This is a genomic window from Oceanobacillus halotolerans, from assembly GCF_010993955.1.
Classification (GTDB): domain Bacteria; phylum Bacillota; class Bacilli; order Bacillales; family Amphibacillaceae; genus Oceanibacillus_A; species Oceanibacillus_A halotolerans.
On sequence record NZ_WIXL01000004.1, the window covers coordinates 115,344 to 173,014 of the forward strand.

The 57,671-nt window shown below is 37.5% G+C and carries 53 protein-coding genes, 1 pseudogene, 1 CRISPR repeat array and 2 riboswitches (1 of these 57 only partly in view); of the genes and pseudogenes, 11 read left to right on the plus strand and 43 right to left on the minus strand.

What is annotated here, in order from left to right; all coding sequences use genetic code 11:
- Positions 1 to 161, plus strand: partial view of a hypothetical protein gene (locus tag GHC26_RS07150; RefSeq protein ID WP_163970578.1) — the 3' portion only. Its footprint begins 154 nt before the window's first position; only the last 161 of its 315 coding nucleotides appear in the window; its start codon lies beyond the left edge, outside the window; it ends in the stop codon at positions 159 to 161.
- Positions 162 to 513: 352 nt separating this feature from the next.
- On the opposite strand, the gene GHC26_RS07155 is transcribed toward GHC26_RS07150, so the two are convergent.
- From GHC26_RS07155 to cas9, 14 genes are all read right to left on the minus strand, one after another.
- Positions 514 to 921: a zinc ribbon domain-containing protein gene (locus tag GHC26_RS07155; RefSeq protein ID WP_163970579.1), complete on the minus strand. Its 408-nt coding sequence runs from the start codon at positions 919 to 921 to the stop codon at positions 514 to 516.
- A gap of 14 nt (positions 922 to 935) precedes the next feature.
- Entirely contained in the window at positions 936 to 2,678 is a 1,743-nt protein-coding gene (locus GHC26_RS07160) for a zinc ribbon domain-containing protein (protein WP_163970580.1), read from the minus strand.
- Positions 2,679 to 2,694: 16 nt separating this feature from the next.
- Positions 2,695 to 4,137: a zinc ribbon domain-containing protein gene (locus GHC26_RS07165; RefSeq protein ID WP_163970581.1), complete on the minus strand. Its 1,443-nt coding sequence runs from the start codon at positions 4,135 to 4,137 to the stop codon at positions 2,695 to 2,697.
- Positions 4,138 to 4,358: 221 nt separating this feature from the next.
- Positions 4,359 to 4,889 (minus strand): chromate transporter, encoded by a 531-nt coding sequence (locus GHC26_RS07170; RefSeq protein WP_163970682.1) that lies wholly within the window; start codon positions 4,887 to 4,889, stop codon positions 4,359 to 4,361.
- Positions 4,889 to 5,455, minus strand: a complete 567-nt coding sequence (locus GHC26_RS07175) for a chromate transporter (RefSeq protein WP_163970582.1) — start codon at positions 5,453 to 5,455, stop codon at positions 4,889 to 4,891. The genes GHC26_RS07170 and GHC26_RS07175 overlap by 1 nt, the downstream gene beginning before the upstream one ends.
- A gap of 338 nt (positions 5,456 to 5,793) precedes the next feature.
- Positions 5,794 to 7,401: a gamma-glutamyltransferase family protein gene (locus GHC26_RS07180; protein ID WP_163970683.1), complete on the minus strand. Its 1,608-nt coding sequence runs from the start codon at positions 7,399 to 7,401 to the stop codon at positions 5,794 to 5,796.
- 279 nt (positions 7,402 to 7,680) lie between these two features.
- Positions 7,681 to 8,976, minus strand: coding sequence for an acetamidase/formamidase family protein (locus tag GHC26_RS07185; RefSeq protein ID WP_163970583.1), 1,296 nt, complete (start codon positions 8,974 to 8,976; stop codon positions 7,681 to 7,683).
- Positions 8,977 to 9,181: 205 nt separating this feature from the next.
- Positions 9,182 to 9,631 carry an IDEAL domain-containing protein gene (locus tag GHC26_RS07190; RefSeq protein WP_163970584.1) on the minus strand — a complete coding sequence of 150 codons (450 nt, stop codon included), beginning with the start codon at positions 9,629 to 9,631 and terminating at the stop codon, positions 9,182 to 9,184.
- A gap of 331 nt (positions 9,632 to 9,962) precedes the next feature.
- Positions 9,963 to 10,397, minus strand: coding sequence for an IDEAL domain-containing protein (locus tag GHC26_RS07195; RefSeq protein WP_163970585.1), 435 nt, complete (start codon positions 10,395 to 10,397; stop codon positions 9,963 to 9,965).
- Between the two features lie 264 nt (positions 10,398 to 10,661).
- Complete coding sequence (locus GHC26_RS07200; protein WP_163970586.1) at positions 10,662 to 11,708, minus strand: AAA family ATPase; 1,047 nt, start codon at positions 11,706 to 11,708, stop codon at positions 10,662 to 10,664.
- Between the two features lie 152 nt (positions 11,709 to 11,860).
- A CRISPR array of direct repeats spans positions 11,861 to 13,216; the repeat unit is 36 nt; unit sequence GTCTCATTAATACCTAAAAACACAGAGTGCTAAAAC.
- 16 nt (positions 13,217 to 13,232) lie between these two features.
- Positions 13,233 to 14,243, minus strand: a complete 1,011-nt coding sequence (locus GHC26_RS07205; RefSeq protein ID WP_163970587.1) for a hypothetical protein — start codon at positions 14,241 to 14,243, stop codon at positions 13,233 to 13,235.
- 17 nt (positions 14,244 to 14,260) lie between these two features.
- Positions 14,261 to 14,554, minus strand: coding sequence for a CRISPR-associated endonuclease Cas2 (cas2, locus tag GHC26_RS07210; protein ID WP_163970588.1), 294 nt, complete (start codon positions 14,552 to 14,554; stop codon positions 14,261 to 14,263).
- 19 nt (positions 14,555 to 14,573) lie between these two features.
- Entirely contained in the window at positions 14,574 to 15,479 is a 906-nt protein-coding gene (gene cas1 / locus GHC26_RS07215) for a type II CRISPR-associated endonuclease Cas1 (RefSeq protein WP_163970589.1), read from the minus strand.
- 22 nt (positions 15,480 to 15,501) lie between these two features.
- Positions 15,502 to 18,672, minus strand: coding sequence for a type II CRISPR RNA-guided endonuclease Cas9 (gene cas9, locus GHC26_RS07220; protein WP_163970590.1), 3,171 nt, complete (start codon positions 18,670 to 18,672; stop codon positions 15,502 to 15,504).
- A gap of 384 nt (positions 18,673 to 19,056) precedes the next feature.
- On the opposite strand from cas9, the gene GHC26_RS07225 reads away from it, so the two are divergent.
- Positions 19,057 to 19,965, plus strand: coding sequence for an acetamidase/formamidase family protein (locus GHC26_RS07225; RefSeq protein ID WP_163970591.1), 909 nt, complete (start codon positions 19,057 to 19,059; stop codon positions 19,963 to 19,965).
- Positions 19,966 to 20,131: 166 nt separating this feature from the next.
- Here the strand turns inward: GHC26_RS07225 and GHC26_RS07230 are convergent, their stop codons facing one another.
- The 4 genes from GHC26_RS07230 to GHC26_RS07245 all read right to left on the minus strand — a co-directional run bounded on the left by GHC26_RS07230 (position 20,132) and on the right by GHC26_RS07245 (position 24,532).
- Positions 20,132 to 21,364, minus strand: coding sequence for a cysteine desulfurase-like protein (locus tag GHC26_RS07230; RefSeq protein ID WP_163970592.1), 1,233 nt, complete (start codon positions 21,362 to 21,364; stop codon positions 20,132 to 20,134).
- A gap of 41 nt (positions 21,365 to 21,405) precedes the next feature.
- Positions 21,406 to 21,765: a DUF779 domain-containing protein gene (locus GHC26_RS07235; RefSeq protein ID WP_163970593.1), complete on the minus strand. Its 360-nt coding sequence runs from the start codon at positions 21,763 to 21,765 to the stop codon at positions 21,406 to 21,408.
- Between the two features lie 623 nt (positions 21,766 to 22,388).
- Positions 22,389 to 23,912: an aldehyde dehydrogenase gene (adh, locus tag GHC26_RS07240; protein WP_163970594.1), complete on the minus strand. Its 1,524-nt coding sequence runs from the start codon at positions 23,910 to 23,912 to the stop codon at positions 22,389 to 22,391.
- Between the two features lie 434 nt (positions 23,913 to 24,346).
- Entirely contained in the window at positions 24,347 to 24,532 is a 186-nt protein-coding gene (locus tag GHC26_RS07245; protein ID WP_163970595.1) for a cold-shock protein, read from the minus strand.
- Between the two features lie 166 nt (positions 24,533 to 24,698).
- On the opposite strand from GHC26_RS07245, the gene GHC26_RS07250 reads away from it, so the two are divergent.
- Positions 24,699 to 25,697 (plus strand): YeiH family protein, encoded by a 999-nt coding sequence (locus GHC26_RS07250; RefSeq protein ID WP_163970596.1) that lies wholly within the window; start codon positions 24,699 to 24,701, stop codon positions 25,695 to 25,697.
- A gap of 495 nt (positions 25,698 to 26,192) precedes the next feature.
- On the opposite strand, the gene GHC26_RS07255 is transcribed toward GHC26_RS07250, so the two are convergent.
- Complete coding sequence (locus GHC26_RS07255) at positions 26,193 to 26,933, minus strand: Cof-type HAD-IIB family hydrolase (RefSeq protein ID WP_163970597.1); 741 nt, start codon at positions 26,931 to 26,933, stop codon at positions 26,193 to 26,195.
- Between the two features lie 21 nt (positions 26,934 to 26,954).
- Positions 26,955 to 28,136 carry an MDR family MFS transporter gene (locus GHC26_RS07260; protein ID WP_163970598.1) on the minus strand — a complete coding sequence of 394 codons (1,182 nt, stop codon included), beginning with the start codon at positions 28,134 to 28,136 and terminating at the stop codon, positions 26,955 to 26,957.
- Positions 28,137 to 28,219: 83 nt separating this feature from the next.
- Between GHC26_RS07260 and GHC26_RS07265 the strand changes: the two genes are divergently transcribed.
- Positions 28,220 to 28,582, plus strand: coding sequence for a hypothetical protein (locus tag GHC26_RS07265; protein WP_163970599.1), 363 nt, complete (start codon positions 28,220 to 28,222; stop codon positions 28,580 to 28,582).
- A 12-nt stretch (positions 28,583 to 28,594) separates the two neighbouring features.
- Here GHC26_RS07265 and GHC26_RS07270 read toward each other — a convergent pair whose 3' ends face one another.
- The 5 genes from GHC26_RS07270 to GHC26_RS07290 all read right to left on the minus strand — a co-directional run bounded on the left by GHC26_RS07270 (position 28,595) and on the right by GHC26_RS07290 (position 33,264).
- Positions 28,595 to 29,194, minus strand: a complete 600-nt coding sequence (locus tag GHC26_RS07270) for a pyroglutamyl-peptidase I (protein WP_163970600.1) — start codon at positions 29,192 to 29,194, stop codon at positions 28,595 to 28,597.
- 239 nt (positions 29,195 to 29,433) lie between these two features.
- Positions 29,434 to 30,381, minus strand: coding sequence for a 5-oxoprolinase subunit C family protein (locus GHC26_RS07275; RefSeq protein ID WP_163970601.1), 948 nt, complete (start codon positions 30,379 to 30,381; stop codon positions 29,434 to 29,436).
- Between the two features lie 26 nt (positions 30,382 to 30,407).
- On the minus strand, positions 30,408 to 31,172 hold the full coding sequence (gene pxpA, locus GHC26_RS07280; protein ID WP_163970602.1) for a 5-oxoprolinase subunit PxpA: 765 nt from the start codon (positions 31,170 to 31,172) through the stop codon (positions 30,408 to 30,410).
- On the minus strand, positions 31,169 to 31,915 hold the full coding sequence (gene pxpB / locus GHC26_RS07285; RefSeq protein ID WP_163970603.1) for a 5-oxoprolinase subunit PxpB: 747 nt from the start codon (positions 31,913 to 31,915) through the stop codon (positions 31,169 to 31,171). The genes pxpA and pxpB overlap by 4 nt, the downstream gene beginning before the upstream one ends.
- A 134-nt stretch (positions 31,916 to 32,049) precedes the next feature.
- Entirely contained in the window at positions 32,050 to 33,264 is a 1,215-nt protein-coding gene (locus GHC26_RS07290) for a CynX/NimT family MFS transporter (protein WP_163970604.1), read from the minus strand.
- A 190-nt stretch (positions 33,265 to 33,454) separates the two neighbouring features.
- Between GHC26_RS07290 and GHC26_RS07295 the strand changes: the two genes are divergently transcribed.
- Both GHC26_RS07295 and GHC26_RS07300 read left to right on the plus strand, forming a co-directional pair.
- Positions 33,455 to 35,476: a methyl-accepting chemotaxis protein gene (locus GHC26_RS07295; RefSeq protein ID WP_163970605.1), complete on the plus strand. Its 2,022-nt coding sequence runs from the start codon at positions 33,455 to 33,457 to the stop codon at positions 35,474 to 35,476.
- 421 nt (positions 35,477 to 35,897) lie between these two features.
- On the plus strand, positions 35,898 to 36,587 hold the full coding sequence (locus GHC26_RS07300) for an aspartate/glutamate racemase family protein (RefSeq protein WP_163970606.1): 690 nt from the start codon (positions 35,898 to 35,900) through the stop codon (positions 36,585 to 36,587).
- Positions 36,588 to 36,972: 385 nt separating this feature from the next.
- Here the strand turns inward: GHC26_RS07300 and GHC26_RS07305 are convergent, their stop codons facing one another.
- From GHC26_RS07305 to GHC26_RS07330, 7 genes are all read right to left on the minus strand, one after another.
- Entirely contained in the window at positions 36,973 to 37,923 is a 951-nt protein-coding gene (locus GHC26_RS07305; RefSeq protein WP_163970607.1) for an agmatinase family protein, read from the minus strand.
- 147 nt (positions 37,924 to 38,070) lie between these two features.
- Positions 38,071 to 39,570 (minus strand): sodium/proline symporter PutP, encoded by a 1,500-nt coding sequence (putP, locus tag GHC26_RS07310; protein ID WP_163970608.1) that lies wholly within the window; start codon positions 39,568 to 39,570, stop codon positions 38,071 to 38,073.
- 1,531 nt (positions 39,571 to 41,101) lie between these two features.
- A riboswitch (cyclic di-GMP riboswitch) is annotated at positions 41,102 to 41,197 on the minus strand.
- A gap of 24 nt (positions 41,198 to 41,221) precedes the next feature.
- Positions 41,222 to 41,857, minus strand: a complete 636-nt coding sequence (locus GHC26_RS07315) for a response regulator transcription factor (RefSeq protein WP_163970609.1) — start codon at positions 41,855 to 41,857, stop codon at positions 41,222 to 41,224.
- Positions 41,858 to 42,170: 313 nt separating this feature from the next.
- Positions 42,171 to 42,359 carry a flagellin gene (locus GHC26_RS16200; RefSeq protein ID WP_404821771.1) on the minus strand — a complete coding sequence of 63 codons (189 nt, stop codon included), beginning with the start codon at positions 42,357 to 42,359 and terminating at the stop codon, positions 42,171 to 42,173.
- A 215-nt stretch (positions 42,360 to 42,574) separates the two neighbouring features.
- On the minus strand, positions 42,575 to 42,751 hold the full coding sequence (locus tag GHC26_RS15790) for a type II toxin-antitoxin system RelE/ParE family toxin (protein WP_205599204.1): 177 nt from the start codon (positions 42,749 to 42,751) through the stop codon (positions 42,575 to 42,577).
- An 8-nt stretch (positions 42,752 to 42,759) separates the two neighbouring features.
- Positions 42,760 to 42,993: a hypothetical protein gene (locus tag GHC26_RS07325; protein ID WP_163970610.1), complete on the minus strand. Its 234-nt coding sequence runs from the start codon at positions 42,991 to 42,993 to the stop codon at positions 42,760 to 42,762.
- A gap of 47 nt (positions 42,994 to 43,040) precedes the next feature.
- Complete coding sequence (locus tag GHC26_RS07330) at positions 43,041 to 43,244, minus strand: hypothetical protein (RefSeq protein WP_163970611.1); 204 nt, start codon at positions 43,242 to 43,244, stop codon at positions 43,041 to 43,043.
- A 476-nt stretch (positions 43,245 to 43,720) separates the two neighbouring features.
- Between GHC26_RS07330 and GHC26_RS07335 the strand changes: the two genes are divergently transcribed.
- The gene (locus GHC26_RS07335) at positions 43,721 to 44,119 is read left to right on the plus strand and encodes a hypothetical protein (RefSeq protein WP_163970612.1); all 399 of its coding nucleotides are present in this window, start codon (positions 43,721 to 43,723) and stop codon (positions 44,117 to 44,119) included.
- 120 nt (positions 44,120 to 44,239) lie between these two features.
- Here the strand turns inward: GHC26_RS07335 and GHC26_RS07340 are convergent, their stop codons facing one another.
- The 9 genes from GHC26_RS07340 to GHC26_RS07385 all read right to left on the minus strand — a co-directional run bounded on the left by GHC26_RS07340 (position 44,240) and on the right by GHC26_RS07385 (position 51,935).
- Positions 44,240 to 45,937 (minus strand): methyl-accepting chemotaxis protein, encoded by a 1,698-nt coding sequence (locus GHC26_RS07340; RefSeq protein ID WP_163970613.1) that lies wholly within the window; start codon positions 45,935 to 45,937, stop codon positions 44,240 to 44,242.
- A gap of 32 nt (positions 45,938 to 45,969) precedes the next feature.
- Positions 45,970 to 46,326, minus strand: a complete 357-nt coding sequence (locus GHC26_RS07345; protein WP_163970614.1) for a response regulator — start codon at positions 46,324 to 46,326, stop codon at positions 45,970 to 45,972.
- Positions 46,327 to 46,343: 17 nt separating this feature from the next.
- The gene (locus GHC26_RS07350) at positions 46,344 to 46,805 is read right to left on the minus strand and encodes a chemotaxis protein CheW (RefSeq protein ID WP_163970615.1); all 462 of its coding nucleotides are present in this window, start codon (positions 46,803 to 46,805) and stop codon (positions 46,344 to 46,346) included.
- 14 nt (positions 46,806 to 46,819) lie between these two features.
- Entirely contained in the window at positions 46,820 to 48,814 is a 1,995-nt protein-coding gene (locus tag GHC26_RS07355) for a chemotaxis protein CheA (RefSeq protein WP_163970616.1), read from the minus strand.
- A gap of 23 nt (positions 48,815 to 48,837) precedes the next feature.
- Positions 48,838 to 49,296: a chemotaxis protein CheX gene (locus tag GHC26_RS07360; RefSeq protein ID WP_163970617.1), complete on the minus strand. Its 459-nt coding sequence runs from the start codon at positions 49,294 to 49,296 to the stop codon at positions 48,838 to 48,840.
- 69 nt (positions 49,297 to 49,365) lie between these two features.
- A riboswitch (cyclic di-GMP riboswitch) is annotated at positions 49,366 to 49,465 on the minus strand.
- Between the two features lie 170 nt (positions 49,466 to 49,635).
- Positions 49,636 to 50,427, minus strand: a complete 792-nt coding sequence (gene motA, locus GHC26_RS07365; protein WP_163970618.1) for a flagellar motor stator protein MotA — start codon at positions 50,425 to 50,427, stop codon at positions 49,636 to 49,638.
- Positions 50,428 to 50,441: 14 nt separating this feature from the next.
- Positions 50,442 to 51,077, minus strand: a complete 636-nt coding sequence (locus GHC26_RS07370; protein ID WP_163970619.1) for a response regulator transcription factor — start codon at positions 51,075 to 51,077, stop codon at positions 50,442 to 50,444.
- A 454-nt stretch (positions 51,078 to 51,531) separates the two neighbouring features.
- Entirely contained in the window at positions 51,532 to 51,780 is a 249-nt protein-coding gene (locus tag GHC26_RS07380) for a hypothetical protein (RefSeq protein WP_163970621.1), read from the minus strand.
- On the minus strand, positions 51,780 to 51,935 hold the full coding sequence (locus tag GHC26_RS07385) for a hypothetical protein (protein WP_163970622.1): 156 nt from the start codon (positions 51,933 to 51,935) through the stop codon (positions 51,780 to 51,782). Before GHC26_RS07385 ends, GHC26_RS07380 begins: the two co-directional genes overlap by 1 nt.
- Positions 51,936 to 52,442: 507 nt before the next feature.
- On the opposite strand from GHC26_RS07385, the gene GHC26_RS07390 reads away from it, so the two are divergent.
- From GHC26_RS07390 to GHC26_RS07400, 4 genes are all read left to right on the plus strand, one after another.
- Entirely contained in the window at positions 52,443 to 53,303 is an 861-nt protein-coding gene (locus GHC26_RS07390) for a methyl-accepting chemotaxis protein (RefSeq protein ID WP_163970684.1), read from the plus strand.
- 16 nt (positions 53,304 to 53,319) lie between these two features.
- Positions 53,320 to 54,780, plus strand: a complete 1,461-nt coding sequence (locus tag GHC26_RS07395; protein WP_163970623.1) for an aldehyde dehydrogenase family protein — start codon at positions 53,320 to 53,322, stop codon at positions 54,778 to 54,780.
- Positions 54,781 to 55,417: 637 nt separating this feature from the next.
- A complete protein-coding gene (locus GHC26_RS15920) occupies positions 55,418 to 55,558 on the plus strand; it encodes a hypothetical protein (protein ID WP_226376890.1) in 141 nt (46 codons plus the stop codon).
- A complete protein-coding gene (locus GHC26_RS07400; RefSeq protein ID WP_226376891.1) occupies positions 55,555 to 56,196 on the plus strand; it encodes an IS110 family transposase in 642 nt (213 codons plus the stop codon). Before GHC26_RS15920 ends, GHC26_RS07400 begins: the two co-directional genes overlap by 4 nt.
- A 38-nt stretch (positions 56,197 to 56,234) precedes the next feature.
- Here the strand turns inward: GHC26_RS07400 and GHC26_RS07405 are convergent.
- Positions 56,235 to 56,390 (minus strand): annotated as a pseudogene (locus GHC26_RS07405) (transposase); the annotation flags it as partial.
- Positions 56,391 to 56,691: 301 nt separating this feature from the next.
- Positions 56,692 to 57,651 carry a transposase gene (locus GHC26_RS07410; RefSeq protein WP_163970624.1) on the minus strand — a complete coding sequence of 320 codons (960 nt, stop codon included), beginning with the start codon at positions 57,649 to 57,651 and terminating at the stop codon, positions 56,692 to 56,694.
- Between the last annotated feature and the right edge of the window lie 20 nt (positions 57,652 to 57,671).

Genomic DNA, 57,671 nt, shown 5'->3' on the forward strand with positions numbered 1-57,671 from the left:
AAGGAAACATCTGTGCATACGCACCATCAACACCACCCCACTATACGAAACTTAATTTTGTACACTGGCCATCCCAGGACTATGTAAAACCGCATCCAAAAGGCTTTTTGCACACCATGCACACCGAGCAGCAACTCGGCCAATATATACCTTATAAGTAAGAAGCTTCCTATTCCATGCCACCTTCTTGCTTAAGGCTACTATGAAGGTCCATTGATTGGTAAAGTCACTTATGATGGAGAACATCTTTATAAACAAGCGAAAGCGAAATAGCATATCAAATCGCAATGATTGATATGCTATTTTTGTTGATATATATTTTAGGGGGAGAATCTTTTGATTGACTGGGTGTAACGGTTGATTGCGACGTATTCTTGTTAGAGCTGGATTGAATTGGGGGTGGCTCTGACAAATAACGGAATAAGGATTCATCAAATCAATCCCAATGAACCCTCTTTCCGCTATATTGCAAAATTTCCCTTCCTAATCAGATTATGCGAATTCCTCACATAATCATAAACTAATTTTCCCTCCACATACAGGACAATAATTAGCCTCTGCAGGGATCTCCCGTTCACAATGCTGACAGTCAATCATTGAAGCCAGCTGGGCATTAGATTCCTGCCGCTTTTCAACTTTTTTTCCGCATTCTTGACAAAACACATCTTCTGTTGTTAAAGGTGCACCACAGGAACAAGTCAATTCATCTGTTGAGGCTGCTCCCGTTTGTTTTTGCTGTTGCCTCAAATCATAAATTCGAGTATCAATTTCTTTTATCTTTTCCCCATGCTCACGAACAAATTCCGAATCCATCTCACCACGTCGATAAGCTAAGTAAGCCGCCTGGCCAATATTTACCAATAGTTTCGTTTTCTTTGACATAAATGTATTGAGGTTTTGCTGATCCTTGTTATCCTGCAAGCTATCCACCCTTTCTAGTTAAACTCGTAAAGGAATAAATTATCTGTCTCAAAACTATCCACTTCAACATTATTGGTAATAAACCATTTTTCTTCTGTTTCATCATAGGTTAACTCATAATCCCATATATAGTTCGTCATTTCTTTTGGATAATCTGCTGGGTCCTCATCCATTTCGTAAAAAGCAGAATCAAAGGTTAGATCAACAAGAATGTTCGCGACATAACCTCCATCATCTTCCTGAACCTTCAAGCTACCTAAATCATACTCCGCACTCACCGCATCCCCACGGAATCCCCATCCATCTTCTGTCATTTGTTCAAAATTGTCTTCCATATTTGCTAAATAGTCTTCGTTTTTCATATAAGTAAAATAACTAGTATCTAAGTTTAAATAAGCATCAATATATTCTCGGACATGGTTATTGACAGCATCCATCACTTGATCCTCTAATCGTTCATTAACTAGATCTAATTCAAAATGGATTTCTTCCTGTTCCGTATCTGTTAACTGTACTGGTTCTGATTGTACATCACCCCATGGATATTCGGTAATCGCTTGTAAGGTCATCGTTCCATCCGTTTTTATTGGACCATACTCGGAAATATCCTTAAATTGCTGCCCCGTATTAATACCATTTAAATATAAATATGCTTCTGGATCTGTTGCGGTAAGCGTCACATAGTTTCCGTCAAATGCAATATCGACAGCCGCGACATTATCCTCTAGCTCAAGATCAAACGTATTTACCGTCACTTCTTGTTCATACTGCCCATACTCACCGTCATAATTAGCTGTTACGACATGAGACCCTGGCAATAATGGGTCTGAAATAAGGGTTTGACCGCTTTCAACAGAACCAATAGAGGAGCCATCAATAGCAATTGCAGTACCATCAAAATTAGCAGAAACGGAAATCTCTACTGGCTGCATTTCCAGATGGAACGCATCAAACAAAACATATTGCTTTCCATCCGTAACAAGCTGGAGCAATGCTTCTGGATCACGTTCACCTGTTTCTGCTTGTGTTTCTAGATTATCAAGTATATTTTGAAACGCCTCAGGACTTGCTTGATAGTAGCTGACCAGTTCTTCCATGTGAGCATCTTCTAAAATGAGCGAATCAACACTTGGCTCCAACATATTCCGTAATGTCGCAACGTCCTCTTCCTGCACTGCTGTTTCAAATTCGTCTAAAAATGCCTCAGGTGCAGTAATACTACTCAAATAGGTATATCCACCATATCCAATTCCTGCTAGTATTAGGAGTGGGATAAGCGTCATTAGTAATACTTTTTTCGCCTTAGATCCTTTTGTTTTCTTCAAATCCTGTCTTGATGTTGCTTGATCTGATTGTTCAGTTGCAACAGATTGTTGAGGTGCCAACCCACCTGGTTCCTCGGCTTGCTCCGATTCTTGGGATTCTGGATCTGGAGGTATACCAGATATTTCCCGTTGAGGTGGAGTAGTATCCGCCGTACTCGAATCTGATGTTTCAGTTGGAATTTCATGTTCACCAGAATAAGCTAACTGTTCTGGATTGGATGTTTCTTCTGAGATTTCTTCTGGCTGTTCGACTGAATCATCGGTGTTATCTAAGGACCCATCATTGTCCTTTGACGATTCGACCTGATTTATATCATTTGACTCATCTGACTCGTTGTTCGGATTAGATTTCTCTTTTACTTTTGTTCCACATTGATTACAAAATTTTGCGGTATCCTTTAATTGATTTCCACACTGATGACAAAACTTCAATGGAATTCCCCCTTTGTTAGAAAAGCTTTTTCGTTTGTGCACCAAAAAATGCCGTAACGCCTCCGTACAAAGCGCTAATTACAAACGTTTTGATCAAGTCAAATCCAATCACCATCATTTCTGGATGTTGGTACATTTGCCCTTGGATCGAAACGTGAAAATTTGCTTGATACGTAAAGAAGGTCATGATCATGGCAAAACAAGTACTATATACGCCAATGGAACGCCAATCACTTCCCGTTTGAACCGTAAGCAGCCCGCCAATCCCTATACTAATCAGCAAAATAACAATCACCATTGTATAAAACAGACCTTTGTAATCCGTAAACAAAGATGTAATTTCCTCTGCTGGAAAATACTCATTTAGAGGCTGTACCCCTGATAAAATCGAGTATTGAAAGGACTGATAGTATTCAAATGTCTGAAAGGTTGCTAGATTGTAAAGATACATGGCCGCTTGTGGGACGACAAAACTAGTCACAGACATCATTCCCGTAATAAATGGAATGAAATAAAGTGGACCTTCCTGTTCTTGAAACCCAGTAACCATCATGCGACCGATTACAAAAATAACCAGTAATCCCCCAATGAATACTAGAATACTATAATGGACAGCTGGACCAATGAAATCTCCAGTTTTCTCCGATCGATAGCGAATAAATTTTTTCCCAAGAACCATCCCTATGTAACTAAATATAAAACTAATGATAAATCCGTTTAGTAAAGCACTAAAAAATCGATAACTCAAGATCACCCTGGTTTCTTCAATCAGAATCGTCGTATCTGCAAACAAGGAAAGAACGGCTAATAGGATACTAGTAACCGCTGCAAAATAGAGTGCAATTTGTAGTGTTTTGGATTGAACTAACGTAGGATTACGTTTTTTCAATAGGAATCCACCAGCCATATAGCCAATGATTGGAATAATGCCTAAAACGATGATCCCTGTTGTAATATGTATCGTCATTTGAGATATCTCTGTATTCGTGATAGAAATATTGGTGAAATTGGATAAAAGCAGCATATCGATTATATTTAATTGTTGAAATGCGCTGACTAAGAGCTCGCCATCACTAGGAAAATCTTCCCGCATGGATTGAAAGAATTGACTTCCTTTTATCAAGGAAAGAACAAACATGTTAAGGATAAGCATCACACCTAGAGATAACAAAGTCCCTGGTATAACCCGTTTCATAGTGTTCCAATCAATTTGGAAGGCTTTGTTGGATAAAGCTGCCTCTTTAGGTGTAACGGAATGATTATTATATGTATCTAATTCATGGCCACAAGCCATACAGTAACGTGCATGTGGGTAATGTTTTGTTCCACACTCAGCACAAAATGACTTATCTCCAGCGTCCAACACCCCATTTAACTGAACATTTTCTAATGGGTACCCATCTTTCACACAATATAATGCAGTTTCCTCGTTCTTTGTCCCACACTGATTACAATACAACCAATCGCTCCTTCCTACTGGCCTCAAGCAGCTTTTAGTACTTTTGATACATTTATCATATCAAAAATAAAAAAATCCGCTTTACTTTTTTTCGAAATTAATGAATGATTGACAAGTCTAACGTATGCATGATTTGTATATTCTAGAAGTGTTATTCTTCAACCTAAAAACTGCACCTCCAATTGTTAACATGATGTCAAACAATTGGGATGCAGTTTTTCTTAACCAAGGAATAGTGCACCATATCCGAGTGCAATCCCAATCACAATGGCTGGATGTACCTTCATTCGTTCAATTAGTAGAAAGCTAGAACCTGCTATCAAAATTAATTGCCATATGCCAATATCAATATATGATTCTTGGAAAAATCGCCATGCCATAATTCCTAATAATATTGCAATTACAGGTCTTACATACAGTGTCATTCGTTTTACTTTAGGAGAATCTTTAAATTTATACAATAAACCAAGTAGTACAATCATAATAATGAGGGATGGCGCAACGGTTGCAAACACACCAACAGCAGCACCAAGGATTCCGCCTTGCTCGTATCCAATATACCCCGCCATTTTGGTAGCAATTGGTCCTGGCAGTGCATTTCCTAAAGCGAGCACTTCACTAAATTCTTGGACACTCATCCAATTGTAACGATGGACAACCTCATTTTCCACCAGTGGGATAGAAGCAGGTCCACCACCATAGCCTAATATGCCTGGAATGAAAAAAGCCACAAAGATTTGCCAATATACAATCATGCTCGCTCACCTTCTTTACGTGTCTCCTCATTTCGATCCTTTTTTAAAACCGCAGCAGCTAGTAATATAGCAATAATGATACCTGGATGTATATTTAAAACCGATAACAACACAAAAACAACGACCACCATGATAATGGCAGGCGTCCAACCCATACCTTTTCTTGACTTATCAAAAAATTGCCACGTCAATGTAGCTAACATTACCCCAACAACTGGGACTACTGCTGCTGTCATCCCTTGTACCCAACCTACATCACGTATGGAACTAAGAGTAGATAATAAAATAATCATAAGTACAATCGTTGGAAAAATCGTCGCAAGAACTGCATTTAACATTCCAAAGACACCCATAACGCGATGACCAATATACCCTGCAAGTTTGGTAGCAATTGGTCCAGGGAGTGTATTGGCAAGTGCTAATATATCACCAAATTCATCATCTTCCATCCATTTGTATTTATCCACTACTTCTTTATGAATTAGTGGAATCGACGCTGGTCCGCCTCCATAACCAAGCATTCCAACCCGGAAAAAGGCAATAAACAAATGCCAATGTTTCAATTAACTTATCCTCCTTTTGTTTGGAAATGGGAGGTAGAAAATAGGGGTAGGTGGATGGTGCGGGTCTTGTGGTGCTGTGGTCGCACGAGTTTTGCTCCTGCTCGCTCGACTTTGAAGTGCTGCTGCACGAGTTTGAGGAGTTGTCGCACGAGTTTACCTCATTCTCGCACGACTTTATGCTGCTGTCGCACGAGTTCTGCTCCCGCTCGCTCGAGTTTGAGGAGCTGTCGCACGAGTTTACCTCATTCTCGCACGACCTCATCTCATTCTCGCATGAGTTTAACCCCCATCCGCACATGACCTACACACACGAATCCACCTGTTCCTATGCCTGCCTATTACCAAACAGCAATACTACCATCTGTCCGAGTTTCTGTTCCTCCCATTAACACACCAGTCTCTTGATTACGCCAGATGATCTGTCCACGGCCAAATGGGCTATGATCTAACGCATATTCAATTTCATGACCTTTACGTTTCAAGCCTTGTGCAATGTGTAATGGAAACTCTGGTTCTACTAAAATATGTTTATCTTTCATCCACTGCCACCTTGGTGCATCTAATGCAGCTTGTGGATTTAAGTGAAAATCAATCGTATTCATAATGACTTGCATATGTCCTTGAGGTTGCATAAAGCCACCCATCACACCAAATGGTCCTACAGCTTGATTGTCCTTTGTTAAAAAGCCAGGAATAATCGTGTGATATGTTCTCTTACCACCCTTCAAAGCATTCACATGGTTTGGGTCCATGGAGAAATTATGACCACGGTTTTGTAGTGCAATTCCCGTTCCAGGTACAACTAGACCTGACCCGAATCCCATGTAATTACTTTGGATAAAGGATACCATATTGCCGTCTCCGTCTGCTGTTGCCAAATAAACCGTTCCGCCACGTGGTGGTTCGCCTGCTTCAGGCTGTACGGCCTCTTCTCCAATAAGAGCGCGACGACTTGCCGTATATGCATCATCTAGCAAGTCAGCGGTAGAGAATTGCATCCGTTTTTCCTCCGTAATATGTTTCTGTCCATCAGCAAATGCCAGTTTCATAGATTCCATTTGTTTATGGAACGTATCAACGGAATCTTTTTCATTGAAATCGAACCCTTTTACAATGTTTAATGCCATTAATGCTGCAAGTCCTTGTCCGTTTGGTGGAATTTCCCAAACATCATATCCACGATAGTTAACCGATACAGGATCTACCCACTCTACATCAAAATCAGCTAAGTCCTCAGCACGCAAAAAGCCATCATAGGTTCTAGAAAATTGATCGATCTTTTGTGCCAGTTCTCCACGGTAAAAGGATTCAGCATTCGTATCAGCAATCGCTTCTAGTGTACGTGCATGGCCTTCTGATTTCCATACATCGCCAATTTCTGGTTCGCCATTTGGTGCAAACGTTTCAAACCAATGAGTGAATTCTTCGTCTGTCAACTTTTCCTTAAATTTACGGTAAGCTGCTTTCCAATGTTTTCCTAGAATAGGTGTTAAAGCATATCCTTCGCGAGCATAATCGATTGCAGGTTGTAATGCTTCACGCAATGATAGGTCACCGAAGCGTTTGGATAATGCCGCCCATGTAGCTGGTACACCTGGTACTGTTACAGGAGTGAAGCCATATGTCGGAATCTCGTCATGGCCACGTTCTTTGACCGCATCAATCGAAATTGATTTTGGTGCAGGACCACTTCCGTTTAAGCCATACATTTTATCTTTCATCCAAACGATTGCAAACGCATCGCCACCGATTCCATTTGAAGTCGGTTCTACTACAGTAAGGCAGGCTGCTGTTGCGATTGCAGCGTCAACTGCATTTCCACCTTTTTTCAAAATTTCTAACCCTGCTTGTGCAGCAAGTGGCTGAGATGTTGCAACCATCCCTTTTTTACTAAAAGAACTCATTCGTCTTACGGGATATGGATTATATAAACTGTCCAAATCCATAAACGTTTTAGTACTCGTTTCGTTGGTACGTGTTTTCGTCGTCGTATTGCCGTTATTGGCCATGTACTATTCCCCCTCGAAATATACAATAGTAAGAAAAATTATAACATACAAAACACTTCGTGAACACGTTAATCGCAAATATATCTTAAAAAACCTGCATTTGCTCGTCCTTAGCCAATATATTCATTTTTCTTATACTTGTACATTAAATTTTTATCCCTTCCAAATATGGAAAAAAACCTCCCTTTTAAAGGATGGTTTTAGAGTTTGATACCGTTATGCTTCATATTGATCTTTTGCTAGCTGAATTAAATCTGCCTTTTCCAAATAAGGTTTCGGTGCACGGAAGGTCACTGTTACGACGCCTGGGTTCCGTCCAATCTCAATGGCACCAGTTATAGTTGCACGATTCATCACTTCTGGTACAGAAATACCAAATAGAGATGCAGCTCGCTCCATTCCATTAGTTGTCGCGTCATTCAAGGTTGCTCCTGTACCTACAAATGAAACAGGTAAGGATTCTTCTAATTTTTGGACACCATATTGACCAGCTAGCTTTTTAGCACGCGCTTTCTCGTTGTCTGTTAATGGCTTAGCAAGATATGGCAAGTCCTCCTCCACTGGCAATAAAACAGGACCATCAATCGTTACATTTTTCAATACTTTCACTTGCAAGTTTACGATGCCAGAAACATCTGTTGTATGACCAGCAATTTCTCCATCACCTTGCATCGCATGCATATCCCCCAGGTACACTCCGCCACCTTCAACTTTGACTGGACAAATTAACACAGCACCTTCCCGAACACGATTAATATCCATATGACCATCTGTTCGTTCTTCCAGTTGTTCTTCAGTTACCCCGTAATCATGTGGTGCATCAATTAGAAATTGACCAAAATCGCCAGCGTTATGGGAATCTGGCAAAGGACGTGATGGGGTTGTTCCCAATTGACCAAGGAAAGGCCGCAAGCGTGCAACAGCTCCTACAATATCATGTGGGGCAAAGGTTACTACAGGGTTTTGCACGGATTTTTCTGGAGTAGCCATGAATTCTTTCCCATTTGCTCCAATTTCCTCTGCAGCTTCTTTGTCCAAAGTAACTCCTATATTTTTATCTGAATTAAAGGCCATTGTATATGCATTGGTAAACGTAAATGGCGTCACATCGGCATGGCAATTCTTGCAGCGAATCGATTCCTGTCCAGTTCCCTCAATTACGGTTTCTGGATACATCGTGCCACACTCTGGACATTTAACGGCTACAAATGGATCACCTACAAAACGGCCATCCATTGGTTTGTCATTTCCAGAAGCCGTTGCCATTGATGTTACTTGAATCGATTTAATTTTAATAGCAATCGCATCACCAACTTCAGCACCTTCCACATAAACTGGTTTCGTTACTTCATGACCACCTTTCAAACTAGGTGTAATCATTGGTCCCCAGCATCCAGGTGCTGTATTTGCAATGATATGACCGCCATCAGCTACTACTTTTTCCATTTTTTGAGTCGGGTCCAAAATTCCATCCGTAAATTCGTTGACATAAACCGTTTGTTTACTATTCATTTTGCTTCCCTCCCATTTTATGTAATCGTTTTCATTATAGCATACTAGAAACATAGAAACTTTGGTTTTTGCTTGGACAATCTGCGAAACAAAGATGCCTTATAGTTTGAGGATAAGTCATTTAAGAGATGGAGAAAACATGGCGAAATAGTATGCTAAAAAAACCCTGAATAGTGATATTTTTCGTCACTATTCAGGGGACAGCCTACAACATATTTAGTAGTGCATAGAATGAATCTTCATCTCGTTCATCTAATGCTTTGTCAATTAATCGTTTTTTGTTTGCTAATTCTAACTCATCAATTACTGCACTTTTCTGATCTTTATCGTTTTGTTTTTCAATACTTTCAATAATATCATCTTCATAATATGGTTTTGCGATTGTATATAACTGTATTAAGAAATCAGGTAAGTAAATGAGTTCATTCATTGGGACATGAATGGTATTTTCCCCATTTCGGAATGCAAATTCAGCCTCTCGATTGTCGATTTGTTGCGTTATGCGATTAATGCGGATTTCTTTTGATGCAGTCGGGACAAACTTATACACTTCGTCGTTTATCGTAATGGTAAAATACTGATATGCTAAGATAATATGCACGAATTCTGAATCTACTGTGACATGATAAGGCTTTAGGCATCTTACGTTTACCATTCTTGCACCTCCTGAAATTAAATAACCATAATTTATAATAGATTACTTTATTCTTTTCGTCGTTTTTATCGCTGTTATAGTATTAATACCCCTTTCCGAAAAAAGGTAAACCTATTTTTTTAAACTTTTTATTAGAAAAACTCGTTCGCTTGTCTTTTAGTGAAGGTGTTAGTTTTTCTTATACTTGGGACGTAAAAATTTGTACCTACGTCGAGTCTGCTTCTTAGCTAAAATTTTATACTTTCCTAACGTGCAAAAAAAGAAGAAGACATCCCTAAATAAATAGGTATGTCTTCTGCAGCTGATTAGTTAGGGATAGCAATACTACACACTATAGTAAGGTAACTAGTGCATAAAATGCTTCTTCATCCCGCTCATCTAATGCTTTATCGATTAGGCGTTTTAAATTCATTTGTTCCAATTCATCAATAATGACAGCGTTTCCATTTTCCAGTTCTTCAAACACTTCTTTAATATAATAAGGCTCTGTTATCGCATGCAATTGCGCTAAAAAGTCAGGAAGTGATATGAGGTCTGTCATCGAAATCTTTAATATTTCTTTTCCTTTTTGAAAAGCAAATGTGTCATGGATATTCTCAATCTTATGGGTATAACGATTTACACAGATTTCTTTTGCATCAACAGGCACAAACTGGTATACCTGATTGTTCACAAATACAGAAAAATATTGATATGCTAAGATAACCCGTACATATTTATCATCGGCTTTAATGTAATAAGGTCTTAACATTTTAACATTTACCACATATCCCATCTCCCTAAATTTCATACTCTAAATTTTCTGTTAATTAATTTTACATGATACAGAAGATGATTGCAATAGGGAATTCACATTCTTTTCATATTTATTCTTATTTTCTATAAAGCTTAACTCATTCGATGGGGGTTTCCGACTCGACAGGACGTGATAGTACTGACGTTGCGATTGACGTGGCGTTATTAGTTAGCCTGCCAGTTAACACGTGATTAAAAAAGTGACCGACCTTTTCAAAAGATCGATCACAATCGGCTACTGAATAACATCTCTCCAGATAAAATCTACCATATTTTGCGTGTCTTCTTCCGTAAATGTATATTGACGCTCCGTTTTTTCTAAATAAGCTCCTGCTTCTTTTAAATGATGAATTCCTTGTTTCATGTAAGATTTATACGTATTATTCAAATGATTGATTTCTGTTGCAAACTTTTCATCTGTACCTGATGTAACACATCGCTCATACAAGTCAATAATTTTTTCTCCATCGCGGGTTGGGAAAAATTCATGTGGATCTGTACTATCGAAAATACAAAAATCTAAGTCACGAACGAGAACCATATCAATACTATTTGGATCAAAGCTGCAGTAATACAGTTCAACATCAAAACCATGCTGCTGACAAGCTTGCGATATGTGCTTCATGAAAGTTGATTTTCCTGTACCTGCTCGACCTTTTACAAAATAAACAGTGGATAGATCTTGCAAAATCTCAGGAACACAATTCACAACCCCATCTGCTGTATTTGTACCAAACAGACGGTGATATACCTGTGGCGTTCGGTTCTTTTTCTCTACACCTTCTAATAGGTCATCCACAAAGTTGTCAGCAAGCTGATCTGCTTTGTCGAAATCCATTTCATTAATGTAAATACCTTCTAAGTCATCATGTACTTCCAAGCCTATTGCAAAGTTTTCGTATGCCTTATCTGTATGATAAATAAATTGCTCTTCGGCTTCATGATCCACACGTTCTGGGGATGGCTTTTTCTCTAAAAATAGATTCAGATCAACCTCAATAGCACCATTTACTTTCTGGGATGCAACTGTATCATCAATTACAGCTAACGATTTCCCCCGGATGATAAACCCTTCTAAATATTTATTTCCTAAAGAGCTATACAGCACTTCACTCTCGTATTCCCCCTCAAATTTCGCCAACAGTTGTTTCATGATTGTTGTTTTTAAACTGTTGGACGGATGCTTTAAAATAATGACTTGGTCCAAATCCTCAATGTTCGTAGGTAGAAAATTGACTAACCCCTCTGCCGTATTACCAGTAACGTAATAGCTGCTGGACAAGTAGACACATCCTTTTAATAGTATTTAACACTGTTAGTTTATGTATAGTTTTCGTGGGGGTGAATTATGCCTTGATGAAAGGGTAAATAGAATATAAATCTTTGTCCCATTAAACAGGGTAGTAAAAATATCGCTTAATGATCTATCGTAACGTCTTATTAATACCTAAAGACACAGGATACTAAAACGTTAAAGTGAAACGAAGCTAGAACGTGTAAGTCTCATTAATACCTAAAAAACACGGGTGCTAAAACAACGTAGCGGAATATAAAGTCGGAACATGGGTCTCATTAATACCTAAAAACACAGAGTGCTAAAACTAAGCAGTTGATCAAGTTTGATATTAATTTGTCTCATTAATACCTAAAAACACAGAGTGCTAAAACACATTGCCTCAAACATTGCTTTTGTTTTAAGTCTCATTAATACCTAAAAACACAGAGTGCTAAAACGAAAAGACTGGAGTAATAAATCATCTTCTTGTCTCATTAATACCTAAAAACACAGAGTGCTAAAACAATATCTGCTTGTTGTTGCTTTACCGTATGGTCTCATTAATACCTAAAAACACAGAGTGCTAAAACACAAACGTTCTTTAATCATTAGTAGTTCCTGTCTCATTAATACCTAAAAACACAGAGTGCTAAAACACGTTTCGTTCAAACGGTTACTAACCGATTGTCTCATTAATACCTAAAAACACAGAGTGCTAAAACAACGATCCAAAAGGTAGTCCATGCTCACACGTCTCATTAATACCTAAAAACACAGAGTGCTAAAACGCAGTACGTTGTCCAAAGATTTCAGTTGCTGTCTCATTAATACCTAAAAACACAGAGTGCTAAAACTCATTAGACTTACTAAGCGACTGTTGCGTAGTCTCATTAATACCTAAAAACACAGAGTGCTAAAACTATAAAAAGCACCCCACCGTATACGTAGTGGTCTCATTAATACCTAAAAACACAGAGTGCTAAAACTCGTTATACCACTCCTTGTACGCTCGCTTAGTCTCATTAATACCTAAAAACACAGAGTGCTAAAACACTCTTTTGTAGATTCATATCTAAAGGGTTGTCTCATTAATACCTAAAAACACAGAGTGCTAAAACATGTCATTCGCATCAACAAACATTTCTCGTGTCTCATTAATACCTAAAAACACAGAGTGCTAAAACTTCGTCTTTTAAAGCAAAATCAAACTGTTGGTCTCATTAATACCTAAAAACACAGAGTGCTAAAACAAAGCGGTACATTTAAATAACTTTCTTTTTGTCTCATTAATACCTAAAAACACAGAGTGCTAAAACTAAGCAATCCAATCGTTCTCATCGGTCATAGTCTCATTAATACCTAAAAACACAGAGTGCTAAAACCAACAAAACATGCTACTTTGTACTCTTTTTGTCTCATTAATACCTAAAAACACAGAGTGCTAAAACATCTTTCTTGTTCTAACTCCGATTGAATTTGTCTCATTAATACCTAAAAACACAGAGTGCTAAAACCTCTAATGAAAATATATCACAGTTTTTCATAAACATCCATTATATAATCAAATACTGGTGTATCAATAGTTTTTGGGTCAATATCTAATTCAAACTTAAATTTTAACTTTTTCATAAGGAAAATAAGTACATATAAATCGATTGATTGAAACAACACAATATCCGCCTGTTTATAATTTGAAATCAAGGGATTCAATTCAAATACATCAACATGATTTTTAATAGTTCTTATAAGGCTTTTTAAAAGTTCGGCTCTATCATAAGAAAGTGGACCTTCCCATTCCATATCTTCTAAGAATTCATTCGTAAATAACTGCTCTCCGTATATGAAATAATTACTTCCATCCAAATTATCTGAGAGGAAATACTTTGATTTGGTTATTACAAATACTTGTATACCATTACTTATATCAGTTAATAAGTGTTTCATTTCTAATTGCTCTCTTGGACTTAAATAATCCTCAGGAAACATAAAAAACAGTATTACTGCATCCTTAAACTTACTACTTAAATATTTTTTTATTACTGGTAGTAGTATTTTATTTTGATGAAGATACGTATTATTACATTCTTTTCTGTTATCAAGGTCAAAGTCAACTTCAAGTAATTTAAGTAGCAAATCAATATTGAAATCTTTTGACCTTACTGGTAAATCCTTTACTGTTGTTTCTATTAAATCATTTATTAATGTATTAATGGTTAAAAGATAACCATCCGTCTCAATGTGATTTAAAAACTCATTTTTCAATTGAGATTTCAATAATGACTTGGAGCCTAATTGAGTTGTATCTTTTAAGCCTTGATTAGACAGCTCAAAAGCTTGAAAACGTTGATGAGTAACTTCTTCAAAATCATTGGTTATATCATTTATTAATACAGATCCCCTAACCTTATTTCTTGGCTGAAAATATTGTATAACAGGTTTAATAAAAGACTCTGTATCGGTGGTATGGTTTATAAACAAAGAGCTATACGAAGCAAAGTTAAGTTGATATTTGCCTTCTTTATTTTTTACTAACCATTTCATTTGCATAGGTATCACCCTTAAAACTCGATCGTTCTATTCTCACCAAGTATTTCCAAATTGCGATCCTCGTCCCCAACTAAAATCGACATTTGTTCAAATTGTCTCTCTGTAATAATCATCGATCTTACGTGGCCATCTTTTGGCAAAAAACGTTTAACATTATTAATAGAACCTTGTGCAGCCTCTTTATTTAAACATGATTTAATATAAATTGAATATTGCATCATTAGAAAACCATGACTAATTAGCTCTTTGCGAAATTTATTGTATGTCCTAATTTGCCTCTTCGTTTGAACTGGTAAATCAAACATAATCATTACTCTCACAAATCTACGGCTCATATAGTTTTAATTTTTCAAGATTAGGAAGCTGCAGCCTTTCTAATTTACCAGTTTCAAAAAATTCAAACAAGGAATTAAGACATAACTCGATAGCACGAATTACAGTCTGGGACTTACGATCTACCATAACTTTAGAATGTAATAAATTAATCAAGTTTATCCTATACTCTTTTGTTAAATAACCATCTGGTGGATAACGGATAACAAAATAATCTACGATAGGACGAAATGGTTCAATGATGTCTGAAGCAAGATTATGAGGATTACGATCACCTTTATGGTGAATACCGATACCTGGTATTAAACCTTTTGCAACTACGGTTCTAGCTATTGCTGAATGAAATATAGCATAACCATAATTCAAAGCAGCATTTTCTATAAAGTTTTGATTACTCCTTGTGTATCCATCTCCAAAAAAGCTATTAAAATATACCCTTGCTGCTTGACCTTCAACATTATTATTATCTCCCGGTTCAATAGAGGTAGTTAATTCTGCCATTTTCTCTACACGATGTACCTCAACTAATTGCCTTTTCATTACTAACATTTGATTATGTACTTTTTGCTTAATAATGAATTGCCATAATTTTTGTTTTCTATCTTCTGACCACTTTAATTGCTTCATCATCTGTCGGTGTTGTCCAAAATGGCCAGAAACAGGGTGAATCACGCATTCAGGTAAGAATTGTTGATTACATAATAGTACTAGAATATTATTCTTGGATAATTCAACCATTAATCTGCTAGTTAATTTACATGTTAAGTCCTCTACTACTATTGCAAAAATATCTCTCAAAGGAATTTTAACATCTATGTCACCTTGCATAACTCTTAAATTATCAAGTTGTAAAGACATTTGGTCTACATTACTCACATGAATAACACGCCAACTCACCCTGCTCACCTCCTATTACCATTTACTTCGGATAGAAAAATTTCAGCCTTTCATTCTCGTTAATAAACCTATTTCCTAACACATCTGTAGATATTTTTTTAAATGAACTGGTATTTTTACTAATTCCCTTATAAATTCTGTTTGTCTTAATATCATTTCTTTTACAAAACTCTTTATAATCATTAGTTACATTATTCAATTCAATTCGATTTCCTAAATCATGGTTTACCCCTATTAATCTATACTCTTCTCCATTTATTTCACATATTTGGTTTTTATATACACTAAATTCAAAATTTTTTATATCTTTTATTTCTTTCTGTTTTAGTTTTTCATTATATAGTGCCTTTTTCACAACATATCCATCTTTATTCTCAATTAGATCATTGTAACGAACTGTCACAAATTTATAGATTCCTTCATCGTAAAAAACATCCATTCTAAATGGCTTTAATGATAAATTCACTACACTTTTATCTCGTGGTTGATACTTATGAGACATATCATGATGTTCTTTTAATTGACTCCCATAATATTTAATAGATTTTATGATTGGACCATTTCCTTTTTTGCTATATTTTCGAACATATTCTTTCTCCTCTTCACGAAACTTCCATAAAGGATTTTTTGCTTCTCCATATTGTTCAATTATCTGTTTTATTTGATTAAAGGTTTGATGATCATGATGATACATAAGTAACTTTTCTGGGCTTTTCCTTATCAACTTTACCAGCTTATCATTATCTTTATCATATAAATTCTTTAACTTTTCTATAACATATTCTGTTCCATCTTTTTTCCGGGTAGAATATAATGTATTATTCATTAACTGCCGATTTGGCTTCATATCAATTTTGTGGGAATATTTAAAATCGCTATAATTTTTTATTGCCTGAATTTTATAATACTTATCTGTAAAGGTAGCATTAAAATTAGACTCGTTTAATACTTCACCAGTTTCAGTATCAATAACTTTTTCTTCAGCCAAAATAATATTTTGCGTTCTAAACACTTCTTTATTTTCAAAAATATAACTAGCCATAGCTACTATAAGAGCATCCTCTGCATGATGTTTAAAATCAACCCCACGGTCTTTTTTAAAATGCCATAATTTACGGAGATAATTTGTAAATGAACCATTGATAGATTTAACCTTTACTTCCTGCTCATTTTCTTGAAAGAAACTAGTAAGTAGTGTTAATAGTTCACGTGTAGCATATCTTGTGTCAACTAAGTTTCGATTAATAAATTCTTTTTGTACATCGAATTTATTAATATCCCTCTCTTCTAATAAGTAATGTAATTTCTTTTTAGGTATTTTTTCCTTGGAATTAGCAAGTTGTAGAACATGCGCTTTGAATTTTTCATATGATACGGATGTTTTGCTACTTTGGAAGTATTGAAATGGTGTCATATTCTCCTTATTCTGGTTTTCCTTTTTTCGCACAAGAACTTTATTATTTTGCGAATCATCAAATGAGACAGAACGTGGAATTATATGATCGATTTCATAATTGTGTGGGTTCTCTAATAAATCTTCAATCTTAATAGAGTCTAAAGAGTATAAACAGACACCATCCTGTAAGTGCCATAGTCGGAGCATGTTAAATAAACCTTTGGAAGAGTTAATATTTTTAGATTCCAATTTCTCTTCCACTTGCCTATTTAAAGCTGCATTCTTTTTATTTAACTGATTAAGAAACCTTTTTTTATCATTACTATTTTTTTCCCTTGCTAGCTCAATTACTATTTCTTTTGGTACACCATAATTTTTCATAATTTCGTTTACTACGCGTAATGATTGTTTAAATGATCTCTTAACAACTGGTGATAAAATCCACTCGTCTATATGATCATAAGGAATATATTTTCTTCCAGAAAGTTCAACTTTTTTAGGTTTTATACCCATCTCTGTAAATAATTGCATTTGATTTTTTGAGCTTGACCACAAATCCGGTAATACTTTCTTAATTAGTTTTAAACTTAACGCATGTGTCTTTTGATAATTAAGGTTACTTAACTCATCAATTTCTTCATTACTTAACGGTAAATTTAAATGTAATAATTCTTCTTTAATATCTTCTTTTGATTGATAGATAGTTGTAATTTCAGCTATGTTATCTAATGTATCAGTATCCAGAAGAATGGTGTCTCTACTGGTGATCTTTTTTACATCATGGTATATCTTTAACTCCGTAAATAATGGTTTTCCAGAAGTATCTACCCGATAACCCTTAATGTCATGTTCCCCTAACCCAATCCGCTTGGCAATCCTACTTAACGTAACTTTTCTATATTTCATAAAAATATTATATACAATATCCTCTTTCTCTTTTTGGGATAGCTTTTCATTTTCAGGCCTCATAATCACTATATTATTTAAGTCATTAAGAATATTAAAAAGCTGAGCTGAATAAGACTCTTTAACAGCTCGAAGTTCTTCGGGATAGTAACTACATTGTCCCATCATTTGTTCATACCAATTTTTAATGTCTTGTCCCCATCCATAATCACTTCCAAACCCTGGACCTTCATAATATTCTCTACGGGTACTAATTAAGGTGATGTACTTTTCAATAAACAGGTAATTAATTTCTGAAAAATACTTTGATTGTGTTTTTAAGAGTTGTTTAGCTTCCTTTACATAATCAGAAGTTTTAAAGCGATTTTCATGTCCTCGAACTTTTCCTTGTTCGTCTAGCCTTTCTAATTGTAACTCACAAACAAATTGTTCTTTTAGCTTCTTTTCATTTCTTTTGATTTGTTCTCTAGTTGATAATTCATTATCACTTTCATTACCATCTTCCTCCACTTCAACATTATGGATTCCACGCCGTTTTCCTATATGAATTAATGCAGTAGCTAATTCATTATTGGTAAGCTTTTGATTCAAACCCCTAACCCTTATATGATAAGGTGTTTCGTTTTTTTTATAGGTAATATCTTCTAAACTATTAATAATTTCAAACTCTTTTAGCAAATATTTAATACGTTTAATACGATGGCTCCTTCTCCTTAATAAGCGCCGTGTGCTTCGATGCGTTCTTCTACCATCATTATTTGATACGTCCGCTTCTGGAAATATCCTTGTTCCAGCATCAATTATTTTTTGTTCATCATCAATTAAGCCCCAACCTACAGATCCAATACCAATATCTAAGCCAAGTGTATAGTGCCCATTGTATTGTTTCATTTGAATCCTCCTAATTTCATTTAGGTCTATTATATCAGAAAATTCCAATTAATCCCATAAAGAAAAGAGCTTGCCACTAAGAATGACAAGCTCTTTTCAGATCCAATCGGATCAATTTCGGCACATAGGCCTTATTCTAGCAGATCCTATGATCTTAGGTATTAAAAGCAACCCGTCGATTGCTTTGAGACAATTTAATAATATAATAAACATACTCTTTTGTCAAACAATTCAAAACTAAAAATTCAGCAACGCTAATTGGATTTCCTTTAACAACCTTTTGCATTCTTGCTTTTTTAATACTTCATTAATTTGTTATTGTACTCACCTTTTTTTCAGAAATATGCTACAATTGAATTAATACCAACCTATAGGAGGGATTCAATGCGTCATTCACTATCCAATACGTCAGCGGTTTATGCCTTTGACAAGCAGAACAAGCCAGCGATAAAGGTAGATCCAGGTGATACGGTTACGATTGAAACCTACGACTGCTTTACCAATCAGGTGAAATCAGAAACAACAGAATTAAAATCCATTAATTGGGATGAAATGAATCCAGCAACAGGTCCCGTTTTCGTAAACGGAGCGCAGCCAGGAGACATTTTAAAAGTGACGATTGATGAATTAAAAATTGGAGAACGTGGTGTCATGGTAACAGGACCCGATTTAGGGGTAATGGGCGATCACTTTGATGATTTTGATGTTAAAATTGTCCCGATTCAAGATGACAAAGCGATTTTTGATGAAAACGTCCAAATCCCGCTTAATAAAATGATTGGGGTTATTGGCGTTGCACCAGAAGAAGGATCGATTAACTGTGGAACACCTGGTGCACATGGTGGAAACATGGATACAACCCTTGTCACAGAAGGCGCAACCTTATATTTTCCTGTAGCAGCAGAAGGAGCATTATTTGCTACTGGCGATTTCCATGCCGCAATGGGAGATGGGGAAATCTCTGTTTCCGGGATTGAAGTACCTGGTGAAGTAACTGTGACATTTGATGTGATAAAAGGCCATTCGATTAAGCACCCACTATTGGAAAATGAAGATGGCATTGCTTTCTTAGCTTCTGCTGAAACATTGGATGAAGCAACGAAACTAGCAACGCGTGACATGATTGCGTTATTACATCCACATACAGATCTAACCTTGTCACACTTAACCATGCTCATGAGTGCAACAGGAAATGCTCAAATTTCTCAAGTTGTCGATCCACTCATAACAGCTAGATTTTTCGTACCAAAATATATACTAAATGCCTATAACATTTCCTTATTTAAAGATTAATATTAGAAAAACTCGCATTTACTCGTCCTTTAGCGAATGTGTTAGTTTTTCTTATACTTGGGACATTAAAATTTTAGCAATGTCGAGTCCACTCCTTAGCTAAAATTTTATACTTTCCTAACGTGGAAAAAAGTCGCCATTTTGAAGTTGGCGACTTTTTATCTTACTAGAATTGTTGTAAAGCATGTAAGAAACGATCTACTTCTTCCTTTGTATTGTATGGAGCTAAACCTGCTCGGATCCAGCCACCAGATTGATCAACACCACATTTACTAGAAAGTGTAGTGGCATAGAAGTCCCCATCTGCTACGAAAATACCATGTTCCTCTGTCATTCGTTCACACACTTCTTGTGGTGTATAGCCATCCAAGGTGAACGCAAATGTTGGTGTTTTCGCATATGAATCGTCTGCTTCATATAAGGTTACCTTATCAAGTGAGCGTAGTCCTTCGCGCATCCTGGTTGCAAGCGAATTCTCATATTCCTCAATCTGCTTTATTCCAGATACAAGTCGTTCTCTTCTCGTATCACCCGTTCCAAAGCCTTCGAAAAATTCGATTGCCGCTTTTACCCCGCCAATTCCTTCATGATTTTGGGTTCCTGTCTCTAATTTATCTGGAATAAATGATGGAGCAGGATTTAATTTATAGACTTCTAGTTTTTCGAAAACAGCCTCCCGTATAGCCGCAATCCCAACATGTGGACCGAAAAATTTATAAGCTGAGCACAATAAAATATCAGCACCAAGCTGATCACGATCAATCGTAATATGTGGAGCACCATGAACAGCATCTACTGCAACAATCGCACCAGCTTCATGTGCTTTTTCCGCGATTGTAGGGACATCATTGATCGTTCCAACTGCATTAGAGGCTAAGCCAACTGCAACTAGCTTCGTATTTTCATTGATAACATGCTGTAATTCGTCAAGATTAAGAGTCATGGAGTTAGGATCAACCGAAATCCATCGTATTGTCATTCCTTGATCTTTCGCCATCTGTATCCATGGATCCACATTGGCGCGATGATCAATTTCGGATACGACAATTTCATCCCCTGCACCCCACTGTCGACCTAGTGCACGAGCAATGGCAAGGGTAAGGGTTGTCATGTTTGCACCAAATGCGACTTCAGCAGGCTTTACATTTAAAAAGTCACTAATCAGTGCCTTTGTATCTGCAATAATATCCTCTGTCTCCCAGCTACTTGGAAAAGATCCATGCAGATTGGCACCTCCCCTTTCCATATAGGCTGTCATCGCTTCAATTGCTGATTTTACAACTTGCGAACCACCAGGACCATCGAAATAAGCAACCGTTCGTTCGTGAAATGTACGCTTTAACGCTGGAAACTGATCTCGTACAGATTGAACTGGAAATGATGTTACGTTTTGTGTCATATTTACTACTCCCCATTCTGTTATTTTTGTTCATAATTATCTCATAGTTCAGCTAATTCTGCACGTTCTTTTTCCGTAAACACACGAGATCTCGTTAAAAACCGTTTCCCCTCAGGTCCTTCTAACGAAAACATACCACCTCGACCATCGACCACATCAATAATGAGCTGAGTGTGCTTCCAATATTCATACTGATCTTTGGACATATAAAATGGTGTATCCCCTAATTTTCCTAATAACACATCTGATTCACCAGTTCGAAATTCATACCTTGGATAGCACATTGGTGAACTACCATCACAACAACCTCCAGATTGATGGAACATGAGTGGACCATGTACTTCTTTTAGCGTATTAATCAGTTGTAACGCCTCATCTGTCGCAGTTACCCGTTCAGCCATCTGTCACACCCTTTCTTTAGGAAAACTTGACTTGTCACCAATTCCTTATGGCAAAAGCCTTAGTTTTTCTTATATTACCAACCGATTCAACTTAAAAATGTTGATAGTATAAATTTAAACAAACCTATAGTACAGAATATGCACAAAAAGAAGTGAACGTTGCTAATGTCCACTTCTTTTTAACGTGAACAAAAGCTAGAAGCACCTTGATCACCCCTGATTAGAAAACTAGGCTTTTCGCCGAGTTCTTATGGCAAAAGCCTTAGTTGCACTTATGCAGTAAGAACGTTTTGTTTCTTATCTGCCAAGCATAAGCCAAGCCTCGACGTGGCACTTTTTGCGCGTAATGTGGATTAACTTATGACCTCGAGGGGGTAGGCGCTGGCCGATGAAAACTCGTGAGTCCTTATGTCTATCGGCACTAGGACGTCAATCGCTCGAAGCTGGACATGGCTGTTCCTGTTTATGAACAAAATAAAGCCAAATTTTTTATACATTCTTATCTTTTTAGAAAACTTGGCATTCGCTAATCCTTAGCGAATGTGTTAGTTTTTCTTATACTCGGGACATTAAAATTTTAGCCACGTGGAATCTACTTCTTAGCTAAAATTTTTTCTAACGTGTTAAAAGAGACCAGCTGGACCTTCACTATAGCTAATCAATAAATTTTTCGTTTGCTGGTAATGATCAAGCATCATGAGATGATTTTCCCGTCCAATACCAGACTTCTTATACCCCCCAAATGCCGCATGGGCTGGATATTCATGATAGCAATTTGTCCAAACACGACCAGCTTCAATTCCGCGTCCAAAGCGATATGCCGTATTAATATTGCGCGTCCATACACCAGCACCTAGCCCATACAACGTATCATTGGCAATTTCCAATGCTTCTTCTTTATCACTAAACGTCGTAACTGATAATACGGGACCAAAGATCTCCTCTTGGAAAATTCGCATACTATTTTTCCCTTTAAAGATTGTTGGCTCTACGTAAAATCCGTCCTTTAAATCTTCATCATCGAGTTTATTGACATTACCACCAACAAGAACCTCGGCACCTTCTTGTTTTCCAACGTCTAAATAAGAGGTGATTTTTTCCATTTGTTCTTGAGATGCTTGTGCACCCATCATTGTTTCTGTATCCAATGGATGACCAATCTTAATTTCCTTAACTCGCTTAATGGCACGTTCCATAAATTGATCATAAATTGATTCATGGATTATAGCTCTCGATGGACAAGTACATACTTCCCCTTGGTTCAAGGCAAACATGACCATGCCTTCAATTGCTTTGTCTAAGTAGCCGTCATCTTTATCCATGACATCTTGAAAGAAAATATTTGGCGACTTTCCACCTAACTCTAATGTAACAGGTATAATATTTTCCGATGCATATTGCATAATTAACCGTCCAGTGGTTGTCTCTCCGGTAAAGGCGACTTTTGCAATTCGACTATTGGATGCTAATGGTTTCCCTGCTTCTACCCCAAATCCATTGACAATATTTAACACACCTGGTGGTAGCAAGTCTTTTATTAAGTCGAGTAATACATGAATGGACGCTGGCGTTTGTTCAGCCGGTTTTAATACGACACAGTTTCCTGCTGCAAGTGCTGGAGCAAGCTTCCATGTCGCCATTAAAATTGGGAAATTCCATGGTATAATTTGTCCTACTACACCAAGTGGCTCCTTGAAATGATAAGCCACTGTATCATTATCAATTTGACTAATTCCACCTTCTTGCGCACGAATGACCCCTGCAAAATAACGGAAATGATCTGCTGCCAAAGGCAAATCAGCTGCTAGTGGTTCCCTTACTGCCTTGCCATTATCCCACGTTTCTGCTACAGCGAGCATTTCTTTGTTTCTCTCGATTCGATCTGCAATCTGATTTAAAATATATGCACGTTCTGCAGGTGATGTTTTCCCCCATGCATCCTTCGCCTCATGTGCTGCATCCACTGCTGCTTCGACATCTTCCTTCGTCGATCGAGCTATCTCACAAAACACCTTTCCTGTCACAGGACTAACATTTTCAAAATACTTCCCATTCGCCGGAGCTCGATACTCCCCTCCAATAAAATTGTCATACCTTTCCTGGAAGGTTACAAGAGCACCTTCCGTATTTGGATTCGCATACCTCATCCAATCTTCCTCCCCTTCACGTTTGTAAACGCTTACAAATTCTGATGAAGGACATCGTTGATTATCTAGTTTAGAGTATACACTTAAAGTCAGAATTATGACAAGTATTTGAAATCAATTTTTAAAAAAATAAGCCTACATAACTTTTTATGTAGACTTATCATCTATAAGTAGCCGAAGTATTGCTAGCGTATGGTGTGATGCACGAGTTTTGGTGTGTGTTGCACGAGTTTGTGCTTGTGTTGCACGCGTTTCACACATTCCTGCACGAGTTTCCATCTCCATTGCACGACTTTTGGTCCATCTTGCACGACTCTACGCACATGATGCACGACTTCACCAACCCACACTACCTACTCCATCATGAAACCATTAAAAAAACACTATTTGGCCAATAGCTTCAGCATAAGACTTTATCTCGTTTTCCCTTGTTACTACTGTTTAATTTCTGGAAGAGTACGCACTTCTGGCTCCATTGTCGATTGACAAATCGGGCAGGTAGGCTCCTCCTTTAGACTATAAGATTCTCTCATCCATCCATTACAATCCTCATTCGTACATGACCACACATTGGTCTCAATTTCGTTTACTGGCTCTTTAGGTCCGCGTGAAAAAGACATAACAGCAACCCCTTTCTTGATACTATGTCCATTATACTCCTTTTAGCTTATAAATAAAACTAGATGTGTCTAAACAAACGCCCCCGTGACAGAATAACGACAAAACGTTATACTCTATGGATGTAATTATTTTTCCTTTAGATTAGAAAAGAGGTGTCATTCATAAATGCAGTCAACCAATAAACTACTGCTAGGAATCAGTTTTACATTTTCCATCGCACTTATTGGGTATATCCTAGCACTTGTCCCTGGTTTTAATCGTGTTGGTCCTTTAGCTAGTGCGATTCTATTAGCCATTGTTTACCGGCAAATTTTCGGATATCCAGAAAAATTACGTGCTGGAATCCAATTTTCCTCTAAATATTTACTTCGCTTTGCCATTATTTTATATGGTCTCAAATTAAACGTAGATGTTATATTGCAGGATGGCTTAGGCTTATTAGCAAAAGGTGCTGTATCCATTGCATTTGCCATTTTACTCACTGTCTATATTGCGAAAAAATTGAAAGCCAACACGCAGCTTGCACTCTTACTTGGTGTTGGGACTGGTGTATGTGGTGCTGCTGCCATTGCTGCTGTTTCACCAATTGTAAAGGCGAAAGAAGAAGATACTGCAATTGGAATAGGGATTATTGCGTTAGTTGGGACCATTTTTTCGATCATTTATGCGATTGTTCTTCCGCTCCTCCCTATTAGTGAAACACAATATGGCATCTGGGCAGGTTTGAGCTTACATGAACTAGCGCACGTTGCCTTAGCTGCCGAACCAGCAGGAGAAGATGCTCTAGCGATTGCGCTCCTTGCAAAATTAGGCCGTGTCCTATTATTAGTTCCATTATGCTTTATTCTAATCTTTTGGATGAACAAGCGAAAATCACAAAACGATGCAAATGAAGCTAAAGTTGGTTTTCCTTATTTCTTACTTGGGTTTATTGCCATGAGTTTAATCGGAAGTTATGTACTAGGAACTTATATTCCAGTTACAGATGCAGTAATGGAAGGTGTTAGTGTGGCAACTACGTTTATCCTTACATCTGCCATGGTTGGCCTTGGTTTAAATGTTAGCTTGAAAGATGTAAAGGACAAAGCATTAAAACCACTCATTGCGATGGTAATAACATCGATCTTATTATCTATTATCATGTTCTGGATAGCAGGTATTTAATATGTGAGATGCGGTGCTGGCTAAAAATCTGAAAGTAGCGTCAAACAAAAAATCCATGGTCCCCGTTGACGTTCGGGAATCATGGGTTTTTATATAACATAAGATATTGCTGCAAACAGTAAAAAAAACTGTAATTAGTGGTAAAATATTATTGTTTTTATTCGGATTATAGTTCCACTTAAAGATTTTTTTCGTTAGAAACAACAAAATAAAGTTCAATCAGAGGGGTTGCCTCCTAGAGGGCAACCCCTCTTCCATATAAATAAGGTTTGGTCACTGAGAGGACTGTTCTGTTTCCTTTTCGCTGGTTTTCTTACCCATCCAGGCACTGAGAGGTGCGCTCTGTTTCCTTTTCGCTGGTTTTCTTACCCATTCGGGCACTGAGAGGCGCGCTCTGTTTCCTTTCCGCTGGTTTTCTTACCCATTCGGGCACTGAGAGACGTGCTCTGTTTCCTTTTCCTGTTTCAATATCATCATTTAGCCATTATGAAAATCCTATTTCAAGATAAAACGCTCAATTGCTTTGGCGACCCCATCATGATCATTCGTATCTGTTACATGATCTGCAACATTCTTAATCGCTTGTTGTGCATTTCCCATTGCAACACCTAATCCAGCCTGTTGTATCATTTTAATATCATTTAAACTGTCCCCAACGGCCATCACATTGTTCATCGAGATGCCGATCAAGTCACACACCTTTTTCAAGGCTGCAGCTTTATTTACTCCGATAGGGTTCACTTCCACGTTAGTCGGCAAGGAGTTGGATAATTCTAACTCCTCATAATACGAAAGCTCGTTAACAAATTCATCTAGTTTTTCTTTCTCTAGTGAATCACAGCCAAACTTCAACCAATAATGTATATAAAAGTCATCTGGACGCTTTCCATCTCTATAGACACTATTGGTCGTTACCATCCATGTATTTAACCCTAGGTTTTGTGCCATTTCATATAGTTTTTCCACCATTTCCGCTTTCAATAAGTGACGGTCAATAAGTTCTTTATCCATTGTCCAAATTTCCCCGCCATTACTAGAGATCAAATAGGAATTGAGATTTAATTCTTCTGCAAAAGAATAGCAATTATCAAGCCAACGTCCAGTACTTATCACAACATGTACCTCTTGTTCCAATGCCTTGGCAATGATTTCTTTTGTATGAGTGGACAATGTTTCCTTGTTCGTTAATAACGTACCATCCATATCCAACGCAACTAATTTTAACGCATCTGCCACTATCTTCACCTCATTTTCATATCAACTCGCATCTGCTGTCTCCGTTTGTACTCCACGATCAAATATTCTAGTTGTAATAAACGGTATGAGCAGTAATCCTAATATGACAAAGAACAATAATTGAATATTATACAAATCCACAATCAATCCACCAACTAATGGGCCAGTCATTCGACCACCAGCAGCAACACTATTGACAAATCCTTGGTAAAATCCAGCTCGACCCTTAGGTGCTAAATCATTCGCAAGTGTTGGAACCGCTGGCCATACTAACATCTCGCCAAAGGTCAAAATAGCCATTGCAATGGCAAACATCGAGAAGTTTTCGGCAAACATGGCAACCACAAAGGAAAACATTAAAATCGTATTCCCTACATAGATTTGCATTTTTTGAGTTGTAATATAACTGGTTATCCATTTTATCAGTGGCTGACCGAGGACAATAAGCCCTCCATTAATCGTCCATAGGGTACTATATAAATCCAATGGAATACCAATATCCTGGGTATGGGAGGAAATCGTTGACTGCCACTGACTATACGCGACCCAAGTTAACAAAAAGCCACTACATAGGATAAGAAGTGCAACAAACGATGACTTATTTGTGATTTTCTTACTTTGTTCAATAACCGAGGTACTCATTTGTCGATTACGCTCCTTATCCATACTTTTAAACGTAACCAACACAACGGTGAAAAATACACTAAACATAATGGCATTTGCAACAAAGATATAATCAAACGATATATTCGCGATATATCCACCAGAAGCAGCACCGATCGCGACCCCTAAATTTTGTGCCACATAAATCGCATTAAATGCACGACGGCCTCCCTCAGGCCAAACAGAACCTGCCATCGCAAATAAAACAGGTCGCGTCATCCCTGCACCAAAACCGATCAATACAAGGAAAATCGAATATGGCAAAATACTATGATAAAACGCTAAAAAAATAGAAGAAATAAGTGCAATAATAGTTCCGATCACGACCGTTTTATATGCACTGATTTTATCAAACAACACGCCACCAACTAAATTCCCAATGATGGCAGCACCTTGATTAAACAGTAAAATAAGCCCCGCAAAAGCTAAACTTTTACCAAGCTCATTATGCATATAAATGGTATTTAACGGCCATAAAAAAGAAGCCCCCGTCACATTAATTGTTGTGAGGACCACTAATATCCAAACATGTTTTGGCATCCACAACACCCCACTTTCATTCGGTAATTGTAGCCGATTTCTATAAAGGACGCAACTAATGTAATTGGGTTGGAGAGGTTGGTGTGGATGTTTGGGTTTTGTTGAACGAGTTTACGGGAGTGGGGCACGAGTTTAAGGTGCTGTCGCATGACTTTCTCGCTTTCTCGCATGAGTTTGGGGTGCTGTCGCATGGCTTTCTCCACTTCTCGCACGAGTTTAATGCCTTGTCGCATGACTTTCTCCACTTCTCGCATGAGTTTGGGGTGCTGTCGCATGACTTTCTCGCTTTCTCACACGAGTTGGAGGTGTGGTCGCACGACTTTCTCTCCTTCTTGCATGAGTTTGAGGTGCTGTCGCATGACCTTCTCCACTTCCCGCACGAGTTCACACGCGACCTTTCTCAATCCAACCTCATAAAAGTATCACGCGACACTCTATTCGCGTGATACATAATCTCCTTATAAACATTCAATGGCTAGTTTGATAGCACGTGTTAAATCTGCTTGAGACCAGCTTGGAAGTTTTCTATTTTCTAAGGCTAGTTTATGAGATGCTGGAATATGAATGAATCCGGATGGACGATCCATATTACGTTGTTTAAAGTAATGCAATCCATGGTACATGACGTTATTACATAAATATGCACCCGCTGTGTTAGAAATATTTGCTGGTAATTCAGCTTCTTTTAATTTATCCACGATATCATGGATTGGTAGAGTCGAGAAGTAGCCATCTGGACCATCTTCGGTGATTTTCTCACCATTTGGTTTATAGCCTGTATTATCCTCAGGACCCTCATTACAATTTATCGCAATACGCTCTGGTGTCACACGATCGCGTCCACCAGCTAAACCAAGCGAAATGACTGCATCTGGGTCATGTTTTTCAATAAGCTCAATCAACTGTTTACCTGTTTTTTTGAAATCAACCGTTAATACTTCCCCAATAATTTCATATCCATTGATTTCTTGCCCATTTAGTTCCTTAGCAATATCATTGGTAGGGTTGATTGGAAACTGCAAGAATGGTTCGAACCCTGTAAGTAATAACTTTTTCATCTTTTCCTCTCCCTTTTCTTTAACATTTGGCCACTATCATCTTTTCACATCCATAGCCTTTTTCACCATCTTCCAGCAGTCGCATTCCATAAAAAACAGCGACTACCCAAGATGTAAAAATAAAGCTTAACTCATTCGGTGGGGGTTTCCGACTCGACAGGGCGTGCTAGACGTGGCGTTCTTAGTCAGCCTGCCAGTTAACACGTGATAAATCTACATTTCTATCATAACATGTTTTCTTAAACATAACGCCGAAAAACTTCTAATTGATATAAAAATTGTTCCATTTTAATATACCGATCCTGTGCTTCCTCTACTGAAATAGGGTAAAATTGAATCTCTCCCTTTGGTACAAGTTGCGCTAATTTGGGGATATCAGCAGAAATGACAGTCCCAATTCGTGGATAGCCACCTGTTGTTTGGCGATCTGCCATTAAAATAATTGGCTGGCCATTCCGTGGTATTTGAATCCCACCAAATGGGATGGCATCGGAAAAGATATCAGATCCTTCCTTCAATGTAACTGGTTCTGATGCAAGACGATACCCCATTCGATTGGAATTTGCATCCACCACATGAACGGTATCAAAAAATCGTGTTCGGCCTTCTTCCGTAAATAAATCTGTATGTGGTCCTTCGATCACGCCTACTTTCACTGATTTCGCATATGTTGGAACAACTTTTTGGGATAACCCAACAAGGGATGCTACCTCTCGATTATCACTATCACCCTTAATGACCGTTCCCTTTTCCAGCATGCTGCCAAAGCCACTTTTCATATCTGTTGATTTACTACCGAAAATGGTTGGTGCATCAACACCCCCACTAACCGCAATATAAGCACGTACTCCTTCATGGTGCTGGCCAAAGGTGAGGACATCCCCAGCTTCCAGGCGAATCGGCTTCCACATCCCAACAGAAACATTATTTACTTTTGGATTCAAGTTAGCACCTGTAATCGCGATTGTCATCGGTTCCAATACTTCCAATGTTGGTCCAATCAATGTCACTTCCAACGCAACGGTATCGCGTGGATTTCCAACCAATATATTTGCCACTTGTAATGCAAATGGATCCATCGCACCTGAAACTGGTACCCCAAAACGCTGATAGCCTGTCCGACCCATATCTTGGAATGTTGTCATAATACCAGGCTTTTTCACATGAAATAATTCTTTCTGTTCCATCCTATCCGCCCTCAATCTATTTTTAACTATTTCTTCCCTACACTGGTCACTTCCACACCTGCTTCGGTTAACACTTCACGTAGTTTTTCCACAAACGCAATGGCATGTGCTCCATCACCGTGAACACACACTGTATCTGCTTTAATCGCAACTTCATCCCCATTAACAGCTGTCACGACACCTTTCTTCACCATCCGAACGACTTGATTCACGGCTGTATCCACATTTTCAATCAAGGCATTCGCCTCTTTTCTTGATGTTAGTGTGCCATCTGGTTGATAGGTGCGGTCAGCAAACACTTCTGAAGCTACCGTTAATCCAGCTGCACGACCTGCTGCGACCAATTCACCGCCAGCTAAGCCAAACAAAATAAGGGAATCATCTACATCACGTACAGCACGCGCAATAGCATCTGCAATAGCACGATCTTTTGCAGCGGTATTATACAACGCACCATGCGGCTTCACGTGCTGCATCACGACACCATGAATCTTACAAAATGCTTGTAATGCGCCAATTTGATAGGCTACTAATTGATAGATTTCTTCTGGTGCGATATCCATAAACCGTCGACCAAAGCCAGCTAAATCAGGAAAGCCAGGATGTGCACCAACTGCTACATGTTTTTCTTTCGCTAAACGAACTGTTTCCTCCATGACACGAGGATCTCCAGCATGAAACCCGCAAGCAACATTAGCAGATGTAATGTAGTTTAAGATCGCCTCATCCCCACCAAAGGAATAGGCACCAAAGCTTTCTCCCATATCACAATTCAAATCAACACGCGTCATCCAACATCCTCCTCCACTTCCTTTTTCGAAATATCTAGTTGATACGTACCTTCATTTACTTGTTTTTCAATTTCTTGAAATTCTTTCTCTGATACTTCAAAAAAACGAATAAAATCCCCAGCTTTAAATAAGAAGGAACCACTGTCTGCCTCAAGGTCTACTAAATGTAGCGGGGTTTTCCCAATAATATTCCACCCACCTGGTGATTCGACGGGGTAGATTCCCGTTTGTTCATGGGCAATCCCAACTGCACCCGCAAAAGTCGAAGCACGTGGGTTTTCCAAACGTGGTGTTGCAATGGTTGTATCCAGTCCACCTAAGTAAGGAAATCCAGGTAAAAAGCCAATCATATAGATGAGGTATTCTCGTGCTTGGTGTCGTTTAATCACTTCATCTGTCGCTAAATTGTTATGATCAGCAACTCGCTGTAAATCAGGTCCATATTCCCCACCATAAACAACAGGAACATGAATCAAGCGTGCTTCATAGTTTCCATTCTTTACTGGTGTTTCATAGATTTCAGAAATCTCCCTATGAAGATCTTCGTATAAAATAATAGTTGGATCATAATAAATGGTAACCGAATCAAATGCAGGTACCAACTCTGTTACACCAGCTATGTTTATGGCTTCTAATCGATCACAAAACCGTTGAATGGTTGTATTTAAACCAGGAGATACATCGTCATGAAACCATACTTTGACCGCTTTATCCCCTGCTGGTATTATCGAATATTCCATCATACACGCGCCTCCAGTTTTTTCACAACTAAGACTAATGCCATGTTTTTTCACATACTAAAATAATAGCATAACTTGTCACAAAAGTTCGAGTCTAGTTTATTTTTGTTTAATTGTCGGTAAACGTTTCCCATCCGTTAATCCTCCAGCACATATTTGTTGCGTCCTGCACCCATTCCAAACGATACAACTAAGAGAGACACAACAATTAATGTGATTAACGGAACAGTCCAGACATGGGTTACATCATATAAAAAGCCAATAAACATCGGGCCAACCGCTGCTAACACATACCCACATGCTTGCGCCATCCCAGATAATTCTGCTGCTTGTCGTGATGTGCGTGCACGCATCCCTAAAAACGCTAATGCTAACGCAAAGCTTCCACTTAACGTAAAACCAATTAAAATCGTACTAATGACCATGACAACATAGGAATTTCCGAGTAATAACCCGCCATAACCAGTCACAGCAAAGGCTCCCATCAAAAGTACAATACCTCGTTGTGATTTGAAACGACCTGCAATGACTGGAACGAGAAAGCTTGCAGGTAAGCCAACAAACTGCGTGAAGGAGAGCATCCAGCCAGCTGTTTCCATACTAACGCCATAGTCATGCAAAATTTCTGGTAGCCACGATATCGTGACATAAAATAAAAACGATTGTAACCCCATAAAAGCGGCAACCTGCCATGCAAGCGGGGATTTCCACATACGATTATCACTTGTACTGACGTATTGCATCTCGATTTCATCCTGGTCCTGTTTGTCTTTTCGGGAAAGATAGATCCAGATGATAATTCCGATAACGGTTGGCGTAGCCCACACGATTAGAGCTGATTGCCACCCTAAATTCAATCCACTTGCTAGTGGTACACTGACACCAGAAGCCGTTGCCGCAAAAATCCCCATCGATGTCGAATAAACACTTGTCATGAGACCTACTTTAGTAGGGAATTTTTCTTTTACAACACCAGGTAATAACACATTACAAATGGCGATCCCTAATCCAATAAATAAGGTTCCTACAAATAAAAGGAATACCATCGAAATAGATCGAACCGTAATTCCAATAAATAGAAGAATTAATCCTAATAACAGAGCACGTTCATTGGTTAGACGATTTCCGAGGCGTGGTGCTACTGGAGACATAATGGCAAAGGCAACTAGTGGTAAGCTTGTTAAAATACCTGCACTCCAGTTTGATAAGCCGATATCATCACGTATGACCCCGATCAATGGTCCAACTGATGTGATCGCTGGCCGTAGATTGAATGCAACCACAATAATTCCTACTATTAATAAAAAGCGATACAGGCGCTTTGTTTGTTTATTTGCTAATTGTCCTTCCACCGAACAAGACTCCCTTCCTCTATAACCGTTATGTTCTAATATAGCATAACAAACCTGTAACGGAAAAAGTAGACTCCACGATTCGCTAATTTTTTCAAAAAGGTACTATACAATTCTAGTAAATTATCCGATAATATATATTCAACCACCTTAGATACTGTTCGAAAAAAGAGGGGGATTACATAAGTATATGAAAAAACGGAAACGTAACCTAACCAAACCAAATCAGCAAAGAAAGTCGAAATTACAACGCCAAATTCTACTTCCATTCCTAGCATTGATTATCATTGCTGGTGGAATCATTGCCTACACAAGTTATCAATTAAGCATGAATGCGATGATTGCCCAAATGGCAGATAGTGTCGTAACACAAACCGAAAATTTAAATGATACGTTTGATGTCTTTTTTACCAATACAGAAAATACATTAAACCGTTTTTCGGAAAATGAATTATTGACCGACTATAACCCTGAAAATCGCGAGGACGTTTTAGCTTATTTAGAAGAAACGGAAGTAATGAATGATGGGTATGCAAGTGTTTATGCTGGATTGGAAGAGACAACCGAGACGGTTATTCCTGGTGCCTCCAGTGATGATAACTATGATCCAAGAAGCCGATCATGGTATAAACAGGCAAGAGACGCCGAGGGAGAAGTCATTTGGACGGATACCTATTTAGATTCTGTTACAAAAGAAACTGTCATTACCGCAGCAAAAGCGATTTATAATGGGAATGAATTAGTTGGGGTTGTAGCAGTCAATGTTTTAACAGACACGTTGACCAATATGGCTACCAATATAGAAGTTGGAAAATCAGGTCAAACGATGATTATGGATGGTCGGGAAAACTTTATCGCCCACCAGGACGAGGAATTAGTTGGGATTGGCGCCCACGAAGAACCCTATTATGAACGCTTGACAAATGGTGAGGAAAGTGGGCTTATTGAGTATGAGGAAAAAGGAAATGAACGTCTATTAGGATATACAACAAACCCACAAACTGGCTGGGTCATTGGTGCGATTGTTTTTGCAAGTGATTTCCAAGAAGAAGCGAATGGCATTTTAATTCCTATTATGATCACGTTGGGGATCGTCATTATCATCGCAATTGTTGTTTCGTTTATGACAAGTAACCGAATCACCAAACCTATTAAGACCCTACAGAACGCTATGAAAGAGGTGGAAGACGGCAACTTGTCAGCTAAACCAGCGATTAAAACGAATAACGAAATTGGTCAGCTTGCTAACAGCTTTGATCATATGCTTAGCCAAATGCGGACGATGATAAGAAACATGAGAGAAGCATCTCATCAAGTCTCTGATGCATCACAAACATTAGTTTCCAATGCCGAAGAAAGCACTGCATCCTCCAATGAAGTGGCAACAACCATGGAACAAATTGCCACAGGTGCTAGCAAACAATCCGAAATGATGGAGCAAAACAACCGTGCAACGACGGAATTAGATCATTTAATCGGACAGATTAACAAATACCATCAAGATGTTTATAAAAATGCACAAAACATGATCCAGGTATCCGAGCAAGGTGCAACAACTGTTAACAGTTTACGCCAGCAATCAAAAAAAACAAGTGACATGACAACAGAGGTTGTAAAAGCAATCCAGACACTTGAATCAAAATCTACAAATATTAATGACATTGTTACAAAAATTGCTGAGGTAGCAAGTCAAACGAACTTACTGGCATTAAATGCAGCTATCGAGGCAGCACGTGCTGGTGAACATGGACAAGGTTTTGCCGTTGTCGCTGGTGAAGTTCGCAAATTAGCGGAACAAACCGAGCATGCTTTAGGGGACATATCTTCTTTAATCGAGGAAATGCAAACCGAAACCAAACAAACGGCAGCATTAATCGCCAACACAGACGAAGTGATCCAAACGCAAGGTGCCGCCGTTAATGAAACAGGTGACGCTTTTGAAAATATCCAATCAACGATTACATCCAATAATGAGCGGATCAAACAGGTCATGGATGTGATGCAAGATATCATAAAGCAGGAGAAAGTCCTAACAGAAAACGCCGAAACTATCACTACAATCAGTGAAGAAACGGCATCTGGCACGCAAGAAATCTCAGCATCTGTTGAACAACAAACCGCATCGATGGAACAATTAAATAAACTTGCCGAGCAATTAGAATCTTATGCAACAGACATGCAAGAACAAATGAAAAAATTTAACATTGAATAAGGTAGGACGAGGGAAGGCCATATGTGGAATATGGTCTTTTTTTACACGTTAGAAAAGTATAAAATTTTAGCCAAGAATTGGACTCTACATAGCTAAAATTTTTATGTCCCAAGTATAAGAAAAACGAACACCTTCGCTAAAAGACGAGCGAATGTGAGTTTTTCTAATCGGTGTTTGGGTGCTGGTAGTTGTGCAGGATGATGGGAAAGTCGTGCGTGATTACTCCTTAGTCGTGCATAAACTTACCGAAATCGTGCATCAGGAACCTCATTTCGTGCAATAAGTTTGCTAACTCGTGCAAACCTGTCATCAACGCTTGCAACACCCTCTCAAAATCATGACCTCCACTCCCTTTTCTCATTTATCATTCTAGACGAAGGGTTTTAATAAGATTAAACTAATAGAAAAGGAGGTTTTTGATATGAAAACGATCGGTCTTATTGGTGGAATGAGCTGGGAGTCCTCATTAGAATACTACAGGATTGTCAATCAACAAGTTAGTGAGAAACTAGGAGGACTTCATTCAGCGAAATGTATTCTATATAGTGTTGATTTTGCTGAGATTGAGGAGTATCAACGAAACGGTGATTGGGACAAAAGTGCAACGATCCTAGCTAATGTAGCAGGTGATTTAGAAAAAGCTGGTGCTGATATGATTGTCCTAGCAACGAACACCATGCACAAGGTAGCAGCTGATATCGAAGCGGCTATAACGGTGCCATTTATCCATATTGGAGATGCAACTGCTAAAGCGATCACAGAACAAAACATACATAAGGTAGGGCTACTTGGGACGAAATATACGATGGAAGAGGACTTTTATCATGAACGTCTCCAGCAACATCAAATTGACGTTTTGACACCTGGAAAAGAGGAACGCGAGGAATTAAACCGGATTATTTTTGAAGAATTATGTGTCGGAAAGATATTGGATGAATCCCGTGAGAAGGTAAAAAGTATGATTGAACACCTTAAACAAGAAGGTGCAGAAGGAATTGTATTAGGATGTACTGAGGTTCCATTACTTATTAAACAAAAAGATAGCAGCCTACCTGTTTTTAGTACGATGGATATTCATGTGACAAAAGCAGTGGAAGAAGCGTTGGAATAAAGTGTGCGAGACCATACTGGAGAAGCACGTGTAGCGTGGATCGATTTACTTTTAGTTAATTTAATTGCCAGTTGGTGGGTGATGTGGTTTGTTACATGTTGCGCAGCGTTAGGAGAGGCAATAGAGATCTGTTTCTTTTTTGGTGACTTGCATGGTGGTTTGGTAATAGAGAGGGGTGCTCTGTTACCTTTTCACTGATTTTCTTGCTGTTCTGGGCACAGACAAGCTCCCTCTGTTACCTTTTTACTGATTTTCTTGCTGTTCCGAGCACTGACACGCTCCCTCTGTAACCTTTTTGCTACTCCTCTTGCTATTCCAGTCACTGATCAACCGCACTTCCACTATATCCAAAAAGGGACAGCTCCAAAATGCTGTCCCTCTCCACTCATTTATTTTCATCATGTGAAATATTTCCTGCTAATGCATATAATACGGCAGTTGTGACGAAGTGGGAGGAATTGTCATTTGCATCTTGTTGCGGATATACTTCCACATAATCCATGCCGCGAATGCCTAGTTTTGCAAATTCATGGACAAGCTCCACTAATTCATAGGAGGTTAAGCCGTTTCCATCAACTGGTCCACCTGGGTTGAATGCAAAATCTAATACATCACTACAAATACTTAAGTAAACGGCATCTGTTCCTTTGCTGGCAATGTCATATGCCTGACGTGCCATTTCTGCTAAGTCCGTTGCTTTACGAATTTCACGTGCTGTGATGGTTGTCGCGCCAACTTCTTTTGCATATTTTCCAGTTTCTGGTTTATTCCGCGGACCATGGATTCCCATATGCACAATGCTTTCATTTCGTACACTTTCACTTTCATAAATACGGTGAAATGGGGTACTTCTTGCATATAGGTCCCCTTCATAATCAGGGTGGTTGTCATAATGTGCATCCAGGTGAATGATACCGACTTGACCATCAACCTGTTCGCTTAATGCTTTCACAATTGGATAGGTTATGCCATGGTCTCCGCCAAATGCGACTGGAAATTTATTGGTTTTCCAAACGTCACTTGCAAAGCTCTCTATACGACGCATTGTTTCGATCGTATCAGCTGGTACAACATCGACATCGCCTAAATCCCCAATTGTATAATGGCTCAAGACATCTATATGATCTAGCTCTGGTAAATATCCAGAGTAGCGTGCAGAATTCAAGCGAATTACTTTCGGTCCAAGTTCAGCACCTGTATAATCACCCCATGTTACAGAACCTTCCCATGGAACCCCATAGATCAACACATCGCGATCATTTACGCTATCATCTTTTAACGAAACCTTTTTTCCGCCCAGAAAACATGGTGTATTCCCATAAATTCTATCTGTCATGATGTATCACTCCACTCTACCTATAAATTTTATTATCCCTATGTTATTTTCGCAAAAGAATCACCATTTTACAATTTACATGCAACAATTACTTTCAAAATAATGTCCACCAGTGTAAAACCGATGGACATCATAATAAAATCTCTATTATTTTACGCCAGCTACTTTATCGTATTCTTCTTGGATTTCTTTTGTTGGACCTTTTCCAATTAAACTAAATACAATAATCGCGATACTGGATAAAATAAAGCCTGGAACCATTTCATATAACTCCGATCCGGTTAGTGGCCATGTAAAGATGGTAACACCACCAACTAAAATACCAGCTAACACACCATTTCGGCTGGTTTTTTTCCAGAACAAGGAGAAGAGAATTGGTGGTCCAAATGTGGCACCAAACCCAGCCCATGCATAAGATACTAGATCAAGCACAGAACTTGTTTCATTCCATGCGATTGCTAGTGCAATGAGCGCAATTAATAGCACGGATCCACGTCCTACCCAGACAAGCTCTGTTTCGCTTGCATTTTTACGGAAATAGCGACGGTAAAAGTCCTCAGACAACGCACTCGAGGATACGAGCAACTGAGAATCGACCGTACTCATAATTGCTGCTAGTACTGCTGCAAGTAAGAAACCTGCAACCCATGGATCATAAACGACTTGAACGAGTTGAATAAATACTTGCTCGGAGTCGGCTAGTGGTTGATCAAACGTAATAATCCCCAACATACCGACAATTAATGCACCATAAAGTGGAATTACAAGACCTAAAGTTACACTAATCAATCTGGCCTTTCGTACTTCTTTATGGGAACGAATTGCCATAAAACGTGCTAGAATATGTGGCTGACCAAAATAACCAAGACCCCATGCTAATGCAGATATAATTCCTACCGCACCAATGGCACCTGCTGACTCCCAGAGAACGCCTCCAGGTTGATCATAACTAGTAGCGGCAAATCCATCAATTAAACTTGGATTAATCGAACCCAATTGATTAAACAATTCCCCAAAGCCACCAATTTGCACTAACCCATAAATAGAAGTAAATAATAATGCTGCTGACATCAACGCACCTTGAATGGTATCCGTATAACTAACTGCTAAAAATCCACCTAAGAATGTATAGGCAACAATAATTAATGCACCAACCGTTAGGGCAATATGATAATCAATATCAAATGTCCCTTGGAATAACTTTGCTCCTGCAACTAACCCAGAAGCGGTATAAAATAAGAAAAATGCTAAAATAAATCCAGCAGATAAAACACGTAATAAATGCGAATTATCTCGGAAACGATTTTCAAAGAACTCTGGTAGTGTAATCGAGTCTTTCGTGTACTCGGTATAAATACGTAAACGCTTCGCCACAAACTGCCAGTTAATCATGGCACCGATTGCCAACCCAACAGCAATCCACAAACTCCATTGACCTAGACCAGCTGCATAGGCAGCACCAGGTAACCCAATTAAGAGCCATCCACTAAAGTCACTAGCTGAAGCAGAAAACGCTGTCACCCAACTATTTAATTTACGGCCACCTAAAACGTAATCAGAAAGGGTATTCGTCATACGATAGGTAATAATTCCGATCGTAATCATCATTACTAAGTAAAGTATAAACGTCACTAATGTTGCATCCATTACTCGTCATCCCCCCGCTCTGTAAAAAATGTTATCGTAGCCCAGACGACCAATAATGGCATTGGAACTGCAAACCAAAATAATGTCCAGCCAGTAATCTCATGTTCCATCGAAAAACCTCCTGTAACTTATGTTGAATCAATTATTAGAAAGGGAAAATACCTATCTAATAAAAAGGGTGTTAACTTGCACGAGAAATTATTCACGGAAAAGCACTAAATACTGAGGCGAAAAAGAAAGCTGCTAGGGACTTAAAAGGAAAATTACACCTCTTTAAAACATATTATAATCAGATTTGATTGTCAATTTCTCGTGTAGATAAAAAGCACATGGAACGCTGTATTTATAGGGTGTAGGCAGATTTTTATTTTTTGGATTTTTGGGTGTGTTTTGTCTATAGATTTGTAGTTCTGCCGCACGAGTTTGATGTGATGTTGCACGAGTTTGGGTGTGTGCCGCATGAATTTAATGTGGGGTTGCACGAGTTTAGGTGAGTGCTGCATGAGTTTGATGTGGGGGTGCACGAGTTTAGGTGTGTGCCGCATGAGTTTGATGTGATGTTGCATGAGTTTAGGTGAGTGTTGCACGAGTTTGATGTGGGGGTGCACGAGTTTGGGTGAGTGTTGCATGAGTTTGATGTGGGGTTGCACGAGTTTAGGTGAGTGTTGCACGAGTTTGATGTGGGGGTGCACGAGTTTGGGTGTGTGCCGCATGAGTTTGATGTGGGGGTGCACGAGTTTGGGTGAGTGTCGCATGAGTTTGATGTGGGGTTGCACGAGTTTGGGTGTGTGCCGCATGAGTTTGATGTGGGGGTGCACGAGTTACCACTTCTTCGCACGACTTAGCACTCTAATCGCACCAGTTATTTGATTTTTTGCATGAGTTTTTCCTTTCCTCGCAAGAATAAAATCCCCTCTATTCCCCAGGAAATATTTGGCGAAGTATGTCAAAACACGACTTAATAAATACCTTGCTAGTTTTTTTAGTTCAGCTCACCCTAGATCACTACCACATCCCCCTCTGAATACATAACCTATTACCATATTATATTTTAGGGTGATTTCTATTACTATTGGCACTAGGTAGAGGAAAAATTATGTATTCATAAAGAATCCTGGATACGTTCTTCTGTTTACAATAAAACGGTATCCCCCTCCTTTCCTAATGGATCAGTAGTAATATTAAGTACAGGACTATCTTTTTAAAAACCTGTAAACTTCCTCCTTCTACCTAAATAATTTTACTTTTTATCTTAGATGTAGCACCTTTTTGCTATTTTCAATGCACTTTACATTGACCTTTTTTCTCTCCTTTTCTATAGCATCTTCAAACTTTCTTCAAAGTTTGCAATTATTTCTTCAACCCCCTTTGTGTTGGTCTTATCAATTGGGTTTTATTTATATCTCTTTAAACATCTAAACCGAAAATACCTTTATAACTTACTGCCTTCTTCTATCCAGAAGTAAATTATTCGACTCATAAAATATAAAAATGGCTATCCTAATGATTAGAATAGCCATCAAATGTTTATATTGGCAGCCAGGCGATCATAGCTAAATATGTCTACTCAAGCCACAGACCCTAAGCTTTGCGTCCCAAACTTTCGAATGGTTTGCCTTTTTCATTAACAGATTTCTCTGCAATATATAAATTATAAACTTACCCACTTATTTTTCACTGCTAATAATGCTGCATTGGTTCGATCGGGTACATGTAGTTTACGGAAGATAGAAATGACATGATTATTTACGGTTTTACATGAAATAAACAGGTTATTTGCGATGCTTTTATTATTATGCCCCTGACAAATTTGTTCAAGTACATCCCACTCACGTTCTGATAGAACCCCATTTGGTCGCCTTGGTTCATGGGAAGTAACATTAATATACTCATTTAATAGAACCGAAGATAAATGAGGGTGAATATATTGTTCATTATTAAGCATCGTTTTAATCGCAAATAGCAATTCGCTCATTTCCATCCCATTGTAAAAATACCCATGCAGCCCTTGTTTAAATAAAGCTATTAGTTGATCTTTGTTAATCGTTGTTGTCCATACTGCAACTTTTATTTGGTGCTCTTCACAGTAGTTCACGATAGCATTCATATTTACATTAGAATCAATGTCCACGATTACTAAATCTGGAATAGAACTGTCGCTAATGATAGATTTGTAATCTTCTACAGCTAATTCCCTCGTTGAACAATCTTCCAATTTATTTTGTAATACATTTGCTATACCATTTCTGATTACATCATCATCTTTAATTATGGTTATATTGACCATATTGTTTACCCCACTTTTCTGTTTATTCTCTAAAGAAAATCACAAAATATAGTGGCTCAACTTTTACATAGACATATTTACTACTATAGTAGTATAAACTTTTCTACCATATAATCCAATAACATTTAACAAGTTCAGAAGTGGAAGTTAATTTGATTGATTCTATTTTAGTTAGGGTTATTAATAGACTTATAAAAACTCACCTCTTAGCAATAGAGAAGTAGATAGTGATTAACTTTTAAAAATGCCACCACAGTGGGAGACATCTTATTTCAAAACGGCAAGATCGATTGAACGAATTGATTAGATTGAGTTAGCATTGCTTGGGAGGCTTGAAGAAGTACCTGATTATTGGCAAACTTGTCATTTCTTTCGGTATATCTAAATCTCTTATTTGTGTTTCTGTTAAGGTAGATTTGTCATTTTCGACATTACGACTAATATGGTCTAAAGCATTGTGGTACACACCAAATTTTGCTCGTTCTTCGTTGACAGTATTGATTGTTTATAAACTAACGCAATTGCTTCGTCTGCTTTATCTGGTTGGTCAGCCGTTAATTCATCAATCTTAGTGCATCTGTTCGATCATCTTAGTGATAATTCAAAATTACCTTAGATAGCGGGACAATTCAGTATAGAAGTTTTCTCTTGTCCCAGCAATTAGCACAACGATCTCTTTCCCGCTTTCTTCATGAATGGTATATGTAATTTCATAATTTATACCTTTATATTTCGCATCAAATATACACCAGATGAATTTCCACGTTTGGATTGTCCAATATAAGGATTTTTTCGAATTTCTGGGAGAGCTTGTTGGAATTCCTTTTTTAGAGGATTTTCTTTCAATTTCTTAAAATAACGTTCAGAGGCTGGCGTGAATAATAACTCATACATTTTTAAGCCTACGAACCGAAAATATCTTTATAAGTTGCTGCCTTTTTTTCACCAGAGGCAATTTGTTCAGCTTCAATAATCATTTTATTAATAGCTTTGTGGATATTATCACTATGAAGCTTAAATTGCTCTATCAGTTCATTACCACTATAACCTTGTGATACTAGGTCCTTGAGAATCTCAAGTGAAAAATCGTTGGTGTCTCGTCTAATTGGGCGAATCACAAGAACATCACCATCCATATAACATACGACCTCATTCCCATTTCGAGCTCGTGCTTAATAACCTCCTAATCTACAGTTCCCTCCTTTATTACATCTGCTAAGGCAGTTAATTCACCCTGATTAAGTTCGCCATAATCTGATTCAATAACTTCACTACGTTTATTTTTTGTATTCTGTGATATACTTTGTAGCACCTTATAAGCAAGCTTAGAATCATCTTCATTCATTTTCTCAATAAACCTATATACATCCTCTTTTCTAATACTCATTGTTAACACCACACATTTTTTAGTTTTAAAATTTGTTTCCTTTATTATACTGTAATGCGGTTCATTATGATACTTTACCGGACAGGCATACACCATATATATTTGAAAACAGATCACAAATTCAAAAATCAATATGATTATTGGCACGCAGTACAATTACTGTATTGAAAGGCATTACTCTGGAGTATAAACCTATGCTGCTTCGTTCTACTTCAACTGAACTAGTCGGATGCAAATGAATCGTTCCCCTGCCTCTACGGTTCAAAGACTTCTCCAACTCCACCTTCCATTTATTAAATGCTGGTACTAACGTAAACTGTAGTATGCATTAACCCTTATAAGGCTGTATTGTATGTATATTAATTCCATTTATGTAATGCATTACATTACACAATTTGATGTGCGTTTCAATGTTCAAAAATTCGTGCATACTATATAATAAAGGAAATTAAAATATATGAGAGAGAGGGATCCAAATGATAATTAGGGAAAATGGCCTCACTTATTCTGATCATTTAGACGATGAAACACTAGTTCCTGGTGGCCAGTTGAGAACAATCTCTCAGTCGCAATGGGTGGAAAAAACATTGAAACACGACAAAATTGGTTTAATTGTTAATAATGAACTGCAGCTTGCTTTAATGCATTGGTCAAAATATAAGGAAATGTTCGAGTCTATGAAGCGATTGAAAGAACGTAATGAAGAATTGGAGGAATTACTAGAGGACACAATGGCAGCAATTGCTTATTCAGATCGTGCTGAAAAATATGAAAGTGGTGAAGCAAATTTAATTAAGGCTTCTTCCCCAGAGGAAATGGTTAAAAAGTTAAAAGATGATGTTTATAAGCGCTCAGAAACATCAGAAAAAGATTAAGTCAAGGAACATACAATGGAGGGGACTTATATAAAGTATTACTTTGTACCTAAAAAAAACCCGCTCCATTTTGAGAGCGGGGTAACAAACTTTATGCGAATTTCACAAAACCCAATTCCATTATAGCTTAAATCGACGAACTAATGCGTTCAACTCTTCGGCTAATTTCGCTAAATCATCTGAGCTTTTTGCAACTTCTTCCATTGAACTGCTTGTTTGTTGTGATGAAGCAGATGTTTGTTCTACTCCTGCGGCAGACTCCTCAGAGATTGCAGCTATTTCTTGAATGGAACTATTCATTTCTTGGCTTTGTGCTGACATGTCTGACAAATTCTGGGTAATCGATTGAATATTATTTACCATATCTTTCACTGTCTCACTAATTCCAGCAAACTTTTCATCTGTTGTTTTCATTTGATTTGTTCCCTGTTCAACCTCTTCATAACTACGTTGGAGGGAGTTGGCTACTTGACTAGATTCATCTTGTATGCTAGTAACAATATCCGTAATGCTGGATACAGAATCAGAAACTTGTTCAGCTAGCTTCCGAACTTCATCGGCAACAACAGAAAATCCTTTTCCATGCTCCCCTGCACGCGCCGCTTCGATAGCAGCATTTAAGGCAAGTAAATTGGTTTGATCTGCTATGTCGTTAATAACAGAAACAATATTCGATATCTCTTGTGATTTTGAATCCAGTCCTTTTACCTTTTCAACAGCATTCTGTACATACTGATCAATTTTATTCATTTGGTTTGTTGATAAATCCATTAATTCACTACCCTCATTTGTTAACTCTAAAGCTACATTTGAGGATTCCTGAATACGTTCCCCATTATCACTAGACTCTTGTACTTTTGTTGCAAATGAACCCATAGCTGATGAAAGATTACTTGATCTATTGGCTTGCGTTTCTGAACCAGAAGCTAGTTCTTGCATGGTAGTTGCAACTTGATCTGTACCCGCTTTTACTTCATTTGCTGATTGTGTCAATTCTTCGCTTTGTGTATTTACGGTTTCTGAAACTTTATTGATTTGACCGAGCAAATCACGCATACTAGCATTCATATCATTTGTAGCAATCACTAATTGTCCTATTTCGTCTCTGGATGTTGTTTTTAATGGTTCATTCGTAAGATCGCCATCCGCAATAGATCTCATTCTATGCATTATCATTCCAATTGGATTTGAGATCATTCTTGATGTCACAAGTGCTACGACAACACCAAGGACTACAACAAGTGTGGATACCACTAAACCAACATATAAAATCGTTTCAGCACTAGAAATGACATTTTGACCTTCGTCATTAATTGACTCTTCACGTGTAGTGGCTAATTCTTCAAAACCAGCCATTATTTCACGTGCATCTGGTTGAATATTGTTTTTTAAATTACTAATTGCCACTTGCTCATTGCCTTGGTCGAATTCATAAAACACATCATCTATTACACTTTCTCGCCATTCAATACTTCTATTAATAAGATTCTCTACTTCCTCTGAATCAGTCATTGCTATTACAGTATCTTGATATTGTTTACTTTCCTCTGTATATTCATTAAAGCGGTCTTTAAAATCGGTATCTCCATACAAAACATACCCACGTGTCAGAGCTATTCGTTGAGCCATATTAAATGCTAATTTTTCATCTGCAATTAATAATGGTAGATTCTCATTGACAATATCTTTTGTATCCGTATTCACTTTATTAACAGCATAAAAATTATATATACCTAACAACAGTACTAAGAAAATCACTAACGAGAACCCAACTAAAATTTTCATTTTTATACTTTTAAAGTTTAGTAGTTTTTTCAACTGTAACACCTCAATCATTTTATTATTATATTTTATAAAACCTTCTTCACTGCTTCTTCAATCCGTTCTGGAGTAAAAGGTTTTACAATGAAATCATTTGCACCAGCTTGTATGGCATCCAAAACCATGCTTTGTTGTCCCATAGCGGAACACATTATGATTTTTGCATTTGAATTTAATTGTTTGATTTCTTTCAAAGCTTCTTCACCATTCATCTCTGGCATCGTAATATCCATCGTGACTAGATCTGGCTTTAATTCTTGAAATTGTTCAACAGCATCTCTTCCATTTTCTGCTTCTCCAACTACTTCATACCCTAACTTTGTTAAATTATCTTTTAATTGCATTCGCATAAATGCCGCATCATCTGTAATTAACACAGTTGCCATTTCCTTTCCTCCCTACATTATGTATCTATTATTTCTTCTACCTCATTAAACTCTTCAAGACTTAGAATATGATCCAAGTCTAATAGGATTAGTAAATCGTCTTCTAGCTTAGCTACACCTTTTATAAACATTTCACTAATACCACCTATATATTTAGGCGTAGACGTGATTTTATTAGGATTAACATTAATCACATCTTTTGCAGAGTCGACTAAAAGACCAATTTGAATGCTATTAAAACTCACTACAATTACCCGAGATTCACTAGACTGATTTACTTCACCAATTTTTAATCGGTCTTTCAAGTCAATAATAGGTGTTATCTCTTCGCGAAGTTCTAAAATCCCTTTTATAAACTGAGATGAACGCGGGATTTCCGTGATATTGTGTATTCGCTCAATAGAACGAACCTGTTGAATATCAACTGCAAACTTTTGATTATTCAACATAAAAACAATTACTTTTGAAAATTCTTTCACGTCTACCCCTCCTTTTAACTAATTAATTCGTTTGGATCTATAATCAGTGATACCTGACCATCACCAAGTATCGTAGCACCAGAAATCGCATATACATTTTGCAAATAATTACCTAATGATTTTAGTACAACTTCTTTTTGGCCAACAAAAGAGTCAACAACTAGACCTGCCATTTTTTCACCTTTCTTCACGATTACTACAGAATGATAAGAATCACTGTTCGTTTTTGTATTAGGGACATTAAATACATCTTGTAAGGATACTAAAGGAACAATATTACCCCTAAAATCTATTACTTCGTGTCCATGAGAGTGCATAATACTATCTCCTGGTAGTAGAACAGTTTCCATGATGGTAGAAAGAGGAATTCCATATGTTTCATTTTGAATATCAACTAAAAGCGTTGATAAAATCGAAAGTGTCAATGGCAATTGGATAATAAATTTGCTCCCTTGGCCTTGTTCTGACTCAATTGAAATTTGTCCGCCAAGTGATTCAATTTTCATTCGAACAACATCTAAACCGACACCACGTCCAGATATATCAGATACATGATCTGCTGTACTAAATCCAGAAGATAAAATAAATTGATGAACATCCTTATCTGTTAGATTAGAAGCACGGTCCGATGTTATTAATTCATTCTCAATCGCTTTCTCCACTATTTTATCGCGATTAATACCAGCTCCATCATCTTCAATTTCAATAAAAACATAATTCCCACTGTGGTAAGCACGTAAATATAACTTCCCCACCTCTTGTTTACCAACTTGCTTGCGCTTCATTGGTTCTTCAACACCGTGGTCAATTGAGTTACGGATAAGATGAACCAATGGATCACCTATTTCATCAATTACTGTCCGATCTAATTCGGTTTCAGCACCACTAATTTCCAAATCTATTTTTTTGTTTAGGTCTTTTGCTAATCCTCGTACCATTCGTGGAAACCGGTTAAATACCTGTTCGACTGGGACCATCCTCATCGTTAATATCAAATTTTGCATATCTGATGAAACTCTAGAAATATCTTCAACCGCTTCAATCAACTCTTGATTTTCAGTTTTATTAGATATATCCTCTAAACGGCCACGATCAATAACCACCTCTTCAAATAAATTCATTAAATAATCTATTCGCTCGATATTTACTCGAATTGTTTTACTAGTTGCTGTCTTTCCTTGACTAGTTTTGGAATCCTTCACTGAAGATTTAGGTTCACTTACCGCTTCCCTATCTTCTTTTGTAACTATCTTTGACTTAGTGATATCCTGATCAATAGGTGTTATGTTAACGTCTTGGATTTCCGATATTTTATGTATCCGATTTTTAACCTCATTTGGTGATTCTTTTGACAAGAAAATCACCGTAAATTCTTGTTCAAAATTTTCCGTTTCCAGTTCTTCCACAGCAGGAGAAGATTTAATAATTTCCCCGATATCCTCTAAAACTTCAAAAACCATGTAAACACGGGCTGATTTCAACATACAATCTTCTATTAAACGAACCGTTATCATATGTACTTCGAATCCTTGCTCAACTGCTTGGGAAACGACTGTTTGTTGATATTGGTCTAGTTCCATTTTTGGGGAATCATTTTGTTTATACGAATCTTTTTCTTGCTCAGACAACTTTCCGTTTTCTATCTGTTCAAGACGAGAAATTATATCGGAAACATCCTTTTTCCCGTCTTCTCCCACACTAATTGCATTTACCATTTCTTCTATATGATCAACTGCTTCAAACGTAATATCTATTACTTTGTTATTCACTTTTAATGACTGATTTCGGATTTTATCAAGTACATTTTCCATTTGATGAGTTAATGAAGTGATATCAGTAAATTCCATAGTTGCCGCCATGCCTTTTAAAGTATGGGCGGAACGAAAAATTTCCTGGACCAGACTAAGATCTTCTGGTTTGTTTTCAAGGTTTAGTAGATTATCATTAATTGCTTGTAAATGCTCATTGCTTTCCTCAAGGAACACTTCTGTATATTGATTGGTAGCCATTTAGACATCCTTTCTTGACACCATTAATCTAATAATAAATAAATGTCCTTTTGTCCAACATTTTCAAATTCCACAGGCACATGTAAGGCTGTTTGATAACCGGATAACGTTGCATCACCTTGCATAATTGTTGGCGAGGTAATATCAATATTAATACCCTTATCAACAATATTGGTAGAAAGACCACCTGCAATCATATTACCTAGTTCTCCGCTAAAGGATGCAAGGATCTCACCATCTAGTGCCATTCCATACATCGTCTCACCAATTGAGCCAAAAACACTTTTATCCCCAGACAAAACAAGTTTCCCCACAACATCTCCAGTAATTCCAATCAGCACCCCAAATTGAACCTTTAACGATGTTTCTAATAATTCTGGTTTAGCTATTTCGTGATTAATAGGAACAACAGATTTTAAAGACTTATATGTACTGTTTAGAAGATCTGTTATCGCTTTTTCCTTTGTTATTGTCTTTGTCATATCATCACTCTCCCTAAAAAATAAAAAAATTGGCTATTCTTTAGAAATAGCCAATAATCTTATCAAAATATTGGTAGCCAGGCGATCATAGTATAAAGAATTGATAAACTTTAACCACAGACCCTAGGCTTTGCGTCCTAACTTTTCAGATAGTTTGCCTTTTTCATATAGGACTTTTTAAGGATTACATGCACTATGTTAAAGGACATAGAGATGAAATTCAACACGTTTCTACAAAATTCGCCAATAAAATATTATCTTCTCATTAACTCTGATCCATACACCTTCGTGATAACCTCTGTTTTATGAAAATAATCAAGACTATGTATATGAAATTCTTTACGCTGTTTCTTTTTCTTCCTCTTGGCCTACTTTCAATAACTCCTTTTGTGACAAATAGGAACCTAATTTATCTTGGATCACTTGTGGGGGATCACCATTTGTAAGTGAGAGTACTCCCTCAATTATAATTTGTTTTATAAGCACTTCGTTTTTCGACTTCTCTCTCAATTTATTTGCAAAAGGATGCCATAGCACATAACCAGAAAAAATCCCAAAAAGTGTTGCAATAAATGCTGCTGATATAGCTTTACCTAACGCATCGATATCATTTAAATCACCTAATGCAGCAATAAGGCCAATTACCGCACCTAGAACCCCTAAAGTTGGTGCATATGTTCCAGCTTGGGTAAAGATAGATGCTCCTTTTTGATGCCTCCCTTCCATTGCATCCACTTTTTCTAGCATGACATCTTGAATAAATTCATTTGATTGACCATCGATAGCCAACTGCAATCCAGATGATAAAAAAGGATCATTTATCTCCCCTACTTCATTTTCTAAAGCTAGCAAACCTTCTCTACGACTTAACTCAGCCCATTGTGTGAACTTATTAATTAATTGTTTTATATCTTTACTTTCTTCTTCTGTGAATATTATCTTAAGCAAAGCTGGTACTTTTTTTAGTGCGCTCAATGGGAAAGCAATGCAGACAGCTGCAAATGTACCTAGAAAAATAATAAGGAGTGCTGCAGGATTAAATAATGCTGTAATACTAACTCCTTTTAATACCATACCTACACCAATTGCGATAATCCCTAAGAATATACCAAATATTGAAGTTTTATCCATTTAATCTCTCCTACCTACAAACTAATCCAATTATTTTTCACAGCCTTAAGTGCTGCATTTGTTCGATCTGGGACATGAAGCTTTCGAAAAATAGAAATCATATGATTGTTCACTGTTTTACATGAGATAAATAAATTTTTAGCTATTGTAGAATTACTATTTCCTTGGCAAATTTGCTCTAACACCTCCCATTCGCGCCCAGATAATACACCGTTTGGTTTTGTAGGTTCAATACTCGTAACATTAATATATTCATTTAAAAGAACTGAAGATAGATGAGGGTGAATATACTGTTCGCCATTGAGCATTGTTTTTATAGCAAATACTAATTCGCTCATTTCCATGCCATTATAAAAGTAACCATGTAATCCCTGTTTAAATAAATTCACTAGCTGATCTTTATGTATATTTGTTGTCCATATTGCAATTTTTATATCATGTTCTAGGCAATGGTTTACAATCCTATCAATATCAACATTTGCATCTATATCCACAATCATTAAATCTGTGTTATCGTTTTCATTAAAGGTGATGTCATTTTTTTTTGTACCTATTCCCCTAATAATGGTATCATCTAACTTATCCACTAGTGCTTTTATAATCCTATCTCTCAGTAAATCACTTTCTTGAATAATTGTTATGTTCGTCATGTATTTGTCTCCTTATTTAGTTTTTATGTGAGAATTTGTACCTATATTCTATTACTTTTTAGATGCAAATCTATTATCGAAAACAAGAATTAAATTAAAAATAGTACCATTAACCTAGTTCTATTGTAATGTACAGTAAAATAGTATGCTTTTTCAATAGGTTTTAACTGATTCAGAAATGGAAATTAATTTAAAAAAGTCGGATATTATGCGGTTTATTGAGTTTATTGAAAGTAATACTTTTATCAAAGTGGTATTAAACCAATAAAAATGCTACCTTAGTGGGTGACATTTCCTTATTTTAAAAACTGCAAGATTGATTGGGAGATTTGGTTGGATTGGGTTAGCATTGCTTGGGGAGCTTGAAGACGTACCTGATTATTAGCAACCTTTGTCATTTCTTTCAAGTATATCCAAGTCTCTTATTTGTGCTTTTGTTGCTGTTAAAGTGGATTTATAATTTTCGACATTGTGGATTAATATGTTTTAATGCATTTTGATACACACCATATTTTGCTCGTTCTGTGTTGGCAGTATTGATGGTTTCATCGACTAACGTAATCGCTATCTCGACTTTATCGCATGGGTCTATAATTAATTCTTCGATCCCTAATACCGCAGTCCTAGCATCCGTTAAGTCAATAGGAAATTGATTTTCTTGATTTGCACCAATTTGTAAGAGAAGATCTTGTGCAGTTTCCACTATTTTTCGGTTGTCGCTGTTGTTTCTTCAATATAGATTAAATAATTAGATTCCAGGTCAAAAGTTGTTGTAGTATGACCACCATTATGTCTTATTTCGATTTCCCATCTTCCACTTATTGGGGTATCGAATTCCTTCACCTTGATACAAGCCATGTTAGTCCAATCGAACCAATTACCACAAGGCGTGTTGCAAATATTTAATTAAATCATAAACCCGAAACCTCTTTTGACAGTGTTTCTATACATACCATACATTTGGTTCTGTAAAGGCTTTAACTACAACAGAAGCATTAGCAATCTTTTTCATTTCCTAAAGCTTCATTTCTATCTCTTCTAAAATACGGTCTTGATTTTTACACCACTCTAGCTGTTGTTCAAGAAACTGTTTATGTTCATGCTGTTCTTTATTCATATGTTCCTCCTGCCAAACTGCTTTACGGAAGCAAACGAACCATTTGGCGCTACTTCTTTTTATACAGGTGTCACAAATTGTTCACGTACAATAGACAAAACAGCTATTTGTCCTTGGATGGGGTCTGACCCTCTAGATCCATAAATTGTTTTAAGTTTCTGACATTTAAAATTCATCTTCATTTTGATATAACTCAACCGATATAAGTAAAGATAAAAAAATTAAGAAAGGAGTGTATACTTCCCGTGATTACAAAACAAGGAACAGGAAAGGAGTATCATCCATTAATACAATCATTTATACAAGTCGGTCCACTACTGCAATCGCTAATAAATGACGATATTACCATTGGTATTTACGATACAGAAAAGTTAATTATTAATTTTCCTGCAGAAACGTTTTCCTTAAATGTGAATCCTGGTGATCCGTTGGTTGATGGAGATATTGTCACAAACGCCATTCGTGAAAATAAAAATCAAGCGGCTGTTGTGCCACCTGAATTATTTGGTGTACATCTTATTGCCAGAGCAGTACCTTTACACGATGAAAATGGCACTATTATCGGGGGAGTTGGTGTTGGGTTAAGCATCGAGAAAGCCAATCAGCTCTCAGAAGTTTCATCTAACCTTTCTTCTGTAGTTGATGATGTTACAAACACAATCCAAGACATGGCTCAATCGATTTCAGATCTATCTACTAACATGACATCTGTTTCAGAAAAAGCAACAGAAGTAACGCAAAGTGTGGATTCCATTGAGCAAATTTCTAATGTTGTAAAAGAAATTGCAGACCAAAGTAATCTACTTGGATTAAACGCCTCAATAGAATCAGCCCGTGCAGGTGAACATGGTAAAGGATTTTCTGTCGTTGCTGATGAAATAAGAAAAATGGCTACTAATTCCAAAAACCAAGTTACCGAGATTCATAACATCACCGAAAAAATCAAAGATGTTATCGAAAAATTAAGTCAATACATTCAAGATGTGAATCAACAATCAGATACGCAATCAGCAGCAATTGAAGAACTAACTGCAACAATGCAAGAAATAAATGGCAATGTTCATACACTAGCAAATCTTGCAAAAGCCAATATCCAAGCAAAAGACTGAACAAGGAGTGACCAAAATGACAAATTTCAAAGCATTACATAGCCAATATATCCAAGGTGAATGGAGAGATGGTTCAAGTAGTCGTACGATGGAAAATAAAAATCCATATAATGGGGAGGTTATTGCTACATATAAAGCAGCCAACCTTCAAGACCTTGATGATGCATATCAATCAGCCAATAATGTGCAAAAACAATGGGCAAAAGCGAATCCTGTTGTACAACGAGAAGTATTTGAAAAAGCAGTAGCTTATATCGAAGAAAACCATGAGACTATTGTCGAAACGATTATCGACGAAATTGGTGGAACAAGATTAAAAGCGGAATTTGAAATTGGTCTTGTGACGAATATGATTAAAGAAGCATCCACCTTCCCATTAAAAATGGACGGAAAGATTCTTCCTTCCCCAATTGATGATAAGGAAAATCGCGTGTACCGTATGCCAGTAGGGGTTGTCGGTATCATTAGTCCATTTAATTTCCCTTTCTTTTTATCGATGAAATCTGTAGCACCAGCTTTGGGAGCGGGAAACGGGGTTGTATTAAAGCCTCATGAACATACACCAATTACGGGTGGAACAATGATTGCCAAGATTTTCGAAAGTGCTGGATTGCCAAAAGGCCTTCTAAATGTTATCACAACAGAAATTGCAGAAATTGGTGATAACTTCGTTGAACATCCTGTACCACGTGCTATTTCATTTACAGGATCTACAAAAGTCGGAAAACACATTGGCGAAGTAGCAGGGAGAAACCTAAAAGAAGCACACTTAGAGTTAGGTGGTAATAGTGCACTTGTCGTACTAGAAGATGCCGATATCGATCTTGCCGTAAGTGCAGCTGTTTTCAGTCGTTTCACACACCAAGGGCAAATTTGTATGTCAGCAAACCGCTTAATTGTACATGAAAAAGTGTACGATGAATTCGTTGAAAAATATGTAGACAAAGTTTCCAAATTAACATGTGGCGATCCAAAAGATCCAAACACTATTATTGGACCATTAATTAATGAGCGTCAAGTTCAAGGGACAATAGATCTTATAGAAAAAGGAATTAAAGAAGGAGCTAACCCTGTCGTAAAAGGGAAAGTAGAAGGAAACATTATCGAACCAGTTGTCTTCACAAATGTAACACCTGACATGGACATTGCACAGGAGGAATTATTTGCCCCAGTTATTTCTATCATGAAGGTGTCTAATGACGAAGAAGTATTAGCTTATGCGAACGATAGCCTATATGGCCTAAGCGGTGCCATTCACACAACAGATGTAGAACGAGGCGCAGAACTTGCGAAACAAATGGATACTGGAATGATTCATATAAACGATGGAACCATTAACGATGAGCCAATGGTAGCATTCGGTGGTGTTAAAAATTCTGGTCTAGGACGATTGAATGGTGAATGGAGTTTAGATGCATTCACTACATTTAAATGGATTTCAATTCAGCATAAAGCTAGACAGTATCCGTATTCTTAAGAATCGAGTCAGTCGAAACAAATGCACACATGCCAGAACACCAATAAAACAGCTGCCCTTAACTCAAAGGACAGCTGTTTTGTTATATTTTAAATTTACTCACTTCTTTTTGAAGTTGTTTTACTAATTCAGCAAATACTTGCGAAGCTCTTTCTATTTCACTCATCATAAACACTTGTTCGTCAGTTGCAACTGAGACACTTTGTACACAGTTGTGTTCGTTGAATAGTTCCGAACCTCATGAGTAAGACGAGTAAATTTGTTTGCCCCGTAACATCTATAATTAATTTTGTCATTTTGCAGATTCGATTGGATTTGTTTTCTAGTGTATATAAACATGCCTTTCTCTTCGCTCAAGGCACAAAACGCCATGAAATAAATTCTTGCACTTTGCGCAATATAGGCTATTCTAGAGTTATAGAGATAATTCGTACACTACAAATCACGTGGAGGTGAGTGGGTTATTCCTATAGAGGGATGACCGCGTATATATATGTGTAGATTACCTTTTCAAGCACAAATAAATGTGCCCAATAGAGCACGAAGACTTATCTTTGTATAAGCAACTTCTCGTTTATAGCTGGGTAATCAGTCCCTGCGCTTTATCTCTATATACTCTAGAGAGGAGTACTATTTCATGGGTTTAAAAATTGTTTACCCTATTTGTTGTGGGATTGATGTCCACAAAACCTTTGTTGTAGCTTGTATTGCTTCAACGAATGAAAAGGGTGTTACTTCCTACAAACGCCATCGCTTTTCAACTATACCAAAGGGTTGAGAGAGCTGTCACAATGGCTTTGTGAAAACAACTGCAAGGATGTCTGTATGGAGTATACTGGGGAATACTGGATTCCCGTGTTCAATATATTAGAAGATTCCTGTAACATCAAACTTGCACAGCCTAAATACGTAAAAGCAATCCGAGGCAAAAAGACGGATAAGAAAGACGCAAAATGGATTGCGGATTTGTTTAAACATGATTTAGTTGCTGGTAGCTTTATACCTCCAACTGATATTAGGCAACTTCGCGATTTAATGCGTTATCGAACGAAACTAACAAACTTTATATCTAGCGAAAAGAATCGGCTTCAAAACAGTTTAACGGTTTCGAATATTCAACTTGCAAGTGTGGTATCCGATACCTTTGGAAAAAGTTCAATGAGTATCATTGAAAAACTATTGGAGGATCCAACTAACACAAATTTTGACATCGAACCACTTGTTTACGGAGCTCTGAGAAATAAAATGGATGAACTAAAACTTGCTATAGACGGTTTTATTAAACCAGAACAGGAAGGGAAAATTGTAGTTATTAAACAACACTACGAAGACTTAAACGACCACCTGCTAAAGCAGGTGGATTTGGACATAAAATGTCTACGACTAAAGTCGTTGTTAAGACTGAAGTCATCTTAAAGACGAAATGCTAAAAGCAAACTAAATATAGACTAAACTCATTCCTCAATCCTAAATGTTGCGTTCTTTTCTTCACTAAACTGATTTGCTATATAATTTCTTATTGTTTCTTCATCCACTGATCCAACTGCGGCACAGAAATAACCTCTTGCCCATAAATGTTGACCCCAATATTTCTTTTTCAGTTCGGGAAACTGATCCTGGAAAGCTTAACTTTCTCCAACACAAATAAACGTCCGTATCGCGCGTTTTTTAAAAATCTATTCAGTTAACCAATTTAAAACTTGAAGGAAAGCTGGAGTGGGGATTTGGGTCTTTCTATGTATTTAAAATGCTGGATACCATGCCCATCCTTTTCCAGTATTGCTTTCATCCCTGCCGAAAAACGGTATAGATACATTTTGATCTGATCTTTGCCTTTAATACCTTTTGCCCGTTCAATGACGGTATGTAAAAATCCATTTTTCTTCTCGGTTTTCAAAGTCATAAATGTGATCATGATGGATACAAGTAGAACATTCTTTTCAGGCTAGTTAAAGATCGAACACGGATATCCTCTAGTTCGAATTCCTGCTTTTGTACACGAAACATCTCTTCTATGCGCCATCTGGTAATATATGCTTTTAAAATCGAAAGCACTTCCGTCTTCTTTCTGATCCGTTTATTCGTCAGTAGAACCATAGGTTCTTTGCCATATCCATAAACAACCACCATCGTAAGTTTCTTATCTTTTAGGGAAGGTATTTCGACTGTAATATGAGAGACTTTTAAATCATATACCGTCCCTTTAATCTCAGAACGGAAATTAATTTCCCCTTTCCTTCTCACAGCTAAATCATGTACGGAATATTTTTTACCCTGATACAATAAATTCCGGTTTTTCTTTAACCGAATGATAAAGTTATCTTCTTGCCCCAGAACCTTTTTCATGACTTCTATATTGTCATATCCCCGATCCATGACAAATGTTGCCTTCTTGTCCTCCAATAGTTGATTCACATAACGGAAGCCTTTATAAGTTTCTTCATTTTCACTGATAAACCCTTGTTCACAGGAAGAGTACAGATGAGAATAAACTGAAATGGGGTGTTTCGTTTTTGGACCGACGGCAATCATGCTCGTTGTCCAATAGCCATTCTCTATCTTCCCCGTTGAGCCGTCTCTTACGCGCCCAAGCGCTTCCATTTTACTGGCGGCAGGTTTAACAATTTCAGAAGTATCAACGAGAATCAGATTATCATTTTCTTTGAGGTAGGGTTTAATCATTTCTTCATAGTTATCCAACAGCTTGTCTTCTTCGTGAAATTCATCCAAGCGATTGGATAACCGTTTAATCGTTTGAATTGCTTTGATTGGCTCCTCGAGTGCACGTGAAATGTTAGACAGTAGAACAGATTTACTCTTTGCGAGTCCAAAAAATATATCCATCATAAAATTTTTATTTGGTTTTTGCATCCCTTTACCTAATTTTGAGG

Coding starts and splice junctions, on each gene's coding strand:
- GHC26_RS07250 (WP_163970596.1), top strand. CDS start 24,699: ATGCAGTCAACCAATAAACTACTGCTAGGAATCAGTTTTACATTTTCC.
- GHC26_RS07205 (WP_163970587.1), bottom strand. CDS start 14,243: ATGAAATGGTTAGTAAAAAATAAAGAAGGCAAATATCAACTTAACTTT.
- GHC26_RS15790 (WP_205599204.1), bottom strand. CDS start 42,751: ATGTATGAGTTATTATTCACGCCAGCCTCTGAACGTTATTTTAAGAAA.
- GHC26_RS07190 (WP_163970584.1), bottom strand. CDS start 9,631: ATGGTAAACGTAAGATGCCTAAAGCCTTATCATGTCACAGTAGATTCA.
- motA (WP_163970618.1), bottom strand. CDS start 50,427: ATGGATAAAACTTCAATATTTGGTATATTCTTAGGGATTATCGCAATT.
- GHC26_RS07360 (WP_163970617.1), bottom strand. CDS start 49,296: ATGACAAAGACAATAACAAAGGAAAAAGCGATAACAGATCTTCTAAAC.
- GHC26_RS07305 (WP_163970607.1), bottom strand. CDS start 37,923: ATGACAGATAGAATTTATGGGAATACACCATGTTTTCTGGGCGGAAAA.
- GHC26_RS07315 (WP_163970609.1), bottom strand. CDS start 41,857: ATGGTCAATATAACCATAATTAAAGATGATGATGTAATCAGAAATGGT.
- GHC26_RS07370 (WP_163970619.1), bottom strand. CDS start 51,077: ATGACGAACATAACAATTATTCAAGAAAGTGATTTACTGAGAGATAGG.
- GHC26_RS07330 (WP_163970611.1), bottom strand. CDS start 43,244: ATGAGTATTAGAAAAGAGGATGTATATAGGTTTATTGAGAAAATGAAT.
- GHC26_RS07185 (WP_163970583.1), bottom strand. CDS start 8,976: ATGAATAGTAAACAAACGGTTTATGTCAACGAATTTACGGATGGAATT.
- GHC26_RS07235 (WP_163970593.1), bottom strand. CDS start 21,765: ATGGCTGAACGGGTAACTGCGACAGATGAGGCGTTACAACTGATTAAT.
- pxpB (WP_163970603.1), bottom strand. CDS start 31,915: ATGATGGAATATTCGATAATACCAGCAGGGGATAAAGCGGTCAAAGTA.
- putP (WP_163970608.1), bottom strand. CDS start 39,570: ATGGATGCAACATTAGTGACGTTTATACTTTACTTAGTAATGATGATT.
- GHC26_RS07325 (WP_163970610.1), bottom strand. CDS start 42,993: ATGGATGGTGATGTTCTTGTGATTCGCCCAATTAGACGAGACACCAAC.
- GHC26_RS07225 (WP_163970591.1), top strand. CDS start 19,057: ATGCGTCATTCACTATCCAATACGTCAGCGGTTTATGCCTTTGACAAG.
- GHC26_RS07395 (WP_163970623.1), top strand. CDS start 53,320: ATGACAAATTTCAAAGCATTACATAGCCAATATATCCAAGGTGAATGG.
- GHC26_RS15920 (WP_226376890.1), top strand. CDS start 55,418: ATGGGTTTAAAAATTGTTTACCCTATTTGTTGTGGGATTGATGTCCAC.
- cas2 (WP_163970588.1), bottom strand. CDS start 14,554: ATGTTTGATTTACCAGTTCAAACGAAGAGGCAAATTAGGACATACAAT.
- GHC26_RS07245 (WP_163970595.1), bottom strand. CDS start 24,532: ATGTCTTTTTCACGCGGACCTAAAGAGCCAGTAAACGAAATTGAGACC.
- GHC26_RS07345 (WP_163970614.1), bottom strand. CDS start 46,326: ATGGCAACTGTGTTAATTACAGATGATGCGGCATTTATGCGAATGCAA.
- GHC26_RS07275 (WP_163970601.1), bottom strand. CDS start 30,381: ATGGAACAGAAAGAATTATTTCATGTGAAAAAGCCTGGTATTATGACA.
- pxpA (WP_163970602.1), bottom strand. CDS start 31,172: ATGACGCGTGTTGATTTGAATTGTGATATGGGAGAAAGCTTTGGTGCC.
- GHC26_RS07260 (WP_163970598.1), bottom strand. CDS start 28,136: ATGCCAAAACATGTTTGGATATTAGTGGTCCTCACAACAATTAATGTG.
- GHC26_RS07230 (WP_163970592.1), bottom strand. CDS start 21,364: ATGACACAAAACGTAACATCATTTCCAGTTCAATCTGTACGAGATCAG.
- GHC26_RS07335 (WP_163970612.1), top strand. CDS start 43,721: ATGATAATTAGGGAAAATGGCCTCACTTATTCTGATCATTTAGACGAT.
- GHC26_RS07300 (WP_163970606.1), top strand. CDS start 35,898: ATGAAAACGATCGGTCTTATTGGTGGAATGAGCTGGGAGTCCTCATTA.
- adh (WP_163970594.1), bottom strand. CDS start 23,912: ATGAGGTATGCGAATCCAAATACGGAAGGTGCTCTTGTAACCTTCCAG.
- GHC26_RS07180 (WP_163970683.1), bottom strand. CDS start 7,401: ATGGATTTGGACAGTTTATATAATCCATATCCCGTAAGACGAATGAGT.
- GHC26_RS07385 (WP_163970622.1), bottom strand. CDS start 51,935: ATGGCTTGTATCAAGGTGAAGGAATTCGATACCCCAATAAGTGGAAGA.
- GHC26_RS07295 (WP_163970605.1), top strand. CDS start 33,455: ATGAAAAAACGGAAACGTAACCTAACCAAACCAAATCAGCAAAGAAAG.
- GHC26_RS07355 (WP_163970616.1), bottom strand. CDS start 48,814: ATGGCTACCAATCAATATACAGAAGTGTTCCTTGAGGAAAGCAATGAG.
- GHC26_RS07270 (WP_163970600.1), bottom strand. CDS start 29,194: ATGAAAAAGTTATTACTTACAGGGTTCGAACCATTCTTGCAGTTTCCA.
- cas9 (WP_163970590.1), bottom strand. CDS start 18,672: ATGAAACAATACAATGGGCACTATACACTTGGCTTAGATATTGGTATT.
- GHC26_RS07410 (WP_163970624.1), bottom strand. CDS start 57,651: ATGCAAAAACCAAATAAAAATTTTATGATGGATATATTTTTTGGACTC.